Raw genomic sequence first — 55,089 nt, forward strand, 5'->3', positions numbered from 1 at the left:
GCGCCGCCCGGCGGGCCTGGTCCGGCCCGGCCGGGCGGCGCGATCCGACCGGCCCCGGTCAGCCCTGGTGGTGGGCGATGTCGACGTTCTCCAGAACGCCGACGGCGTCCGGCACCAGAACGGCGGCCGAGTAGTAGGCGCTCACCAGATAGGAAATGACGGCCTGCTCGTTGATCCCCATGAATCGGACCGAGAGGCTCGGCTCGATTTCATCGGGAATTCCGGTCTGGTGCAGACCGATGACACCCTGGTTGTCCTCGCCGGTGCGCATCGCGATGATCGAGCTGGTGTGGCCGCCGACGATCGGGATCTTGTTGCACGGGAAGACCGGCACCCCGCGCCAGCCGAACACCTGGCGGCCGTGGACCTCGACCGTGTCCGGGTAGAGGCCGCGCCGGTTGCACTCGCGGCCGATCGCGGAGATGGTCCGCGGGTGGGCCAGGAAGAGCTTGGTGCCGCGCCGGCGGCTCAGCAGCTCGTCCATGTCGTCCGGGGTGGGCGGGCCGGAGTGGGTCTGGATCCGCTGGTCGTACTCGGCGTTCCGGAGCAGGCCGAACTCCGGGTTGTTGATCAGCTCGTGCTCCTGGCGCTCGCGCAGCGCCTCGACGGTCAGCCGGAGCTGGTGCTCGGTCTGGTTCATCGGCTGGTTGTAGAGGTCCGCGACCCGGGAGTGCACCTTGAGCACGGTCTGCGCGACGCTGAGCTCGTACTCGCGCGGCTTGAGCTCGTAGTCCACGAAGGCGGTGGGGAGCTCGTACTCGCCGTGGTGGCCGGCCGAGAGGTCGATCGCCGCCTCGCCGTGCTTGTTCTGCGGCTGCTGGAAGCCGGCCAGGTACTCCATGATCTGCAGCTGGAGCGCCTCGGAACGGTCGGCGAGCTCCTGGAAGGCGGGCCAGGAGAGCACCAGCACGGTACCGGCGGTGGCCGCCCGGACGGTGTACGGCCAGCTGCCGTTCTCCTGCTGGAGCGCCTCGTCGCCGAGGTGGTCGCCGTCGGCCAGGGTGCCGACCACCGTCTCCTCGCCGTACTTGCCGGTTCCGAACCGGTTGAGCTTGCCGTACGCGATGATGAAGACCTCGTCGATCGGCGCTCCGGCGGCGACCAGGACCTCACCCGCGGAGAACTCGCGTTGGACGAAGCGCCCGGCCAGCTCCTCCAGCACGGCGTCGTCCGGGAAGCCGCGCAGCACCGGCACCTCGCGCAGGGTGGGCGGGATGATCCGCACCTCGGCGCCGGTCCGGTCGAAGCTCACCCGGCCGCGGCCGACGGCGTGCCGCAGCCGCCGGTTGACCCGGTAGGTGCCGCCCGAGACCTGGACCCACGGCAGCATCCGGAGCAGCCAGCGGGGGCTGATCTCCTGCATCTGCGGTGCGGACTTGGTGGTCGTCGCGAGGTTCCGCGCGGCCGCGGTGGCGAGACTCTGCTGGTCGCGGGTCTGCGGTTCACCGCCCGCCGCGGGAATACCGACGTTGGTTTCGGTCGACATAGGAAGCCCTTCGCGTACCCGTACCCGATGAAGTGTCGCCTGGCAACTTGCAACAATCCATGGTGGGCCCATTCGGATGGCGACCGCAATCACTCTTTCGAGTGGTCGGAATAACCGCAAAAATAGTACGAATAGAATGTCTGATCGATATTTATTCGAGCATATGATCGAGAATATGATCCAGCCGCCCGCGCCCGGCCCCCGCGCGACAGGTCGACCCCGCGTTCGAAGCCGCGCGGCGGGCCGCTAAGGTGCCACCTCAAAGGGCCACGGGGCCAGTTGACGAGCGCGGCCACACCAGCAGCCCTTCCCCTCGTTCACCCCTGCCCTGGGAGGCCTGATGAGCGCCCCCGTCAACGTCTGGCTCAACCGCACGTACGCCGAGAACGTGTTCTTCATCGAACAGCTGCGCGCCGCACCGCGCCCGCTGCGGATCCACGCGACCCACGTCGACCCCGACTCCCCCGTCCTCGCCGTCGCCGACCACGCCGGCCTGGAACCCGCCGACCTCACCCCCGACGCCTACGTCGCCTTCGCCCTCGACTACTGCGCCCGCCACCGCGTCGACGTCTTCCTGCCCCGGCTGCACCAGCTCGCGATATCCCTGCACCGGCCCGAGTTCGAGGCCGTCGGCACCGCGCTGGCCTGCCCGCCGGCCGCCGCGATCGCCGCCTTCGAGAGCAAGGCCGACGGCTACGCGGCGATCGCCGACGCCGGACTGCCCACCCCGCCGTGGTGGCTGGTCCGCACCGCCGAGGAGCTGGTCGACGCCGTCGACCGGATCGAGGCGGCCGGCCTCGCCGCCTGCCTCAAGCCCGCCGCCGGGGCCGGCGGCGAGGGGTTCCGGGTGCTCACCCGCGAACCGTTCGGCCTGCACCGGCTGGCCGGCTGGGACAGCCGGGTCCAGGTCGACCAGGTGGCCGCCGCGCTCGCCGAGGCGGCCCGCACCGCCCCCGGCGAGGCGGCCGACCTGCTGGTCATGCCCTACCTCGACGGCCCCGAGATCTCGGTGGACTGCCTCGCCGACCGGGACGGCACCCTGCTCGCCGCCGTCGGGCGCAGCAAGGCCCGGCGCCGGCGCAGCTTCACCACCGCGCCGCAGTACCTCGAACCCGCCCGCCGGCTGGTCGAGGCCACCGGCATGGCCTACCTCTCCAATGTGCAGTTCCGGCACCTGCGCGGCGAGCCGGTGGTGATCGACGTCAACACCCGGCCCTCCGGCGGACTGCACCAGCTGCGCCTGTGCGGGCTCAACCTGCCGTGGGCGGCCGTGCAGTTGGCGCTCGGCGAACGCCCGGACACCGAGTGGACCGGGGACCCGGCGGGCATCGAGTACACCCTGGTCTCCGGCATCCACCCGGTGCTGCCGCGCCAGGCGGCACCGGTCCGGACCGGCCTGCCGGAGGCCCAGCTGGTGCACTGACTTGCCATCAGCCGGGCGGTCAGAGCGGCCCGTTCCAGTCCAGCGTCGGCTCCAGCACGCCCTCCAGGGTGAGCAGCCAGCGCTTCACGTCGATCCCGACCCGGCCGCCGCCGAAGCCGCCGATCCCGTCCGCCGCCACCACCCGGTGGCAGGGCACCAGCAGCGCGACGGGGTTGGCGGCCATCATCTGCCCGACCGTCCGGGCCGCCAGCCCGGGCTCGTCGACGTCGCCGAAAACCCCGCTGCGGACGGCCAGTTCGCCGTAGGTGATGGTCCGCCCGTACGGCACCTCGCGGAGCAGCGCCTGCAGCACGGTGCGGTGCGGGCCGCCGCTCAGGCTCCAGTCGATCGGCAGGTCCAGCTCCCGCCGCCGGCCCGCCAGGTACTCGCCGACCCGGCCGGTGACCGCGGCGATCTTCGACTCGTCGGTGCAGCGCGGCAGTTCGGCGGCGAGCCCGAGGTAGCCGACCGCCGCCACGCCCCGCGGCGTCACCGCGACGTGCAGCGGGCCGCTCGGCAGCGGCGTCTCCACCGCCAGCCAGGACATCGGCACCGCCCCGGACCGCCCCCGCTGCACCACGTCCGAACCCCCGCCCCGCTCCGCCGGACCGGCCGCCGGCCACCCCGGCGCCCGGAGGGCACGCGCGGACCACCCGCCCCGCGCGCCATCGTACGGCGGGTCCGGCGGGTGCTCCGGCGCGTTCATCCCACCCGGTGCTACCGCCGGCCCTTGAGCTCCGCGGCGAGCGCCCGCGACCAGTGCGCCAGCTCGGCCCGGTCGGGGGCGCGGCCCTCGCACAGGGCGGCGAGCTGGGCGTCGTTGATCCGGTTCGGCCCCGGGATCTCCAGCAGGTACGCGAGCTCGTCGAGCACCGTGGCGAGCCGCCGGGCGTCCGTATGGTCGACGGCGGCGGCCGCCTCGTGGTGGCTGATGGTGAGAGAACCGGGCATGGCCTACCTCCTCCGTTCGCCCCCGCACTTGTCCACCGTACGGCCGCCCGGGGCGCCGTGCCCCTCGGGCGCCGGCGGCCCAAGCACCGCACGGTTCAGCGGGCGGCCGCTTCCGCCGCCTCCGCGGGGAGCGCCGGCCCGGACCGCCGCTCCGCGCCGTCCTCCCAGCCCCGGCAGCGCACCGCGCGCACCCCCAGCACCGCCACCCCGGCCAGCAGCTGCCACCCCGCGCCGAACGCCAGCACGGCCGGCACCCCGACCCGGTCGGCCACCGGACCGGCCGCCGCCAGGCCGAGCGGCCCGAGCACGAACGCGCCCAGCCCGCCGAACGCGGTGACCCGCGCCAGCACCTCGGTCGGCACCCAGCTCTGCAGCGTCGAGTCGTACAGCGAGCCGCAGACCGTCGACCCCACCCCGGCCAGCAGCGCCGCGCCGACCGTCCAGCCCAGCGGCAGCCCCGCCGCGAGCGCCGCCGAGGGCAGCGCCCAGCCGAGCGTCGCCACCGTCGCCACCGCGAGCGGCCGCCCCGGCCGGCGGCCGAGCATCAGCAGGCCGCCCAGCACCGCGCCGGCCCCGTAGACGCCCATCACCAGGCCCCAGGCCCGCGCCCCGCCCAGCTCGCGCTGCGCGGTCAGCGGGCCCAGCACCAGGAACGGCGCCCAGACCAGCAGGTTGAACAGCGCCATCTGCACGGTGGTCACCCAGAGCCACCGGCGCGAGCGGAACTCGTCCCAGCCGTCCCGGAGGTCGGCCAGCATCGAGCCCCCGTCGGCGGCATCCGCCGCGGCCGGCCCGGCGACCGACAGCCGGGCCAGTGCGAGCGCGCCGATCCCGTACGTCACCGCGTCGATCAGCAGCACCGCCCCCGGGCCGTACCCCGCCGTGATCACCCCGGCGAGCGCCGGACCGGCCACCGTCGACACCGAACGCGCCAGCCCCAGCAGGGTGTTGGCGTCCGGCAGGTGCTCCTTGCGGCGCACCAACGCGGGCACCAGCGCGCCCAGCGCCGGCAGGAACACCCCCTCGCCCAGCCCCCAGACGGCGACCAGCGCGACCATCACCCAGACCGGCGCGTGCCCGGTCACCAGCGCCGCCGCGAACGCGGCCTGGACGGCGGAGCGCAGCACGTCGGCCGCCAGCATCACCCGGCGGCTGCCCAGTCGGTCCGCGATCACCCCGCCGAGCAGCAGCACCAGCACGATCGGCAGGATCCGGGCGGCCATCACGCCGCCCAGCGCCGTCCCGCCGCCCCCGCCGTCGAGGACCGCGAAGGCCACCGCGACCGGCGCCATCGTGGAGCCGATCAGCGAGGTCGCGTAGCCGATGAAGAACCACCTGAAATCGCGTTCGCCCAGCACCGCCAGACGGCTGGTCAGCCGTCGGCGGCCGGCCGGGTCCCGCTCCGTCCGCTCCGTCACGGTCACCCAGTCTGCCCACACCCGGAAAGCCCCGACAAGGCTTTCCGGAGAAAAACCTGAGCCGATGGGCATCAATGTTCGAAAACCACCCCACTACCGCAGTAAAAGGCCCCCAACTCCCGCTCCCACCTGCGTTTACTGCACATCCGCTAGGATGCCGGGGAGCCCGGCCAACCATCGTTTACTGCGGAAAGCAGGACGCCCATGGCACCCCTCCCCCCGGTCGAGTACGCGGTCGCCGTCGAGCGCTACCTGGCCGCCTCCGGACTCGCCGACGGCTCCCGCCGGATCTACCGGATCGCCCTGCACACCTGGGCCTGGGCGCTCGCCGACCGCCCCGCCCCCACCGGCCCCGAACGGCGCCGCGCCCGGCCGCCCGTGCTGCCGCTCGCCCGGCTCGACCACCCCGAGGCCGCCGCCCGGCTGCGCGCCGCCGCCGACCGCCGCGCCGCGGACACCGACCCGCGCACCCTCAACCGCGAACTCTCCACCCTGCGCGCCGCCCTGACCTGGTGGCGCGCCCAGGGCTGGATCGACACCGACCCGGGCCGCGGCCTGCGCCCCCGCCCGCTGCCGGCCCCCGCCGGCGACCGGCTCAGCCCCGACCGGCCGCCCACCGCCCCCGCCCGCCGCGCCCCGCTGCGCGAGCAGACCCTCTGGCACCTCCTGCACGAGAGCGGCGCCCCGGTCGAGGCCGTCCTCGCCCTGGACGTCGACGACCTCGACCTCCCGCACCGCCGCACCCGGCCCCCGGCCCGGCCCCTGCACTGGCAGTCCGGCACCGCCCGCCTGCTCCCCCTGCTGCTCGCCGGCCGCACCACCGGCCCGCTCTTCCTCACCGACCGCCGCGCCCCCGCCGGCACCCCCGCCGCCGACCGCTGCCCGCACACCCACCGGGCCCGCCTCTCCTACCGCCGCGCCGCCGAGCTCTTCACCGCCCACCACCCCGGCCACACCCTCCGCCACCTCCGCCCGCCCAAGCCCTGAGCGAACGACGAAGGCCCCCCGGCTGCGCGCCGGAGGGCCTTCACGGAGGACCTGTCGAGCCCCCTGTCGGATTCGAACCGACGACCTACGCTTTACAAGAGCGGTGCTCTGGCCAGCTGAGCTAAGGAGGCATGGTGACCGTCCGCGACGTGGTCACGGCGGCACCGGGGGCAGTCTACCGGGCGGGGGCGGAGCGGTGGTGGGATATCCGGGGGTTGGGCCGGGGGCCCGGCGCGGGGCGGGCGTGATGGAACCGTGGCCGAATTCGGGTCGGCCGGGGGCTGACAAGCGGCGGAAGCGCAGGTAGCGTCGCCGGGAGTCGGTTCGTGCTGTGGTTCAGACCACTGCGGACGGATCGGCCCGAGCAGTCCCACCCCCCTTTACTCGGATCGTCCGGCACGTTCCTGCCGGTGAAGGAGAGCACAGCCATGGCTTCTGTGACGTACGACAAGGCGACCCGCGTCTACCCCGGGGCGACCAAGCCCTCGGTGGACGGGCTGGACCTGGAGATCGCGGACGGCGAGTTCCTCGTCCTGGTCGGTCCCTCCGGCTGCGGCAAGTCGACCAGCCTCCGCATGCTGGCCGGCCTGGAGGACGTCAACGGCGGCGCCATCCGGATCGGCGACCGCGACGTGACCCACCTGCCCCCGAAGGACCGGGACATCGCGATGGTGTTCCAGAACTACGCGCTGTACCCGCACATGACGGTCGCCGAGAACATGGGCTTCGCGCTCAAGATCGCCGGCGTCAACAAGAGCGAGATCCGCACCAAGGTCGAAGAGGCCGCCAAGATCCTCGACCTCACCGAGTACCTGGACCGCAAGCCGAAGGCGCTCTCCGGCGGTCAGCGCCAGCGCGTCGCGATGGGCCGCGCGATCGTCCGCGAGCCGCAGGTCTTCCTGATGGACGAGCCGCTGTCCAACCTGGACGCCAAGCTCCGCGTCTCGACCCGCACCCAGATCGCCGGCCTGCAGCGCCGCCTGGGCATCACCACCGTCTACGTCACCCACGACCAGACCGAGGCGCTCACCATGGGCGACCGGGTCGCGGTGCTCAAGGGCGGCGTGCTCCAGCAGGTCGACACCCCGCGCAACATGTACGACAAGCCCGCCAACCTGTTCGTGGCCGGCTTCATCGGCTCGCCCGCGATGAACCTGGTCGAGGTGCCGCTGGTCGACGGCGGCGTGAAGTTCGGCGGCTCGGTCGTCAACATCTCCCGCGAGGACCTGGCCGGCGCCGGCACCGACAAGAACGTGACCGTCGGCATCCGCCCGGAGCACTTCCAGATCGTCCCCGGCGGCGGCATCGAGGGCGTCGCGGTCACCGTCAACGTGGTCGAGGAGCTCGGCTCGGACGGCTTCGTCTACGGCACCACCAAGATCGGCGGCGAGGACAAGGACCTGGTCGTCCGCGTGCACGGCCGCCAGATCCCGGCCCGCGGCGAGACCATCCACGTCGTGCCGGTCGCGGACGAGACCCACGTCTTCAACACCACCACCGGCGCCCGCCTCTCCAGCTGAGGCCCCGGCCCGCGCGTCACGGAGCCCCGTCGGACCCCACCGGTCCGGCGGGGCTCCGTCGTCCCGGCGCCCGGAGCCCCGAGCGGCGACCCCCGAACGGCGAACAGCCACCCCAACGGGTGGTGACGTCAACACGGCGCAGGGACGAACCCGGACACCGTGTCACCCGATGGTGTAACGGAGGGCGATCCGGCCCGTACCCACCGCTACTCTCCTGAGCGTGAAACAGCTAGTTCGCCGCATCGGCCAGACCGTCGCCCTCACCCTGCCCGTCGTCCTGGTGACCACCGGCACCCTCGCCGTGACCAGGGTGCCGTGGGCCCCGCCCACCGCGCTGGACCAGCAGGTCGTCGCGGCGGCCAGCGAGGACGGCGCCGGGATCGGCCGGGCGGCGACCACCGGCAAGGCCCCCGACGGCCTCGCCCCGCAGGACGCGCTGCGCGTCGTGCTGCTGGACGAGCTGCGGGCCCACAACCCGGGCAGCGCGCTCGACCTGCTGGAGCGTTCGATGCGCGAGCAGCCCGCGCTCACGCCGTACTGCAGCTCGCTCGCCACCGAGCTGGGCAAGGCCGCGGTGCGCAAGTACCAGGGCGACGTGCAGCGCGCCCGGTCCTTCGCCCGCCCGGTCTGCGACGGGTCGTTCGCGGCGGGCGCGGCGAGCTGACCCCGGCGGGCGCCGCCAACCGTCCCCGACGGACCAGGCGGACCAGGCGGACGGGGCTGCTGGGGCACACGAGGCGGGCGGGAGCTCCGCGGGGCACGGGCTCGCCGAGCCACCCACGCGGCCGCCCGGGCCCGCCTATTGTTCAGCCATGACCGCTGACTCCGGCCCCACGGCCGTCCCCCCGCACACCCCCGCCCAAGGCCCGGTCGCCCACGGCCCGGTGCCGGTGACCCAGGCCGTCATCCTGGCCGGCGGCCAGGGCTCCCGGCTGCGCCCCTACACGGACGACCGCCCCAAGCCGCTGGTGGAGATCCCCGGCACGGGCATCCCGATCCTCGGCCACCAGCTGGCCTGGCTCGCCGCCGAGGGCGTCACCGACGCGGTCGTCTCCTGCGGGCACCTGGCCGACGTGCTGGAGGAGTGGCTCGACCGGACCGACCTGCCGCTGCGGGTCCGCACCGTGGTCGAGGCCGAACCGCTCGGCCGCGGCGGCGGGCTCAAGTACGCCGCCAAGGCGCTGCCCCGCCCCGACGAGCCCTGGTACGCCACCAACGGCGACATCTGGACCAGGTTCAGCCTGCGCGACATGGCCGCCTTCCACCACGAGCGGGACGCCGTCGCGACCCTCGCGCTGGCCCGGCCGCGGATCCCGTGGGGCGCGGTGGAGACCGACCAGTTCGGCAACGTGCTGGACTTCATCGAGGCCCCGCCGTCGCCGTTCCTCATCAACGCCGGGCTCTACGTGTTCAGCCCGGAGTTCGCCGAGCTGCTGCCGGACGTCGGCGACCACGAGCGGACCACCTTCCCGCAGCTGGCCCGCGGCAAGCGGCTGGCCGGCTACCAGCTGCCGCAGGGCGTCTACTGGCGCGCCATCGACACCGCGAAGGACCTCACCGAGGCCGCCAAGGAGCTCGCCTCGGGCGCCGGCCGCACCCCGAGCTAGCCGGGGCCCCGCACACGACGATCGGCCGGGTGCTCCCCCACGGAGCACCCGGCCGATCGTCGTACCCAGCCGCCCAGGACCCGTCAGGTGGCCGTCGGCGTCCCCGGGCGGGAGTTCCGGGCGCCGGCGCCGGACAGCTCGGCCAGCGGCGCGCTGCCCAGCACCCCGCCCAGCAGCCCCGAGCCCGAACCGGAGCCCGTCCCGGAGCCGGACGGCGCACCGCCCGTGCCGCTGCCCGTCCCGCTGCTCGGGCTCGGCTTCGAGGCCGTCCCGGCGCCGGCCCCCGGCGCCGGGGTGCCGCGCGGCGCGGGCGTCGACCCGGCCGGGGCCGGGGCGGCCGGCGGCGCGGAGGCCGCCGGGGCGGCGGGGCTGGCCGCCCCGGTCTCCGGCTTGGCGCTCTTCGCCTTGCCGCTCGGCGTGGCCGTCGCCGGCTTGCCGCTCGCCGAGGCCGGGGCGCCGGACGGCGCCGCCGTGGAGGCGGTGGTGGGCGCGGCGGGCCGGGAGGCGGCGGGCGAGGGCGAGGTGGACGGGCCCTTCCCGGCGGGGGTGACGGACGGCCCGCCGCTGGGCCAGACCGGCGTCCCGTAGTCGGTGGCCGGCCGGGCCGGGGCCGGGTGCGGCCGGCCCCCGGTGCGGACCGCCGCGCCCAGCATCGAGCCGAGCAGCAGGGTCAGGCCGACCACGACCGCGGTGACCACCGCGCCGCGCCGCAGCACCCGGCGGCGCAGCGCGGTCGGCGCGCCCGCGCCGTACCGCCGCCAGGCCTCCAGGTTGAGCCGCCCGTCCAGCGAGGCGAACGGCGCCCCGGCGATCAGCAGCGGGCTCCACGCCGCCAGGAAGATCAGGTCGGGCGTGTCGTAGACCGGGACGGCCTTCCAGCTGACCGTGAACAGCAGCGCGGCGGAGAGCAGCATCGCCGCGCCGGCCGCGAGCCGCTGCCAGAGGCCGAGCAGGGTGAGCACGCCGACCACGATCTCGGTGAACGACACCACCAGGCCGGAGCCGACCGGGTGCGCCATGGCGAAGGCCAGCAGCGGCTCGGCGACCTTCCACGGGTGCAGCGAGGAGAGCCAGCGCATCATCGAGCCGCGCTCGCCGCCGTCGAAGTACACCGGGTCGCAGAGCTTGCTGAACCCGGCGTAGACCGAGAGCGAGCCGAGCACCGCGCGCAGCGGCAGCAGCACCAGGCCGAGGTCGACCCGGCGGCCGGGGTACCAGGGCGGCCTGCCCTCGGCGCCGGCGGCCGAGACCTCGGGCAGCTCGCCGCTGGGCGTCCAGCCCTGCGGCGCGCCGACCGGGCCGACGCCGGCCTCGGTGGCGGTGCCGTCGCCCTCGCGCGGCTGGCGCGGCACGGTCCGGGCGCCGCCGTACGGCGGGATCACCTGGGTGTCCTCGTCCGCGAGGGAGCCGTCCGACCGTCCGCCGCCGCGGCCGCCGACCCCGGCCGGGACGCCGCCGAGCCGGACCGCCTCCAGCAGCCGGGTGGCCGCGACGTCGCCCGGCCGGGCCTCGCCGGTCCAGGTGACCGGGGTGACCCGGCCCTTGCGGCGCGGCCCGCCGGCGCCGCCCCCGGCGAGCGCCGACACGCTGCCGGCCGGGACGACCACCTGCGGGGTGACCAGCGGGCGGCGGATCAGGCCCTGGGCGCCGTACGGGTCGCCGAACGCGGCACCGGTGGAGAGCAGTCCGGCCGGGGCGTCGATCAGCGGCGCCACCGGGGTGCCGAGCTTGAGCCGGAAGCTCGCCTGGGTGCTGCTGAGGCGCGCCGGGTCGGACGGCACCTTGACGGTGTTGAGGCCGGGGTCCGCGTCTATCCCGGTGCTGCCACCGCCCAGGAGCGGGCGCCGAGGTGTTCTGGTGTCCACGCCCGTCTAACCGGGTGACACCCGGTTAGGACACTCTCCCGAGTGGATATCGGGAGGCCCCTTGAAGTGATCATGAGAAAAGCGATCGGGCCCGGTCGGACCCGATCGCTTTCACCCGTCTTGCGGACGAACGGCGGGCGGTTCCGGAGAACGCCTGCGCCGGACACCCGTCCTGTGCAGTGGCAGGTCAGCCGACCTTGGCCCGCAGCCGCGCCGCCTCGTACAGCACGACACCGGCGGCGACACCGGCGTTCAGCGACTCGGTGAGCCCGGACATCGGGATCCGCACCCGCAGGTCGCAGGTCTCCGAGACCAGCCGGGACAGGCCCTTGCCCTCGCTGCCCGCGACGATCACCACCGGCCCGGTCAGCGCCTCCAGGTCGCCGATCTCGGCCTCGCCGTCGGCGGCCAGGCCGACCACCAGCAGACCGGCCTTCTGGTACGCCTCCAGCGCCCGGGTCAGGTTGGTGGCCCGGGCGACGGGCAGCCGGGCCGCGGCACCCGAGGAGGTCTTCCAGGCACCGGCGGTCATCCCGGCCGCGCGGCGCTCGGGGATGACCACGCCGTGCGCGCCGAAGGCGGCGGCGGAGCGGACCACGGCGCCCAGGTTGCGCGAGTCGGTGACGCCGTCCAGCGCCACGATCAGCGCGTCCCGGCCGGACTCCGCGGCCTCTTCCAGCAGGTCCTCGGGGTGCGCGTACTCGTACGGCGGGACCTGCAGCACCAGGCCCTGGTGGTTCATCCCGCCGGTCATCTGGTCCAGCTGCGGCCGCGGGGCCTCCATCAGCGGGATGCCCCGGTCGTTGGCGGCCTGGAAGGCGTCCCGGACCCGGTCGTCGGTGTCGATGAACTGCTGGACGTACAGCGCGTTGGCCGGCACGTCGCCCTGCAGCGCCTCGACCACCGAGTTGCGGCCGAAGACCAGCTCCGCGGAGCCCGCCCCGCCGCGACCGCCGCGACCGCCGGCACCGGCCCGGCGCATGCCGGCCCGGGCCTTGGCGTCCCGCTCGCGCTTGAGCGCGGCGTTGGCGGCCCGCTGCTTCGGGTGACCCTTGCGCTCCTCACCGCGCGGGGTCGGGCCCTTGCCCTGGAGTGCCTTCCGGCTGTGGCCGCCGGTACCGACACTCGCGCCCTTCTTCGACCCGGGGTTGCGGCGGTTCCTGCGCTGGCTGTTGCCGGCCATGGCTGTACTTCCTGTCTGTCTGTCCGGCATGGCCGGCCGTCCCGGTGCGAACCGGTACGGCCGACGGCATGCGCTCCGTCATGCGGGAGGGCCGCACCGGTCCGGTACGGCCCCACCTCACCCCTCGGTCGCCCGGGGGTTACTGGCTGTTGATCGTCCAGCGCGGGCCGGACGGGGTGTCCTCGATCGACAGCCCGGCCAGGCCGAGCTGGTCGCGGATGGCGTCCGCGGTGGCGAAGTCCTTGCGGGCCCGCGCCGCCTGCCGCTGCTCCAGGACCAGGTGGACCAGCGAGTCGACCACGCCGTGCAGGTCCTCGCCGCGCTCCGCGCCGGCCCACTGCGGGTCGAGCGGGTCGAGTCCCAGTACTCCGAGCATCGCACGGACCTCGGCCAACCGCGCCACCGCGCTCTCCTTGTCGTCCGCCGTGAGGGCGCTGTTGCCCTGGCGGACGGCGGTGTGCACGATCGCGAGCGCCTGCGGCACGCCCAGGTCGTCGTCCATCGCCTCGGCGAAGGCCGGCGGCACCTCGGGCGCGGCGTCGACCGCGCCGCAGCGCTCCACGGTGCGCTGGATGAAGCCCTCGATCCGGCCGAAGCCGGCCTCGGCCTCGCGCAGCGACTCCTCGCTGTACTCGATCATCGAGCGGTAGTGCGGGGCGGCCAGGTAGTAGCGGAGCACGATCGGCCGCCAGCGCTGGACCATCTCGGAGACCAGCACCGAGTTGCCGAGCGACTTGCTCATCTTCTCGCCGGCCATGGTGACCCACGCGTTGTGCACCCAGAAGTTGGCGAAGTCGTCGCCGAACGCCTTGGACTGGGCGATCTCGTTCTCGTGGTGCGGGAAGATCAGGTCCAGGCCGCCGCCGTGGATGTCGAAGGCGGCGCCCAGGTACTTGTGGGCCATCGCCGAGCACTCCAGGTGCCAGCCGGGACGGCCGCGGCCCCACGGGGTCTCCCAGCTGGGCTCGCCGGGCTTGGCGGTCTTCCACATCGCGAAGTCGCGCGGGTCCCGCTTGCCGGTCTCGCCCTCGCCGCTGGGCTGCTGGAGGTTCTCCAGCTTCTGGTTGGAGAGCGCGAGGTACCCCGGGAAGGACTTCACGTCGAAGTAGACGTTGCCCTCGGCCGCGTAGGCGTGCCCGCGCTCGATCAGCCCGCGCATCATCTCGATCATCTCGGGGATGTGCCCGGTGGCCCGCGGTTCGACGGTCGGCGGCAGGCAGCCCAGCGCCGTGTAGCCGTCGTTGAAGGCCCGCTCGTTGGCGTAGGCGATCTGCCACCACGGCGTGCCGAGCTCGCGCTCCTTGGCGATCACCTTGTCGTCGATGTCGGTGACGTTGCGGGTGAAGGTCACCTGGTAGCCGCGGTAGGCGAACCACCGCTGCATGACGTCGAAGTTGAGGCCGGACCGGATGTGCCCGATGTGTGGCGCCGACTGGACGGTAGCGCCGCACAGGTAGATCGAGACACAACCCGGTACAAGCGGGACGAAGTCGCGTACCTGGCGGGTGCTGGTGTCGTACAGGCGAATGCTCACAGCGTCAAGCGTAGTGGGCAGGAGGGGGTGCCCCGCGACATTCCGAAATGTCAATACCGCGGCAGGGCCTTTTCCGTCCCGGGTTCCGCCCCGGGTTCCGTCCCGGGACGTGTCGGCGGCGCCCCCTCCACCGGGGGCGGCTCAGATCGAGCCGACCACCTTCCGCGGGCGCAGCCGGACGACCACCCGCACGTCGTCCGGGCCGTCGTAGGTGTACAGGGGCTCGCCCCGGTACTTGAGGTTCAGCTCGTCGATCAGCTCCTTGCCGCCCTCGCGGGTGAGCGTGACCTCGCCGCGCACCTCCAGGTAGGTGTACGGGCTCTCCGGCGGGTTGATCACCAGCGAGACCCGCTGGTCCTTCACCAGGTTGAGGTGCTTGCGGCGCCCCTCCACGGTGGAGAACAGGATGTCGTCGCCGTCCCGCTTGACCCAGACGACCGAGGACTGCGGGCTGCCGTCGGGCTGGATCGTGGACACCACGGCGAAGGACTTGTCGTCGAACAGGTCCTTGGCACGCTCGGAGAGTTCTGCGCTCATCGGACACCTCAATCTCGTCGGCAGCGGCACGGCCCGAGGGGAAGCCCCGCGCGGGCCCGGAGCCGCACACTACCGACTCGGGCCCCCGCGACACCCGGTGAACACCCGTCAGACCGGGATTGTTCCCGCCCGCTCACCGCACCGCCTCAACGGCGCTCGTACACCAGGGCGGTGGCGATCGCCGCCAGGCCCTCGGCCCGGCCGGTGAGGCCGAGGCCGTCGGTGGTGGTGCCGGAGACCGACACCGGCGCGCCGACCGCCGCGCCGAGCGCGGCCTGCGCCTCGTCCCGGCGCTTGCCGATCTTCGGCCGAATCCCGATCACCTGGATCGCGACGTTGCCGATCTCGAAGCCGGCCGCGCGGACCAGCCGGGCCGCCTCGGCGAGCAGCGTCACCCCGGACGCGCCGGCCCACTCGGGCCGGTCGGTGCCGAAGTGCGCGCCCAGGTCGCCGATCCCGGCGGCCGAGAACAGCGCGTCACAGGCGGCGTGCGCGGCCACGTCGGCGTCCGAGTGCCCGGACAGGCCGTCCCCGGCGTCCGGCCACTCCAGGCCGGCCACCCAGAGCGGGCGCCCGGCCTCGAAGGCGTGCACGTCGGTGCCGACCCCGACCCGGGGCAGCAGCGGGGGCTGGGTCTCAGTAGGCATCGGCGGCCCTCCGGCGGGCGAGTACGGCCTCGGCGAGCACGAGGTCCAGCGGACGGGTCACCTTGAACGCCTCCTCGTGGCCGGGCACCACGACCACCCGGCCGCCGAAGCGCTCCACCAGGCCGGCGTCGTCGGTGACCGGCGGCAGGGCGTCCGCGCCGCCCGCGGTCTCCTCGGCCAGCGCCTTGGCGTGCACCTCGGCCAGCGTCTCCCGGCGGAAGCCCTGCGGGGTCTGCACCGCGCGCAGGGTGGCCCGGTCGGGGGTGTCGAGCACCGGCTCGGGCCCGCCCGGGACGGGCTCGACCCGCTTGACGGTGTCGGCCAGCGGCACCGCCGGCACCACCGCCTCGGCTCCGGCCCGGACGGCCGACGCGACCGCGTCCACCACCTCGACCGGGACCAGCGGCCGGGCCGCGTCGTGCACCAGCACGATCCCGACCTCGGCGGGGATGGCGGCCAGGCCCAGCCGGACCGACTCCTGGCGGGTGGCCCCGCCGGCCACCACCCGGATGTCCTTGTCCTCCAGTCCGTGGCCGTCGAGCAGGGCGACCACCTCGGCCACGCCGTCGGCCGGGGCCGCGACGACGACCAGGCCGACCGCCCGGCTGCGGATCAGCGCCCGGACGGCGTGCACCAGGAGCGGCACGCCGCCCAGTTCACGCAGGGCCTTGGGGGCGCCCGGTCCCAGCCGCTCACCGCGTCCGGCGGCCGGCACCACTGCTGCTGCGACTGCTGCTGTGGCGTTCAGGTTTCACTCCTTCGGAGAAGTGGGTATGGCCATGGCGTGCACGACGGGCGCGGACCCCTTCCGAAGCACCACCGGTCTTCCGCCCGCAGGCTCAGCAGAAACGGTCATGCAGACCCGAGGCCGACCAGGCCGCCCGGGTGCGGGGGCGTCGTCCGGACACGCCTCAGCGCCCGAAGTGCCACTGCACCACCCACGGACCATCGGTCCGGTGAGCGGCGCGCCGGCATCGGGCGCTGTGAGCGTTGTGGAGCGGACGGCCGCTACGAGGCGAGCACCTCGTCGAGCAGCGTCTCCGCCTTGTCCTCGTTGGTGTTCTCCGCCAGCGCGAGCTCGCTGACGAGGATCTGGCGCGCCTTGGCGAGCATGCGCTTCTCGCCGGCCGAGAGGCCGCGCTCGCGCTCGCGACGCCACAGGTCGCGGACGACCTCGGCGACCTTGATGACGTCGCCCGAGGCGAGCTTCTCCAGGTTCGCCTTGTAGCGACGGGACCAGTTGGTCGGCTCTTCGGTGTACGGTGCGCGCAGCACCTCGAAGACCCGGTCCAGACCTTCCTGGCCGACCACATCGCGCACGCCGACGAACTCCGCGTTCTCGGCGGGCACGCGGAGCGTCAGGTCTCCCTGCTGCACCTTGAGCACCAGGTAGGTCTTGTCCACACCTTTGATCTGGCGAATTTCGATGGCCTCGATCAGCGCAGCCCCGTGATGGGGGTAGACCACCGTGTCGCCAACCTTGAACGTCATGTGACAGGACCCCTTCCGTGGCTTTCCAGAATAACACGCTTTTCGGCGCACCCGAAGGGCGTTTTCGCAGGTCAGGGCCGGTCTCGGGGCTTGACAAGGACCCCTATGACGTGCTGCGACCGGTGTTCGACGAGGGCTTCCCGCAGGTCGGAGGCGGTTCCGCCATCCATCGAAACGTGCCGCAACACTCCCGAAACCGTGATTGGATCTTGAGTTTTCACCGTTTATCGGGCCGTATCCCGATCGTGATCCGATCTTGGTCGACTCTTGACCTGAACACGCGGAAGTGCCGCCGTCCGGGCGCCCCGGCACCCCCTGACGTGCGACACGGGGACCACCCCGTGAGGAGCGCATAAGCGAGGTCGATAATCTGAGACCTGACCTACCGACACGTGACCTAGGAGAAGCCGCCGCCGTGAGCCGCAGCCTTCGACGCGGCGGCATCGCCGCCCTCGCCGCCCTCGCCATCGCCTCGCTGTCCTCCTGCTCCGCCGGCAACACGCCGGCCACCCTGGAGATCAAGCCCGACAACGCGTCGGCGACCCTCGGGACCGACGTCCGCCTGAACAACATCGTCGTGGTCACCGGGGACGAGTCCGCCGGCGAGCACACCGGCCCCGCCACCGTGACGGTGAACATCAGCAACAGCGGGACCGAGCTGCTCGAACTGCAGTCCATCACCGTCGGCAACGGCGCCACCGCCACCTTCGCGGACGACAAGGGCGCCCCGCTGACCGGCATCACCGTCCCGGCCGGCGGCGCGGTGCTGCTCGGCGGCCCCGGCAACCCGATCGCGAAGATCGCCTCCGCCAGCGTGAACGTCGGCGGCTACGTGGCGACCTCCTTCTCGTTCAAGAACCACGAGAAGCTGGACACCGAGGCCGCGGTCAGCCCGAACAAGGGCCTGTACAAGGGCTTCGGCCCGGCCGCCCCGGCCGCCGCGCCGAGCAAGGCCGCCACCGGTGCCGCCACCACCCCCGCGGCCCCGGCCACCGGGACCGCCACCGCTCCGGCCGCCACCGGTACCGCGACCGCGCCGGCCACCCCGGCCGCCGGTGGCACCACCGCGCCGGCCACCCCGGCGGCAGGTGCCTCGGCCACGCCGTCCGCCGCCGCCCACTGAGGCGCGGCACCCACGACGAACGGAACGCCCCTCCGGCCGGTGCCGGAGGGGCGTTCCGTCGTGTCCGCCCGGACGGGGCGGTTTACGGCTCGAACTTGTAGCCGAGGCCGCGGACCGTGACCAGGTAGCGCGGCGCGCCCGGGTCCGGCTCGATCTTCGCCCGCAGCCGCTTGACGTGCACGTCCAGCGTCTTGGTGTCGCCGACGTAGTCCGCGCCCCAGACCCGGTCGATCAGCTGCATCCGGGTGAGCACCCGGCCCGCGTTGCGGAGCAGCATCTCCAGCAGGTCGAACTCCTTCAGCGGCAGGTCGACCTTGGCGCCGTCCACGGTCACCACGTGCCGGTCGACGTCCATCCGGACCGGGCCGGCCTCCAGCGCGCCGGGGCCGCCGCCGTCGCCGGGGCCCTCGCTCTCGCCGCGGCGGCGCAGCACCGCGCGGATCCGGGCGACCAGCTCGCGGGTGGAGTAGGGCTTGGTGACGTAGTCGTCAGCGCCTATCTCCAGACCGACCACCTTGTCGATCTCGCTGTCCTTGGCGGTGACCATGATCACCGGCACGTTGGAGCGGACCCGCAGCTGGCGGCAGACCTCGGTGCCGGGCAGCCCCGGCAGCATCAGGTCGAGCAGGACGAGGTCGGCACCGTTGCGTTCGAACTGCTCCAGCGCGTCGGGGCCGGTGGCGGCGATGGCCACCTCGAAGCCCTCCTTGCGGAGCATGTACGACAGGGCGTCGCTGAACGACTCCTCGTCCTCGACCACCAGTACTCGGGTCACGATCAGGCCTCCGGGGCAAGCTGGGGGGTTGTTTCTGACAGGGGTTCCGCGGCGTCCCCCGCACGGGGCAGGTCCACGGGAGCCTGCCCGGCGGGCAGGCGGAGGGTGAAGGTGGAGCCCTGGCCCTCGACGCTCCACACCGAGACGGTGCCGCCGTGCGAGGCGGCCACGTGCTTGACGATGGAGAGGCCGAGGCCGGTCCCGCCGGTCTGCCGGGAGCGCGCCGGGTCGACCCGGTAGAACCGTTCGAAGACCCGCTCGCGGTCCTTCTCCGAGATGCCGATGCCCTGGTCGGTCACCGAGATCTCGATCAGCTCGCCGTCGGCCTCGCCCAGCGCGGCGGCGCTGGAGATCCGCCGGGTGGCGATCGCGACCCTGGTCCGCGGCGGGCTGTAGTTGACGGCGTTCTCGACCAGGTTGCCGAGCGCGGCGGCCAGCTGGCCGCGGTTGCCGTGCAGGTAGAGGCCGGCGATGCCGCCGGCCGCGATGAGGATCTGCTTGGCGGCGGCCTGCTGGCGGCAGCGGTCGATCGCCTCGGCGATCAGCTCGTCCACCGCGACCGGCTCCGGGTCGACCATCAGCCGGTCGTCCTGGACCCGGGAGAGGTCGATGATCTCCTGGACCAGGCTGGCCAGCCGGGTCGCCTCGATCTGCATCCGGCCGGCGAAGCGCTGCACCGCCTCCGGGTCGTCGGACGCGTCCGCGACCGCCTCGGAGAGCAGCGAGAGCGCGCCGACCGGGGTCTTGAGCTCGTGGCTGACGTTGGCGACGAAGTCGCGGCGGACGGCCTCCACCCGGCGGCGGTCGGTCTGGTCCTCGACCAGCACCAGGACCAGCCGGGAGCCCAGCGGGGCGACCCGGACCGAGACCGCGAGCGGTTCGGCGGCGCGGGCCGCGCCGGGGCGGGGCAGCTCCAGCTCGACCTGGCGGATCTCGCCGTCCCGGCGGGTGGCGCGGGCCAGCGCGAGCAGCTGGTCGACGGCGACCGCGCCGCCGCGCACCAGGCCCATCGCGTACGCCGCCGAGCTGGCCTTGACGACCTCGTCGCCCTCGCCGAGCACGATCGCGCAGGAGCGCAGCACGGAGAGCACGGTGTCGACCCCCGGCGGCAGCGGGGGTTCCTGCGCGGGGCTCGGCCCCTGATTCCGGTTGGTCCCGCCGTACCTGCCCCTGGCCTGCTCGCGCTCGCTCCAACGGAAAGCGATCGAGGCCGTGAGGCCGACGCCGAGCCCGGCTATGGCGCAGGCAGCGGCGGCGGCCACGTTCACGTCCATAGCGCCAGCCTAAGCGCACGGTGCGGGCGCTCCCCAAGGGTCGGATCAAGGGATCGGCCACGCGTTGCCGAGAATTCACCTTCAGGTAGCTGCCGGTTCACCGTCCGGGTCGTGCGTGGTCGCCCGGACGGCCCAGAGTTGGCCGGGCAGCCCGTGTGGGGAGGGTGACGGAGCCGAACGCCCGTCCGTCACCCGAGGTGCGCGCGTACCATTCGCGCCACCAGCAGCGGTCACCCGTGCGCCGTACCGACGGCCGTACCGGACGGCCGGTCGGCACCGCCACCGACACAGCTACTGAGGAGAGAACATGCGCGACGCGTACCACGAGGAACTCGACTCGATCGGCGACAGCCTGGTCGAGATGGCCCGGCTGGTCGGTTCGGCCCTCGGTCGGGCCACCACGGCCCTCCTCGACGCGGACCTGGCGCTGGCGGAGAGCGTGATCGCCGCCGACGAGAAGGTCAACGACCTGCACCACGACCTGGAGAACCGGGCGATCGACCTGCTCGCCCGCCAGCAGCCGGTCGCCACCGACCTGCGCATCGTCGTCACCTCGCTGCGGATGAGCGCCGACCTGGAGCGCTGCGGCGACCTCGCCCGGCACGTCGCCAAGGTCGCGCGGCTGCGCTACCCGGAGTCGGCCGTCCCGCGCGACCTGCACTCGACCGTCCTGGAGCTCGGCCAGCTCGCCCAGCGGCTGGTGGCCAAGGCCGGCCTGGTGATCGCCACCAAGGACGTCGAGAAGGCGCTGGAGCTGGAGCAGGACGACGACGCGATCGACGCGCTGCACCGCGAGCTGTTCGCGCACCTCATCGACGAGCGCTGGCACCACGGGATCGAGACCGCGGTCGACGTCACCCTGGTCGGCCGGTACTACGAGCGGTTCGCCGACCACGCGGTCTCGGTGGCCAAGCGCGTGGTGTACCTGGTGACCGGTGAGCACGTGGAGGAGTTCGTCGCCGCCTCGGAGGCCGCCGCCGAGGCGGAGTGAGCGGGTAAACCCCGGGCGGGGGTGGTGGAGGAGCACGGACACCCGGACTCCCCACCACCGCGCGCCCGTTGACGCTCCCACGGGTCGGCGGTTTCACTCGATTCCGTGGGCACCGAGGTGTGCCCGCGGAAGGAGGGGTCAGCGCGATGAAGGCAAACCCGACCGGACCGGCATCGGCACCCGACACCGTCGAACCAACCGCCCCGAAGCTCCTGCCCGTCCTCGCGGCCGGCTGCGGCTGCGGTCCGGGCTGCGGCTGCGGCTGCCAGTCCGGCGCGCCCTGCCAGTGCGGCGGCGTCGACGGCGGCTGCTGCGGCCACTAGGACGCGTCCGTCCGCACCACCGCCGGACTCCGAGGTGCACGGCCGCCGTGGGAGACGGTCGTGCACCCCGGTCCGCACCGGACCGCCGCTCCCCACGCGGGAGCCGCACGCGAGAGGGCCCCGCCCCCCGATTCGGGGAGCGGGGCCCTTCGACGTGCGATCGACCGCCCGGGCCTACTTCTTGCCCTGGGTTTGGCCTGTCGATTTTGCAGGCCTGATCAAGCACCTCTGACCAGGGGCTGAGCCGTCGGCAGCTGTCATCGTTGATCGCTCTCGACCACCACCGGACGGCCCACAGGCGGCCCAGGACTGATCATCCCTCCCCCGACTAGCACCGTGCGTGAAACGATGAACGCATGGATGCAGGTGTAGCGGCCGTACTGGGAACCGCAGTTGGGGCAGCCGGAACGAGCCTGGCGGCCATCCTGACTGGATGGTTCTCCAAATCTCAAACAAGTCGCCAACTCAGGGCAGATCTAGAAAAATCCGAGATGCTAATACGAGCCGAGCGGGAAAAGACCGAGGCGGCAATTCGGGCCGAGCAGGTCAAGTCCGAGATGGTGATCCGGGCAGAGCACCTTCGGTCACGCCGAGAGCCTCGAAGTTTGGCCTACTCCGAATTTATCGGATGCACCAAGAACACCCAAACGATGCTGCGGGATCTCTGGCATCAGCAACTCGCCGACTCCGATCAAGGAGAAGCGGCCTATGAGAGTCAACGCTCCGAACTTCAGCTGCTGGACCTGCGTGCAGCGCGCGTAGCAGTTGAGGGCCCGGCTATCGTCGGGAGCGTCGCCCTCAGCTTGGCCAGTCAAGCATGGACTTGCTACTACGCGGTCCTCCACATCGGCCCTGGCGAACAGTCCATGGAGCATGTACACGCCGGCGACAATGCCATCGACGAACTGACAGAAGTCCTAGATGTATTCATCACAGAAGCTAGCGGAGCCCTAGACGAGGACGGGGCATCGCGCGGCCACTAGTTAGTCCTTCTCCCTACATACTGCGGGGCCGCACGCCACTGGCGCTCGGCCCCGTAGCCGCGTCCCAAGCGCATCTGCCTATGGCAGATAGAAGACCACAGCCGCATCGTCACTTGCCTTATATCGGGGCCAGCGCCGCCCGTCAGGGTCCGTCGCCTCGACCTTTCGCACTGCAGAGATTAGCCCGTCTGCGCCAGCTTCTCGGAGCGTCACAAAGACGTCCGCCCACGATGCGGCACGGTACTCAGTGACAAGTCGTGAGGCTCCATCAGAGAGGACAACCGCCGCCCGGACGTCGGCTGGCGGCACAGTGCCGGTCAGCGAATGGCGTGCCGCTTCGCCGCTGGAAGCCGCCACCCAGTAGCCGTCCGTCGTGTTCCGAGTGAGCCGCTGGGCCTCGACCATGCGGCGGACCGCCTCCGCGTGCTCTGGCGTGCCCGTGGAGAACCGTTCCGTCTCGGCTCTGAGTTCCGGCACCACCGTGTCCACGCGCAGGTCAGTGACCACCTGGTAGCCGTCGGCCCGCTCGAAGACGATCGGTGAGTCGGCGAGGACCAGGTAGTCGAAGCGATCGGCCCCGGCCCGCAGGATCGAGACCGTTGCCGATGGTGTACCGGGGTTGCCGAGGTCGCACCCGGGGTGGAGTGCGGCGACCTGGTCGAGGGCCTGCTCCAGCCCGTCAGCCAGCGGCCAGCCGGGCTCTGCCAGCGCGGCCACCAGGTGCCCGCCCAACTGGGCGACGTACCACGGAACGCCGTGCTGGCAGCCGGTGTCCAGCCCGGCCGTACTCAGGCCGTCCAAGACGACGGCGAGAGTGGGCGTGGCCGCCACCCAGTCTTCGTTCGGGTTCGCGCCGCCCGGAGCGGTGGCGATGGAGACGCGCATCTGTCAGCCCTCGTGTCGGTAGATCGGGGTAACCCTGCTGCTCTCCAGAACTTCCAGGGTCTGCGGGTCGTAACGGCAGGAGATGAGCGTGGAGAAACGCTTCGCCCGAACCTCGCGGTAGAGCTCGCCGAGGTGGTTCTCCAGATAGTGCACGACACCGTTCGCGCCGATCGCGTGGATGCCCGCGATGTACAGGAAGGTCCCTTTGCCATCGAGGCGGGGAAGCCGAGCAAGATAGCCGACGTCCCCGGCTGTGCCGTCCACGTCGAGCGGGGAGCGGTACTCGGTCTCGGTGCGCAGGTCCGCCAAGTGCCAGGCCGAGTCCTTGCGGAACCGCAGGTTGTCGTCACCTTCGAGCACCTGAGCAACGATCGGGGACAGCCGCGGCCCGCAGATGACCACCAGGTGGTCGCGGTTCAGGTTCACGATGCCGGACGGCGGGATCACCTCGGATTCGGAGTCGAGCTTCAGGCCCGCGAACAGCTTGCGCAGGTGCTCGTAGTTGCTGAGGTCTTCCCTGGTCACGACCTCGCTTGGGTTCTCCTCCTGCGACTTCCCGGCCTCGTACTTGCCGCCGAGCGCCACCGCCATGGGCCCCAGGCCGAAGAACGCGCGCTCCGGCGCGGGGCCGGCCGACGCGAGCTGGCCGACACGCCCGCGGCTTACGCCGAGCAGAGCAGCGATCTCGGTCTGCGACATGCCCGACGCCGACGCCTCTTCGATGGCCTCCCGGCGGACGCGGGACAGCTCGACCACCCGGCTCTGGTAGTCCGCCATCAGGGCAATCGCCGCCTTGGCCCGTTCGATCGGGACGGCCACGTTGGCCACCCGCTCAAGCTCCTCGTGCATCGTGATCCCTTCGCTGCCTAGGGGGGCGAGGCAAGAGTACCGCGAGGGGGGCTTGACGCACAGATGACGCCTGCCTACCTTGGGTATCACGAGAGGGCGAAAGTCCCCCTAAGCAGCAGTGGGGGTGGGCCTAGCACTTCTCTGACCTGCCCAAACGCAGTGGAGCGGCGCCCCAACCGCCAAGTCAGTACGCCGCTCCATGCCCCATGAAGGGAGTTCCATCATGCACGCTTCGCTCACCACTCAGCCGGTCCTGACCGTAGACACGGTGCAGGAGAACGTCTCGCTGTTCGGCGAGGCCGACCCGGGCGAGCCGGAGCCGCGCCTGTCGGTGCGGGTGTCGATGTCGCTGCGGTTCTACGACATGGTGGGCCTGCTGGCCTTCCACCCGGCGATGATGCTCACCGCCTCGGAGCTCCAGTGCTCCGACGAGCTGGCCGAGGCCCTGCGGTTCGCGATCGTGGACTCCGGCATGTCCCAGATCGAGGAGTACGCGGAGCTGGCCCGGAGTGCGCTGTCCGGGCCGCGCCGGCCGTTCCACGCCTACACCAAGCTCGTCGCCGAAGCCGTCACCCGCACGTTCGGCATGACCGCCCCGCAGCCGCCCGCCGCCCCGGCGGTGAACACCCTTCGGCTCGTAGCCGCCTGACGCCTTCCCGGGTGAGCGCTCACCGACGCTCACGGGCGCTCACCACCCGCTCACCCGACCAGTCGGCCGCCCCCGCTTCAGGCGCAATCGGCCGACTTTCAGGCCCGCCCGGCAGGCGGTGAACACCCGACTGTTCACCGCCGCTCACGGAACCCGTTCCCGGCGTTCCCGCCGACCGTTCCCGATTCCCGGGAAGCGCTTCCCGCCCTTTACCCCCAAGCATCGGTCGCCCCCTGACCAGCGGTCACGGCCCGACCGACAGCCGACCGCGCTCACCGGTGAACACCCGACCGTTCCCGGTGAACACCCCCGACTTCCAGCCCGACTCCCAACCCATGAGGAGTAGCTGTGACCAGCCAGAACGGGGCCGACTCCCGCGCCCCCGAAGCTCCACCACCCGGCCCTGAAACGCCGACCGCCGCCGCTGAAACGGGCGCCCGTGGACCCGAAACCGGCGCCGCCGTGAGCGGTGAACGCCCCGCCGTGAGCGCCGTCCGGTCGGGTGTTCACCGCCCCGTTCACCCCGCGCCCGAAGCGGCCGACCGTGTGGTCGAAACGGCGCCCGGCGGACCTGAAGCGGACCCGTCCGTGAGCGGTGGACACGGTGTCGTGAGCGCCGGTGAGCGCCCGGTGAACACCCCCGCCGCCCGTACCGCCGAAACGCTCGCCGGTGCCGCCGAAGCGGACCCGGACGCGGTTGAAACGGTCCTGCCCGACCCGATCACGCTCCCGGCGCCGGTGCGGGACGCGCACCGCTCGACCGCCCGGTGGGCCGCCGACCGCTTCGTGAGCGTGCTCCGCAGGATCAGCCCGGCGGTGGTGTTCGACCGGTGGGGACAGCCCGTCGGCATCCCCGCCTACGGCTCCCCTGCGTTCGCCGCCCTGCCCGCCGGCGACCCACGCCGGGAGGCCGCTCTCGTCACCGCCGCCGAAGCCTGGCGCCAGCAGGCCGAGCAGGCGCCCGAGGCGATCCACGCCGGCCTCCGCACGGACCTGGTGCTCGGCGAGCGGGCCCGCGCCGCGTGGGTGGCCGAGGACGAAGCCGCCTGGAAGGAGCTGGTGCGCACGGTGCGGGCCTGGTCCAACCACCCCACCGCGCTGGAGCTGGCCGAGCAGCGGGCCCGCGCAGCCGAGGCCGCCCACCGGCCGGTGAGCGCTTCTCCGGCCTGGCCGCCGGTGGCGATCCCCGGACGGCCCGGCTGGCACCGCCACCACCGCCCCGACGGCCGTCAGGCCGACCTCCCCGACACCACCACCGCCCCCGATCTTGCGGAGAGCGCCTGATGCCCGTCGAACTCCACCTCGCCACCCCCGCCGACGGCCGACCACAGGCCGCCAACCCGATGTACGACCCGGCCGGCGGGATCGACCGGCCGACGCGGCCGGGCCCGGTGCCGGACCCGGAGGTGTTCTGCGGCTGGGTCGGCTCCACCGTCCGCGACCTCGACCCGACCACCGAGGCCGACCCCGTCGGCGTCCTGGTCAACCTGCTGTCCGCCGGCGGCGCCGCGATCGGCCCGGGCCCGTTCATGTGGATCGGCAACGACCGCCACCCCGCCCTCATCTGGGCCCTCACCGTCGGCGCCACCGCCGCCGGCCGCAAGGGCGCCGGGACGAACACCGCGAAGCGCCTGTTCAAGGCCGCCGTGCCGGACTTCATCGCCTGCAACACCCGCTCCGGCCTCTCCTCCGGCGAGGGCCTGATCGAGATGGTCCGCGACGGCGACGGCGACAAGGACCCCGGCGTCCTCGACAAGCGCCTGTGGGTCGTCGAGTCGGAGTACGGCGTCACGATGGCCCGGGGCCGCCGGGAGGGGTCGTCGCTGAGCGGCATCCTGCGGCAGGCGTGGAACGGCGAGGACCTGGGCGTCATGAACCGGGACGCGCTGCACGCCACCGCCCCGCACATCGCCGTCATCGGCCACATCAGCCCGCGCGAGCTGCGGGCGAAGATGCAGGACGCCGAGATGGCCGGCGGCACCTACAACCGCTTCCTGCCGGTCTTCGTCCACCGCAACCTCCTCGACCCCGACGGCCAGGGCGCCCCCGACCAGCTGATCGACAATCTCGCCACGGCGTGGAAGACCGTGCTCACCGACGCCCGCCGCGTCGGAGAGGTCCAGCTCGACCAGCAGGCCGCGCAGCTGTGGCGGGAGGAGGTGTACCCGGCGCTGTGCGGGGACGAAGGCGACGAGGGCCCGATCGCGGAGTTCACCGCCCGCGCCGCCCCCTACGCCAAGCGCGCCGCCATGGTCTACGCCCTCCTCGACCACACCGACCGCATCGGCGAAGACCACCTGCGCGCCGCCTGGGCCCTGGTCCGGTACGCCCGCGCCAGCGCCGCCCACATCCTCGGCCCCACCGCCGCCGCCAGCACCGGCGACCCGCACCTCGACAAGCTCCTGAACGCGGTGAAGACCGCCGGGCCGTCCGGGATGACGCAGTCGCAGGTGCAGGTGCTGCTGAAGCGGCTGAACGCCACCCAGCGCGCCGACGTCACCGCCCGCCTGGTGCAGCTGCCCGGGTTCGCCGCCGCCCAGCTGTCCACCGGCGGCCGCCACCAGACCGTCTACCTCTACGCCCCGCCCGACTGACAGGCGGTCCGGAAAGGCCGGAAAGCCTGTAAAGGCTTCTGACCTGCGGAAACGGCTGGCGGAAAGTGGTCCGCGATGGTCCGCAAAGGGGTCCGCGAACCCCGGCCGTCACCCATCCCGGACCCTTTCCAGACCATTCCGGACGGCTTTCCGCCACACAAAACCCCAGCTCAGACCCCATTCCGGCCTTTCCGGCCTTTCCGGACCACCCCGGGGGACGGCCACCAACCAGCCCCGGCCCCGCCAGCCGGGCCAACTGTCAGGTGACAGGCGCCAGTCGGCGACTGGCACCCCGGCCCGATTTCCCCAGGTAACGCGCGCGCGAGACCGCCAGTCGGCGCCTGTCACCCCGACTGTCACCCCCGCTGGCACCCGATCTTGAACCCCCTGACACCCACCCAACGGAGACCCACGATGCCCCGCACACCCACCACAGCCCCCGCCCGGCCGACCCGAACCGACGCACCACCGGCCGCCACAACGCCCCGCGCCCGCTCCCCACCAAGCACCGGCCACCCCGCCCCACAGCCCGCCCGGTCTAGCACCACCACCCGCTAGACCTAGCACCCCCGCTAGCGGGCAACCCCGGCCACGACCAGCCACCTAGCACCTAGCACGCCCCGCCGGCCGAACTCCGCAACACACCCACAGCCCGGCCCCACGCCCCTCCCCGGCCGCTAGCCACCAGAGCACAAGCCGCCCGCCCGGTGACCGCTCGCAACCTCCCCCCACCCACCCCCCACCCGGGAAAGCCCTCCCCCACCCGCTCACAGGCCCGGGAGGACGTTCTCCGGCCGGGTGGGGGGTGGGTGGGAGATCACCCTCCGTCACAAGAGAGCCGAAGCCCGGCCATCAGACCCCGGGCGTCAGAAACCGTCTGACGCCGGCGGGCCCCGATTCCCCGGGTAACGCGCACGCGCGCGCGAGCTGACGCGTCTGACACCCCGTCCTGACGGCCCTGACACCCCACCCGACGCCCGCCCTGACGGTCCTGACACCCCGGCCGGGAGCCAGCCTGACGGCCCTGACACCCACCGAACCACCCCCCGCCGAACCGCCCTGACGGCCCTGACGCCCCTGACGGTCGCCCTGACACCCCCGGCACCGTCACCCACCGCAACCGACCGTCCCTGGAGAGCACCTTGGCCGACCGCCGCACCCCGCCCACCGCCGCGCCCCTGCCCACCCGCTTCCTCAGCCCCGAAGACATCGCCTCCCTCTTCGGAGTCCCCCTGGAAACCGTCTACCAGTGGCGCCGCAAGCGCACCGGCCCGCCCGCATTCCGCGCCGGCCGACACCTCCGCTACCACCCCGACGCCGTCGCCCAATGGGTCACCGACCAGACCCAACAGGCCGCCTGACCGATCAGGGACCCGCCAGGGAGGCAGGGAGAACTCCCTCCCCGCCTCCCTGACACCGGCCCCCACCCCCACCAGCACATACCCCGCCACAGGGAGGCAGGGAGGCACCCCACAGCCCCCGCCGAACGCCCCGAGAACGGCCCCTCTCCCGGTACCGGACGCCTCCCTCCCTGCCCCACCACACACCCCCTCCCAGCACCCCCGCCGGGCAGCCACCCGCAGCCCCTCAGCGTGCCAGTGCCGGTAGGCCCGAAGCCCGCCCAGCACCGGCCCAACCACCCGGCGGGGCCGCCCCGGACACCCTCCCCACGACCGCCCCCAGGCATCGCCCCGGCCGTCGTCCGCCGGGCCACCCCGACCCCCTCCCCCGAGGGCCGTCGGCCGCCCGCCTCCTCGACTACACCCGCCGCGCGACCTGCGGAAACGCCTCGACTACAGGCCCGACTACACCCCGACCACACGTCGACTACAGCCCCGACCACAAAGGAGCGGCCCCATGGCCGGCCACATCCAAGACCGCTGGTACAAGACCGAGCCCGGCCCCGACGGCAAGCCGCAGCGCGTCCGCACCGACCGCTACGGCACCGGCAAGCGCTACCGCGCCCGGTACGTCGCGCCGGACGGCACCGAGAAGTCCAAGTCCTTCCCCGACCGCCAGAAGCGGTTGGCGGAGGAGTGGCTGGCCCGGATCGAGGCCGACATGTCGCGCGGGCAGTACCTCGACCCGGCGGCGGCGAAGACCACGTTCCAGGAGTTCGCCGAGCACTGGCTGCGGAGCCAGACCAGCGACCCCAACACGCAGGCGTCGATGCGCTCGCAGCTGCGGAAGCACGCCTTCCCCCGGATCGGGGCCCGGCCGCTCGGGTCGTTCCAGCCGGGGCACATCCGGGAGTTCGTGGCGGAGTTGGAGACGTCGGGCATCTCCGGCTCGTACGCCCGGGTCATCTTCTCCAACGTCCGCGCCGTGCTGAGCGCGGCCGTGGACGACGGTCACCTGCCCCGGAACCCGTGCGCGGCGCAGACGGTCAAGCCGCCGGTCGTCGGGTCGAAGCGGGTCGTCCCGTGGCAGCCGGAGCGGGTGTTCGCCGTCCGGGCCGCGATGACCGAGCGGTACCGGGCGACCGTGGATGTCGGTGCCGGCTGCGGGCTGCGGCAGGGCGAGATCCTCGGCCTGGCCGTGGACGCGCTCGACTTCGAGGCGGGCACGATGCACGTCACCCAGCAGCTCAAGCTCAGCCTCAGCAAGCCAGTGTTCGCCCCGCCGAAGGGCGGGACGCTGCGGAGCGTGCCGCTCCCCGGGCCGGTGGCGGACGTGCTCCGGGCCCACATGAAGAGCTTCCCGCCGGTGGAGGTCACCCTGCCGTGGATGAAGACCGGCGGGCCGCCGGTCACCAAGCAGCTGATCTTCACCAGCGTCTCGGACTCGATCGTCTGGCGCGGCATGCTCAACGAGGACTATTGGAAGCCCGCGCTGGCCGCCGCCGGGGTGATCCCGCCCCGGGCGCGGGGCGAGTCCTACGCCGCCGCCCGCGAGCACGGCATGCACGCACTGCGGCACTTCTACGCCTCGGTGCTGCTGGACGCCGGCGAGAGCATCAAGGTCGTCAGCGAGTACCTGGGCCACGCCGATCCGGGGCTGACGCTGCGGGTATACGCGCACCTGCTGCCGGACGGCCGACACCGGGCCCGGAAGGCGATCGAAGGGGTCTTCGGGGTTCAAGATCACGAAGGCTGACGGCCCACAGGCGGCCCCGGGATGAAGACGGCCCCTCACCAGCGCCATACGCGCAGGTGAGGGGCCGTTTCGGCAAGTGGGTTACTTCTTGCCCTGGTTCTTGACCGCCTCGATGGCGGCGGCGGCGGCCTCCGCGTCGAGGTAGCGGCCGCCCTTGACGAGCGGCTTGAAGTCGGCGTCCAGCTCGTAGACCAGCGGGATGCCGGTCGGGATGTTCAGGCCCGCGATGTCGGCGTCGGAGATGCCGTCGAGGTGCTTGACCAGCGCGCGCAGGCTGTTGCCGTGGGCGGTGACCAGGACGGTCCGGCCGGCGGCGAGGTCCGGGACGATGGCGTCGTACCAGTACGGCAGCATCCGCTCGACGACGTCCTTCAGGCACTCGGTGCGCGGACGCAGCTCGCTCGGGATGTCGGCGTAGCGGGCGTCGCCGGCCTGCGAGTACTCGTTGTCGTCGGCCAGCACCGGCGGCGGGGTGTCGTACGAGCGGCGCCAGAGCTGGAACTGCTCCTCACCGAACTCGGCCAGGGTCTGGGCCTTGTCCTTGCCCTGCAGGGCGCCGTAGTGGCGCTCGTTCAGGCGCCAGCTGCGGCTGACCGGGATCCAGTGGCGGTCGGCCTTGTCCAGGGCGATCTGCGAGGTGCGGATCGCGCGGCGCAGCAGCGAGGTGTGCAGGACGTCCGGCAGGAAGCCCTCGGCGGCGAGCAGCTCGCCACCGCGCGCGGCCTCCTTCTCGCCCTTCTCGTTGAGGTCGACGTCGACCCAACCGGTGAACAGGTTCTTCTGGTTCCACTGGCTCTCGCCGTGACGGAGCAGGATGAGTCGGTACGTCGTGTCAGCCATGGCGCCCAGCTTAGTGGAGCCCGGAAAAACCCCTGGTGGGCGCCCTCTCTGATCGGTAAGGTGTGCACTGCGCCAGTGCCACTTACCCTCTCGCTGGGCGGTCCTGCCCTTCCGTCTCAGCGGACGTCCGCCTGCCCGGGAGCCCCCACATGCCCGATTCACCCCTGCTCGTCCGCGTCCGCAGATCCGCCGCCGAGACGATGGGCGGCCTGCCGCGCCAGTTCTGGTGGCTCTGGACGAGCACGCTGATCAACAAGCTCGGCGCGTTCGTGGTCACCTTTCTGGCACTGTACCTGACAACCGATCGGGGCTACTCCGCCTCGTACGCCGGTCTGGTCGCCTCGCTCTTCGGCCTCGGCTCGGCGATCGCGTCGGTCGTCGCCGGGGTGCTGAGCGACCGGATCGGGCGGCGGCCGACGCTGGTCGCCGCGCAGCTCGGCACCGCGCTGTTCACCGCGGTGCTCGGCTTCACCGACGGGCAGGTGGCCATCGCGGTGGTCGCCTTCCTGGTCGGCTTCTGCAACAACGCGACCCGGCCGGCCACCTCGGCGATCATCGCGGACATCGTGCCCGCCGCGGACCGGGTCCGCGCCTACGCGCTGAACTACTGGGCGATCAACATCGGCTTCGGCCTCTCGGCGGCCGCGGCCGGCCTGATCGCCACCCACGGCTACCTCACGCTGTTCCTGCTGGACGCGCTCTCCACGCTGATCTGCGCGCTGGTCATCTTCGTCCGCATCCCGGAGACCAAGCCGGACGCCCCCCTCGCCAAGTCCGGCGAGCCGCGGGTCAGCCTCCTCACGGTGTTCCGGGACGGCCGGTTCATGGCCGTGGTCGGGCTCAACCTGCTGCTCGCCCTGGTCGCCCAGCAGGGCTCCACCATCCTCGCCGTGGACATGGGCCGGGCCGGCATCACCGCCCACGAGTACGGGCTGGTCATCGGCCTCAACGGGCTGCTCATCGTGGTGCTGCAGATCCCGGTCACCAAGTGGATGGAGGGCCGGAGCCGGACCGCGCTGCTGGTCGCCAGCGCGCTGCTCATCGGCTGGGGCTTCGGACTGACCGCGCTGGCCGGCTCCTCGGCGTGGTTCTACGCCTTCACCGTGGCGGTCTGGACGCTCGGCGAGATCCTGAACGCGCCCACCATGATGGGGCTGGTCACCGAGCTGTCGCCGACCCGGGCGCGCGGCCGCTACCAGGGTGTCTACTCGCTGTCCTGGTCGCTCGCCTCGTTCCTCGGGCCGGCGGCGGGCGGGGTGCTGCTGGAGCGGGCCGGCAGCGCGGTGACCTGGGGGGCGTGCGGGGTGCTCGGCACGGTCGCGGCGGGCGGCTACGTGCTGCTCGGCCGGCGGCCGGGGGCGGCGCTCGCCGCGGTCGCGGAGCCCGCGCCAGTGGCGCTCCGGAAGGCGGACGCCGAGCCGGAGCGGGCCGCGGCCGGCGGCTGAGCCGCTACTCGGCGGCCGTGTCCGGCGTGGCGGCGGCCGCCGAGACCGGGCCGGCCAGGTGGGCGAAGGCGGCCAGGTTGCGGGTGGACTCCCCGCGCTTGGTCCGCCACTCCCACTCCCGCCGGATCGCGGTGGCGAAGCCCAGCTCCAGCAGCGTGTTGAACGGCTCGTCGGCGTTCTCCAGCACCGTGCCCAGCAGCCGGTCCACCGTGTCCGGGGTCAGCGCCTCCAGCGGCAGCCGGCCCGCCAGGTAGACGTCCCCGAGCTGGTCGACCGCGTAGGCGACGCCGTACAGCCGGGTGTTGCGCTCCAGCAGCCAGCGGTAGACGGCCTCGTGGTTCTCGTCCGGACGCCGGACCACGAAGGCGTTCACCGACAGGGTGTGGTCGCCGACCCGCAGCGCGCACGTGGTGCTCAGCTTGCGGGTGCCCGGGAGCGTCGCGACCAGCGTGAACGGGTCGGTGGGGGCCGGCTCCCAGGCCACCCCGGCCTCGTCCAGGGCGGCGCGCAGCAGGGTCAGGGCCTCGTCCTTGGTGCGGATTGCCATGGGGGTGACGTTACTCGGGGGTACGGCCGCGCGCAGCAGCGCACCGGCCGCCCCCGGGACACGGCCTAGGCGAGCAGCCGGCGGGCGCCGCCGAGCAGGCCGGCCGGGCGGGCCAGACTGCCGGCGTACACCTCCGCGGTGGTCGCCGCCGCGGTGTCCCAGCCGAACCCGGCCGCGTGCCGGGCCGCGGCCGCGCCCCGGCGGGCCACCAGCTCCGGGTCGGTGACGTACGGCTCCAGCGCGTGCGACCAGGCCACCGGGTCGTGGCCGCGCACCAGGGTGCCCGTCAGACCGTCCCGGACGGCGACCGGCAGACCGCCCACCGCGGCCGCCACCACCGGCGTGCCACAGGCCTGCGCCTCCAGCGCGACCAGCCCGAACGACTCGCTGTACGAGGGCATCACCAGCGCCGTCGCCGCCCGGTACCACTCGGCGAGCGTCGCCTGGCCCACCGGCGGGTGGAACCGCACCACGTCGCCGATGCCCAGCTGGGCGGCCAGCTTGTGCAGGCTCTCCGGTCTGGCCAGACCGGTGCCGGACGGGCCGCCGACCACCGGCACCACCAGCCGCTCGCGCAGCTCCGGGCGCCGCTCCAGCAACTCGGCGACCGCGCGCAGCAGCACGTCCGGGGCCTTCAGCGGCTGGATCCGGCCGGCGAACAGCAGCACCGCGGCGTCCGCGGGCAGCCCGAGCCGGGCCCGGGCGGCCCGGCGGGCCGCAGCGGAGTCCGGCGTGCCGGGGCGGAACACGTCCAGGTTGACGCCCGGGTGGACGACGGCCAGCTGGTCCGGGCGGGCCGCGTAGAACCTGGCCAGCTCGGCGGCCTCCTCGGTGGTGTTCGCGATCAGCCGGTCGGCCGCCTCCACCACCTGGCTCTCGCCGATCACCCGGGCCGCCGGCTCGGGGGTGTCGCCCTCGGCCAGCGCCGCGTTCTTCACCTTCGCCATGGTGTGCATGGTGTGCACCAGCGGCACGCCCCAGCGCTGCGCGGCCAGCCAGCCGACGTGGCCGGAGAGCCAGTAGTGCGAGTGCACCAGGTCGTAGTGACCGGGGCGGTGGCCCGCCTCGGTGCGGAGCACGCCGTGCGTGAAGGCGCAGAGCTGGGCCGGCAGGTCCTCCTTCAGCAGGCCCTCGTACGGGCCCGCCGTCACGTGCCGGACCAGCACGCCCGGGGCCAGCTCGACGGTGGGGGCGTCGTCCGAGCAGATCGACCGGGTGAAGACCTCGACCTCGATGTCGAGCTCGGCCAGCCGCTTGGCCAGCTCGACGATGTAGACGTTCATGCCGCCCGCGTCGCCCGTCCCCGGCTGGTGCAGCGGGGAGGTGTGGACGCTGAGCATGGCTATCCGGCGCGGGCGACGGCGGCCGCCCTGGACGAGCGACTGGAGCCGGCCGCGCGCGGGCGTGGCCGGCTGGGCACGGCGAACCGAACGGACGGGGTGCTGGATCACCTGGCTGAAGCCTCCTCGTGTGCTGCCCGTCTCTGCAGCCTGCTTGCGTGCTGCCTGCTGTCCGGTGTGCGCGCCGCCGCCCGCGCCGCAGGGCCGCGGCGCGTGCTGCGACGCGACGGCCTGCCGCCCCGTCCGGGCACACATCACCACCAGTGTGCCAACCACGTCGTCACCGACCGGCATTCCCGTCCCGCGGGGTGAGATGGCCGATGGGACGACGGGGGTGGTGCACAAGGTGGCGCACCGGGGGACGGCGGGGGTCGGCGCGCGCGGCGCCGGGCCGGGAACCGGCGCACCGGGGGGCGCGGGAGCGCGGGGCGAGGGGGCGGGGGACGACATGGGGCCGTGCACGAGATGGCGCACCCGGGCAGCGGGGGTCGGCGGGCGGGGCGGCGGGCCGGGAAGCGGCGCACCGGGGGACGCGGGAGCGCGGGGCGACGGGGCGGGGGCCTGTGGGCGGGGCGAGTGGGAGCGGTGCGCCGGCGGGAGCGCGAGGGCCCGTTGGCGGCGGCGGCCGGGGGCGGCGTGGGGATCGGGGTGCCCCGTACCCTGTGGGGCATGGCCGCCTCCTCCTTCGACTCCGTGACCGCGCCTGCCCGCGGGCAGGCGGGGCGGCCAGTGGGCACCGTCACCCGCGGCACCACCAACACCAACCGGCTGCGCCGGATGGACCGCTGGATCGCCCACACGCTCGGCCCCGCGCTGCGCTCCGCCGACCGGCCGCCGGTCGCCGTCGACCTCGGGTACGGCGCCGCGCCGTGGACGGCGGTCGAGCTGTCCGGGCGGCTGCGCGCCGTCCGGCCGGACGTCCGGGTGGTCGGGATCGAGATCGAGCCGGCCCGGGTGACCGCCGCCCTGCCGTACGCGGTGCCGCCGCTGCTGACCTTCCGGCGCGGCGGCTTCGAGGTCCCGCTGGACGGCGGCGGCCCGGCCCAGCTGATCCGGGCCGCCAACGTGCTGCGGCAGTACGACGAGTCCGCGGTGGCCGGCGTGTGGGAGCGGCTGTGCGCCCGGCTGGCCCCGGACGGGCTGCTGGTCGAGGGGACCTGCGACGAGATCGGCCGCCGGCACGTCTGGGTGGCGCTCGGCCCGGAGGGGCCCCGCACGGTGACCTTCGCCGCCCGGCTGGGCGGCCTCGGCCAGCCGTCCGACCTGGCCGAGCGGCTGCCGAAGGCGCTGATCCACCACAACGTGCCGGGCCGACCGGTGCACGCCTTCCTGCGCGACTTCGACCGCGCCTGGGCGGCGGCGGCGCCGTACGGGGCGTTCGGCGCCCGGCAGCGCTGGGTGGCCGCCTGCACCGCGCTGACCGGCGCCTGGCCGCTGGTGGACGCGCGCGGGCGGTGGCGGCAGGGCGAGGTCACCCTGCCCTGGACGGCGCTGGCCCCGTAGTCCGGCCGACGGACCCGACCGACCGCCCCGGCCGACCGAACCCGACCGACCGCCCCGGCCGCCCGGTCCGCGACTTCACTCGAACGAGTTATCGAATATCCCTGGCGTGTTGACGCCTCGTCACGCCACCATGGGGACAGCCGATCGGCGCCTCACTCCCGCCCCGGCAGCCCCAGCCCCAGCTCCCGCCCGACACCCGCGAAGACCTCGTACATCTCCCGCCCGAACAGCACGAACCGCACCTCCTCCAGTCCGTCCAGGCCGGTCCCGGGCTCGGGCTCCGCCGTCACCGCCGCGGCGGTGCCGAGCGCGATCCTGGCCGCGTCCTCGGGCGGCCACCCGAAGATCCCGGCCGACACCGCCGGGAAGGCCACCGTGCCCGCGCCCAGCTCCGCCGCCACCCGGAGCGACTCGCGGTAGCAGGAGGCCAGCAGCCCGGCCCGCTCGTCGTACTCGTCCGCCAGGTAGACCGGCCCCACGGTGTGCACCACCCAGCGGGCCGGCAGGTCGCCGGCCGTGGTCGCCACCGCCTGCCCGGTGGGCAGTCCCCGGCCGTAGTGCGAGGCCCGCAGCTCGCGGCAGGCCTCCAGGATCCGCGGTCCGCCCTTGCGGTGGATCGCGCCGTCCACGCCTCCGCCGCCCAGCAGAGAGGAATTGGCGGCGTTCACCACCACGTCCACCTGCTGTGCCGTGATGTCACCCTCGACCAGGGTGATCCGCGTCACCATGTCGTACCCCCTTCTCCGGCCCGTCGCAGCCCCCGGCAGTACGGGCCCCGGCTCGTGTTCACTGCCTTCATCCAACACACCGCCACCGGCGTGGCGACAGCCGTCACGGCGCCGGTCGGTCAGAGAAATCCCCGGAGATCACGTTATGGTCGCGAGAAGTTCCCCGACGCAGGGTGCCAAGCGGGCACTGCGGACGGACGCCGGCCGTTACGCACTCGGGGAAAGGGAGGATCAGCCGATGCCCGCAACGGGAGACGGGCGGGCACCTGGTGACGCCCTGGACGGCGGCCCGGACGACGCCCGTTCCGAGCCTGCCGCCGAGCCGTCGACCCCCGCCGAGCAGCCGGCCGGACCGACCATGGCGGCCGCGCCGATACCTCACCCCCGGTCGGACCCCCGCCCCGGCGGCCGGACCACCCCGCTCGCCGCCGCCCCGCTCAAACTGCTGGTCATCGAGGACGACGCCACCGACGCCCAGCTGCTCAAGGCCGCGGTCGCCGACAGCGGCGCCCCGATCGAGATCCACTGGACCCGCGGCCTCGACCAGGCCTTCGACCTGCTCGCCCCCGCCCCGGCCGGCCCCCGGCGCGGGCGGCCGCGCGGCAACGACTTCAGCTGCGTCCTGCTCGACCTCGCCGCCCCCGCCGACCTGGCGCACCCCTCGGACGCCTCCGACGGCCTGGAGGGCCTGCACGAACTGCTCCGGCGCGCCCCGCACACCGCCGTCGTGGTGCTCACCGACGCCGCCGGCGTCCAGCTCGGCGCCGCCGCGGTGGCCGCCGGCGCCCAGGACTTCCTGATCAAGAACGAGACGGACGGCCCGCTGCTGGCCCGCGCCCTGCGCTACGCGGTCGAACGCAAGCGCGCCGACGAGTCGCAGCGTCGGCTCGTCGAGGCCGAACTGCGCGGCCAGGAGAACGCCCGCCTCCAGCGCCACCTGCTGCCCACCCCGCTGCTCGACGGCGCCGGCCTCTCCTTCACCCGCCGCTACCGCCCCGGCCGCCGCCGCGCCCTGCTCGGCGGCGACTTCTACGACGCGGTCCGCAAGGACGACGGCACCGTCCACGTGGTGATCGGCGACGTCTGCGGGCACGGCCCGGACGAGGCCGCGCTCGGCGTGGCGCTCCGGATAGCGTGGCGCACCCTGGTCTTCGCCGGCCTCACCGGCGAGCGCCTGCTCACCACCCTCCAGCACGTGCTGGAGCACGAACGCCGCAGCGACGAGATCTTCGCGACGCTCTGCATGCTGGTCATCGAACCCGCCGACGCCACCGCCCCGGGCCACGCCGAACAGGCCCGGCTCTACCTCGCCGGCCACCCGCCGCCACTGCTGCTCGGCGCGGACCACACGCCGCTGAGCCTGCCGGCCGACCACGCCGGACCCGCCCTGGGCCTGCTCCCCTGCGACGACGGCCAGGCCGTCTGGCCCGCGCACCGCTTCGACCTGCCGCCCGGCTGGCGGCTGCTGCTCTACACCGACGGGCTGATCGAGGGCCGGATCGGCGCCGGCTCGCGCCGCCTCGGGCAGGACGGGCTGGCCGACCTCATCGGCGACCACCAGTCGGCCGGGCTGACCCGGGGCCGGCTGGTGGACAGCGCGATCGCCGAGGTCGAGGAGCTCAACGGCGGCGCCCTGACGGACGACGTCGCGGTGCTGCTGCTGGAGCGCAACCCGGCGCACCTGATCCTGGGCTGATCCCCCGGCCGAGTGGCCGGAGGGCGACCAGCCCCGGTGGTGCCCGGAAGGCGACGAGCCCCGGCGTCCGCGCGGTCGAGCCGCCGGACGCCGGGGCTCGGCTCATGCCCTGGACGTCACCGATCCGGACGGGCGCCCGTCACCAGGGCCCGTACGGCCCCATGTTGCGCTGGTCGCCCCGGCCGCCGCCCCGGTTGGTCAGCGCCCGGATCGCCGGGCGGACGTCCACCACGTAGACGATCGCCGCGACCAGGCCCCCGAGGGTGAGGAAGCTGGTCATGAAGTTCGCGCCGAACAGCAGGTCCAGCCCGAACGCGACGCCGAGGATCGCCAACCAGAAGCCCTTGGTCTTCTTGTCCGCCGCCCGGTAGCCGTCCTCCGGGCGGATGGCCGCGTCGATCAGCGCGAACAGCTTGTAGCCGAGGATGGCGACCGCCATCCACCAGAACGGGTTCAGGAAGTCCAGGAACAGGATCTGGCCCACACCGGCCATGACGGCCTCCTCTGCGTCTCGCTGCGGAACCCCGGCCCGCCCATCCTGGCACGGCGGGCCGCCCGCCACGGGGTCAACGTCCCGGCGGCACCCGGGGTGCCCGGGGAGTTCGGGGCGCTACTCGGCGGTCTACTCGGCGGTCTACTCGGCGGTCTTGCGGGAGCGGCCCCGCTTCGGGGCGGCCGGCGCCTCGTCCTCGACCAGCTCGCCCTCGACCGGCTCGGCGTCCGCCAGCTCGGCCCCGGCCGACTCGGCGTCGATCCGCTCCGCCACCGTCTCGTCCGGGCCCGCCGCACCGGCGCCGCGGCCCCGGTCCACCGCGACCTTGCCGCGCTCGGCCAGCTCGTCGTAGGTCTCCTTGGCCTTCACCGCCAGCTCGACCGCGCGGCCGACCTGCTGGAGGGCGAAGCCCTGCGCCTTCTCCTGCAGCGCCTTCAGGTCGGTCGGCAGGGCGGCGACCGTGTCGGTCACCTTCGCCTGCGCCTCGGCCAGCCGGGCGGTGGCCTTCTCCTGGGTGCCCTTGCGGTCCGCCGCGAGCGCCTCGACCTTGCCCGGCACCTCGCGCAGCTTCTCGTAGGCGAGCTCCCCGGCGCCGGCGAGCGCGTAGAGCGGGGTCGGGTCGGTCAGGGTCTTCTTGATCTCGTCCGTGATCGGCATGGCCGGTCCTCCCGTGCTGGTGACTAGGGTGCCTCGTCCGCGTCCTCGTCGTCGGGCTGCTTCCCGGCGGCGTTCTCCTTGAGGAAGGCGTCGTAGACCGCGAGCAGCGCCTGCTTCTGCTGCTCGTTGATCAGCGGATCGGCCAGGATCGAGGCCCGCAGCTCCAGGCCCTCCCCGCGCCGCTCCTCCAGGATCCCGGCCTGGACGTAGAGCGTCTCCGCCGAGATCCGCAGCGCCTTGGCGATCTGCTGGAGGATCTCCGCGCTCGGCTTGCGCAACCCTCGCTCGATCTGGCTGAGGTACGGGTTGGACACGCCGGCGGCCTCCGCCAACTGCCGCAGCGAGTACTGCGCGTTGCGCCGCTGCTCGCGGATGTACTCGCCCAGCGAGCCGACGTTCAGTGAGGCCATGCCACCACCCTGCCCCAGGGTGCTTGCAAATGCAAGCAGAGTGCTAGCAGCAGCAAACGGGGGGCAGGGGGTGGGGGCGGCCGGACGGCGGGGGCGGCTCGTCCGGCGGGCGAGCCGGCTGGCGAGGGCGGCCGGTCCGGCAGCGGGCCGGCCGGCGACGGGGCCGGTCAGGACGGGAGGCGGACCGGCATGAGGATGGAGAAGGTGCCCGGGTGGGCGGGGGTGCGGATGGCGAGGGGGGCGATGGGGCCGCCGAGCTCCAGGACGAGCTGCTCGGGCCCGGCGGCCGGGAGCGCCTCCAGGAGGAAGTCCCGGTTGACCGCCACCCGGAGGGCGTCCGGGCCGCCGTCGGCGTCCGGGGCGGCGAGGGCGAGCCGGCCGTCCTCGTCGAAGGTCAGGACGGCGACCTCGCAGGCCGCGCCGTGCGGGCCGGACGGGAGGCTGCGGGTGGCGGCGGCCTCGACGGCCGCGCGCAGCTCGGCGGCGGGCAGGCCGACCCGGCGGACGGGGTCGAGCCGGACCAGCGCGCGGTAGTCGGGGTAGTCGTGCTCCAGGGCGGCGCCCTCGATCCGGTGGCCGCCGGCCTCGAACCGGACCGGTCCGGCCCCGAGGGTGAGGTCGACCGTCCCCGCACCGGAGCCGAGCAGGGCGCGGACGGCGTCGGCCAGCACGGTCGGCACGATCGCGGCCGCCGATGCGGTCGGGCCAGCAGGGGCGTCGGCCACCGGCACCTCGGCGAGCGCCATCCGGTAGCGGTCGGTGGCGACCAGCCGCAGCAGACCGCCGTCCAGGTCGAACAGCACACCGGACAGCACCGGCAGCTCCGGGTCGCCGCCGACCGCGAAGCGGACCGCGTCCAGGGCTTCGGCCAGCTCGCGGGCGGGGACGGTGCAGCGGTACTCGGCGGGGGCGGCGGTCATCGGACTCTCCCTCTGGTCGATCAGTCGACGGATCAGGGAGAGCTCCCGGCGCGCGTCGGCGAGGCCGTCCTCCAGCCGGCGCAGGTGCGCGTCGACCACCCGGTGGGCCGTGCCGGTGCCGGGGGCCGCGCCGAGCACGGCCCGGATGTCGGCCAGCGGCAGGCCGACCCGGCGGAGCCGGGCGAGCAGCCGGGCGTCGGCGAGCTGGTCGGGCGCGTACCAGCGGTAGCCGGTGTGCGGGTCGACCCGGGCGGGGGCGAGTACGGCGGCGCCGTCGTAGAAGCGCAGCGCGCTCACGCTCAGGCCGCTGTCGCGGGCCAGTTCGCCGATGCTGCGCAGGTCGCTCTCCATGCCGGGGACTCTGGGGGCTCGACCAGGTCGAGGGTCAAGCCGCGTGCCGGACCGGATTCGACGATACCGGCGACGCGTCCGGTAGTGGCGGACAGGATCTGTCCTACTCGGCCGATACCTTCGGTCTACCGGAGCGGGGAGGTCCCGCCCGGAGGACCCCATCGACGAGAGGCGGACGGATCCATGCCCACCCTGGTGAACGCCGAGACCGACGAGCGCGACGCCCTGCTCTCCTTCCTCGACGCCCAGCGCGGCGGCCTGCGGCGGGCCGTGCTCGGCCTGACCGAGGAGCAGGCCGCGGAGCGGCCGAGCGCCAGCGCCCTCTCGCTCGCCGAACTGATCAAGCACGCGGCGATCTGCGAGCACGGCTGGGTCGTCGGCACCCTGCTGGGCCGGCCGGAGGGCCAGTACGACTACCAGAAGGTGAGCACCTTCACCCTGGTCGAGGGCGAGTCGCTGGCGCACTGGCTGACCCGGTACGAGGAGGTCGCGACGGAGACCGAGGAGATCATCAAGAGCCTGCCGAACCTGGAGGTGGACGCGCCGCTGCCGGAGGCGCCGTGGTTCCCGGCCGGCTCGCGGCGGACCGCGCGCTGGGTGCTGCTGCACCTGATCGAGGAGGCGGCCCGGCACGCGGGCCACGCCGACATCATCCGCGAGTCGCTGGACGGCCGGACCGCGTTCGACCTGGTCCGCGAGGAGCTGACGCAGGCCGGCTGACGCAGGCCGACTGACGCCCCGCCCTCCTCCGCACCCCTCGCTGATCGCCCCGTCCGGACGCCCCGGGCGGGGCGAGCCGCATTCCCTCGCGATCATTGGTTGAACTTTGAACGAAACGGGTCTACAGTGGAGCCATCAAGTTGAAGCCTAAACAAATGGCTTCGAACCCGAGGAGGAGCCATGGGCCTGTTCAACCGCAACAAGAGCGCCGCCGCCACGACCACCGCGACCGCCGTCGCCGAGACCCCGGCCGGCCCGGACCTCGGTCACCTCACCGGCGACTGGGCGATCGACACCACCCACAGCGAGATCGGCTTCGCGGTCCGCCACGCGATGGTCACCAACGTCAAGGGCCGCTTCACCGAGTACGACGGCAAGCTCCACCTGGACGGCACCACCCCGGCCAACTCCAGCGCCGAACTGGTGATCAAGGTCGCGAGCATCGACACCAACCAGGCCCAGCGCGACGAGCACCTGCGCACCGGCGACTTCTTCGCCGCCGAGACCTACCCCGAGATGCGCTTCCGCAGCACCTCCGCCGAGCGCCTGCGCGAGGACAGCTACCGGCTGACCGGCGAGCTGACCATCAAGGACACCACCCGCCCGATCGTCCTGGACCTCGACTACACCGGCAGCGCCACCGACGCCTACGGCGCCGAGCGGGTCGGCTTCGAGGGCAAGGCCGTCCTGGACCGCACCGACTGGGGCCTGACCTACAACGCCGCCCTGGAGACCGGCGGCGTGCTGATCGGCGAGAAGGTCAAGCTCAGCTTCGACATCTCCGCCGTGAAGGCGGCCTGACCCGGCCGCCCGTCCCCCCGCACCGATACCGGTGCCCGCACGCGCCTCGCCCCTGTCGACCCCCGAGCGGCAGGGGCGAGGTCGCATCCGGTCACAACGACCGGTGCCAGTGGAGTGATTCCTTCCACGCGGCTGCTTCGCACACGGATTCAGCTCCCACGTACCGGTCGCTCAGGACGCCAGCAGCGCGGCGTCCGGCGCCGGCAGCCAGCTGCCCGCAGGCCGCCGCAACCAGGCCTCCCGCGCACCGAGTTCGGCCGCCGCCGCGCGCAGCGCGGTCAGCCCGGGATGGCGCAGGTCAGGGCGGTGCACCAGGCTCACCAGGCTGAGCGGCACCGGCTCGACCAGCGGCACGTTCACCGCGCCCGGCAGGACCGGGCCGCCGACGGTGGTCAGCATCGGGTCGCCGTGCCGGGCCAGGTAGCGGGCGGTCTCGTCCACCCCCACCGGCGGGGTGTACGGCGGCGCCGGGCTCAGGCCGTGCTCGCGCAGCAGCCGCAGGCCGAGATCGGCCCACTCGGTGGTGGCCGGGTTGCCCGCGCACACGTCCACCGGGTGGCCGGCCAGCTCGGCGAGGCGCAGCGCCGACCGTCCGGCGAGCGGATGACCGGCCGTCATCATCACCGACACCCGCTCCAACCGGAGCGGCGTCTGGGCGAGTTGGGCGCGCACCCCGGCGGGCAGACCGGCGAAGCGGCCGAACGAGACGTCCAGCCGGTGGGCGAGCAGTTCGGCGGCGGCCGCCGCCAGACCGCCGTGGAAGCGGGCCAGCAACTCCCCCTCCGGCCAGGCGGCGCGGGCCCGTTCGAGCAGTCGGTTGCCGGTGAGGTCCGGCCCGGTGACGTCGCTGTTGAGGTCCAGCAGCAGCGGCCGGTGCGCGGCGCCGGCCAGGATCTCGTCGTGCAGGGCCAGCAGGCGGCGGGCCTTGGGCAGCAGGCCGAGCCCGGCGGCGGTGAGTTCGACGCTGCGGGTGGTCCGGGTGAACAGCGCGTCGCCGAGCAGCCGTTCCAGCGTGCGGACGTCCCGGCTGAGCGCCTGCTGGGCCACGTGCAGGCGCTCGGCGGCCCGGCCGAAGTGCAGCGTCTCGGCGGTCATGACGAAGCCGCGGAGCAGACGGGGGTGCAGGTCACGGGACATGGCGGCAGGCTAGCGATCATGCCGTGCGCCGTCCATTGACACCAATCCGTTGTCAATGCGGCAGAACAGGTGTTGGACCGCGAACGGTCCGCGGACCGAGGCTGAGGGCCTTCCCCCTCGTCCTCCCTCTCCCCGCGGAGTCCCATGCTCGCCCCGTACCGCCGCCTGTTCGCCCGGCCCGGCACCCTCGCCTTCACCCTGAGCGGGCTGATCGGCCGGCTCACGATGTCGATGACCGGCGTCTCGCTGGTGGTGCTGCTCGCCGAACGGCGCGGCTCGTACGCGCTGGCGGGCGCCGTCGCGGCGGCCGGACTGGTCACCGGGGCGATCGGCATGCCGGTGCTCGGCCGGCTGGTCGACCGGTACGGGCAGGCACGGGTCACCGTCCCGGCGGTGCTGTACAACGCGGTGCCACTGGCCGGGCTGCTGCTCTGCGTCCGCGCCGGCGCCCCCGACTGGACGCTCTTCCTCTGCTGGGCGGCCGGTGCGGCGATACCGAACCTCGGCGGCATGGCCCGGGCCCGCTGGGCGCACCTGTACCGCGACGACCCGGCGGCCCGGCACCTCGCCAACTCCCTCGAACAGGCGCTGGACGAGCTCTGCTTCATGACCGGGCCGGTGCTCGGGATGGTGCTCTGCACCGCGATCGCGCCGGAGGCCGGTCTGCTCACCGCCGGGGCGCTCGGCGCCGTCGGCGCGCTGCTCTTCGCGGCCCAGCGTCGGACCGAGCCGCCGCTCGCCGAGCCGCTCGCTGGTGGGCGGGCCGCCCGGGCGCGGCACGGCTCGCCGCTGCGGGTGCCCGGGCTGCGGGTGCTGACGCTGACCTTCCTCAGCACCGGGATGATCTTCGGCTCGCTCGACCTGACCACCGTGGCGTACGCCGACGCGCTGGGCCACCGGCCGGTGGCGGGCGGGCTGTTGGGGCTGGTCGCGGCGGGGTCCTGCGTGGCCGGGCTGGTGTTCGGCACGCTCCGGCCGAACGGGCCGACGGGCGTCCGCTTCCTGCGCGGCGTCGCGGCGATGGCGGGGCTGCTGCTCCTGCCGCTGCTCGCGGGGCTGGGCGCAGCCGGACTGGGCGGCGCGGGGCTGGCCCTGGTCGGGATCGCGCTGTTCGCGGCCGGGACGGGGACCGCGCCGACCATGGTGACCGGTATGACGCTGATCCAGGAGCTGCTGCCGCAGCGGCAGTTGAACGAAGGGATGGCGATCGCGGTGTCCGGGATCCTGGTCGGCATCTCGGCCGGCTCGGCCCTGGCGGGCGCGGTCGCGGAGCGCGCGGGGCCCGGGGCGGGCTACTGGATCCCGGCCGGGGCCGCCGCGCTCGCCCTGCTGATCGCCCTGGCGGGCCGCCGCCACCTGGGGGCGTCGGCGCCGGAAAATGCCGAACGCGTTGTCAGTGGGGCGCGCTAGCGTTCGGGACATGGTCGAGGCGAGCACCATCACGTACGTCCGTGGCGACGCCACGGCGCCCCAGGGGCGGGGCGTGAAGGTGATCGCGCACGTCTGCAATGACCCGCCCCGAGCCGAAGGGCGCGCCGGTGCCGAAAGGGAGAAGTGACAAGCGACGAAGGAGCGCCGGAGCGCCGACCGTCGGCACCGGGTCGGAGCGCCCGGAGGCGAGCGGGCGATTAGCAGCGGGCTGGGGGAAGGGGTTCGTCCTGGCCCTGTCGAAGCGGTGGGCCGAGCCGGAGGCGGCCTACCGGCGGTGGCACCGGGAGCGCGCGGGGAACGACTTCGGGCTGGGCGCGGTGCAGTTGGTGCGGGTCGAGAAGTACCTCTGGGTGGCCAACCTGGTCGGGCAGCGCGGCATCCGGACCGGCCGCTCGTCCGGCCCGCCGGTGCGGTACCCCGCGATCGACACCGCGCTGGCCACCCTGGGCGGCCACGCGCTCGACCTGGGCGCGTCCGTGCACATGCCGAGGATCGGCTGCGGCCTGGCGGGCGGGCGCTGGTCCTCGGTGGAGCCGCTGGTGACGGCCCGGTTGGCGGAACGGGGGGTGCCGGTGACGGTCTACGACCACGACTGAGGCGCTACAGGGCCGCGAGTTCCGCCGCGGTCCAGGTGTACTCGTACTCGGGCAGTGTGTAGCCGCCGGGGAAGACGCCGTCCCGGGCGGCGGTGCGACGGCCGCCCGCGCGTTCGTAGAAGGCGATCGCCCGGGTGTTGGCCCGCAGGACCTCCAGGTAGAGGTCGGCTCCGGGGTGCCGACGGGCGACATGGGCGCAGGCCGCGTCCAGCAGCCCACGGCCGATCCCGGCGCCGGTCAGACCGGGGCGGACGTGCAGGTTGTCGAGCAGCACCCGGCCGTCCGGCTGCGGGACCAGGTAGGCGAACCCGACGGTCTCGCCCGCCCGTTCGGCGATCAGCAGCTCGGGGGTGTGCTCCGGCCCGCCGTAGTCGACGGCCAGCCGCAGCTCCCAGATCTCGCGCCGTTCGGCGGCCAGCCCGTCGCCGAGCGCGTCCTCGGGGACGATGCCGGTGTAGGCGGTGCGCCAGCTGGCGGCGTGCAGCTCCGCGACGGCGGCGGCGTCCCGTACGGTGCCCGGCCGGATGGTGGTGATCATGGGACGACCCTCTCATCCGGCTTGAACATGTTCAACCCTTCCCTCTACAGTCACTCCCATGCTTTTGAACACGTTCGAAATGCACGAGGGCGGAGCGTCGGCACCGGATGCGGAGGGGGCATCCGGTGCCGTACGCGCCGACACCGCCTGGGACTGAGCCGATCGGGCCAGGCTCGGGGCCCTGCCGATCCGGCTAGGCTCGGGGCCGTGGACGACCTGGCAGCGACGAACGGCACGAGCACGACGAGCGGCACGAGTGGCACGCCCGGCACGGGCGGCGGCGCCGCCGAGCCGCGTGGCAGCCGCGCGCAGCCGAAGACGGACAAGAGCGAGCAGACCCGGGCCCTGATCCTGGAGACCGCGATGCGGCTCTTCCAGGAGCGCGGCTACGAGAAGACCACCATGCGCGCCATCGCCGCCGAGGCGGGCGTCTCGGTCGGCAACGCCTACTACTACTTCTCCTCGAAGGAATTCCTCATCCAGGGGTTCTACGACGGGATGACGTACGAGCACGCCGCCGAGGCCCGCCGCCGGATGGCCGGCACCAAGGACTTCGCCGAGCGCCTGGAGATCGCCGTCACCGCCTGGATCGACTGCGCGGCCCCGTACCACGAGTTCGCCGCCCAGTTCTTCCGCACCGCCGCCGACCCGAACAGCTCGCTGAGCCCGTTCTCCAACGAGTCCCACCCGGCCCGGGCCACCGCCGTCGAACTCTTCCGCGAGGTGCTGACCGGCTCCGAGCTCGCCCCGAAGCTGGACGCCGAACTCGCCGAACTGCTCCCCGACCTGCTCTGGCTCAACCTGATGATCGTGGTGCTCTACTGGGTCTTCGACCACACCCCGGACACCGAGCGCACCCGCGAGTACGTCCGCCGCTCCACCCCGATGGTCGCCCGGATCATCAACCTCTCGCGCTACCGGGTGTTCCGCCCGATCGTCCGCGACGCCAAGGGCCTGATCCAGGACTTCATCCTGCCCACCATCGGCAAGAGCGCGGCCAAGTAGCAGCCGAGCAGCGGCCCAGTAGCGGCCGGGCAGGCGCCGGGCACGCCGAAGGCCGGCCCGCACGATGCGGACCGGCCTTCGGGACCGGGCCGGCTCAGAAGCCGTCGATGCTCCAGGAGAGCAGCGGGGTGCGCAGCCGCAGGTCCGCGGCGGCCACCGCGCCGGGGCGCAGTTCGGTGACCAGGCCGGCCGCCGCCAGGCGGGGCAGCGTCTCGCCGGCCAGGTAGAGCGAGCCCAGCACCGAGGCGTCCAGGGCCAGGTCGGCCTCGTCGGTGGTCCGGGTGCAGCGGCCGGTGCCGTCCTCGGCGACCTCGATCGCCCAGCGGCCGGCGGCGAAGCCCCCGGCGTCCTCGACCTCCAGCACCACCCGGCCGGGCGCGCCGTAGGTGCGGGCGTTGAAGGCGGCCTCGACGTCCAGCACGCGCAGCCAGATGAAGTCGGCGTTGTCGACGTACGGGGTGGCGGCGCGCGGGTCGTTCAGTAGCAGCGGCAGCGGGTCGTCCGGGCCGACGTTCTCCGCCACGACCTTGCGCACCCAGTCGATCGAGAGGACGAGCCGCCACAGCTCGGCGGCGGTCGCCCGGTCCAGGGCGAGGAAGTCGAGGACGGTGAGCGTGCAGTTCGGGTAGGAGCCGTCCCAGGCGTCGTCGACCTTGTAGACGACCAGGCCGGTGGGCGTGCCCTCGGCGTCCCGGTGGACGGCCGCGAAGGGCTCCTTCCACTCGAAGCCCGGGACCTCGATCTCGCCGGTGAGGCGCTGCCACAGCACCTCGTCGCGGCCGATCGAGCCCGGCTGGGTGAGCCGCCAGCGGTCGTGCAGCTCGGGGCCGACCTTGCGCAGTTCGTCCATTCCGACGAAGTCGATCCGCCCGCCGGGCACGGTGGGCAGGTCGGCGCGCAGGCCGCCGGCCCGGAGCAGGTCGATGTTCCAGCCGTGGCCGCGGGTGGCCGGGCCGAAGCCGAACCGGCCGTAGATGTTGTACTCGGCGGCGATCAGGATGGCGACCGCGGCGCCGCGCTCCCGGGCGGCCGTGAGGTCCCCGGTCATCATCCGGCGGAGCAGTCCGCGCCGCCGGTGGGTGGAGGTGACGGTGACGGCGGTGATCGCGTCGGCCGTGACCACGGCGCCGCCGGGCACCGTCAGCTCGGTGTCGAAGCTGCGGTAGGTGGCGACGAACCGGCCGTCGTCCACCGCCGCGAGCATCCGGCCGGGCTCCCACTGCCGGCGGCGGTAGTCCGTCGCCCGGCCCACGTGCGGGCGCAGGAAGCCGACGGCGAGCGCCCGGTCCCAGGCCTCGACCTCGTCCTCGCCGACCGCGCGGATCTCGATCCCACCGGCCTGCTCCGTCGACCGGCCACGGCCCGGCTCACCGGCCTGGCCGTACGTTTCGTTGCCCATTCGCTCACCGTACGACGGCATTTCGACGGGGTCATCCGAATTATTCCGGCCGCGCCCGGTGGCATCGTGGGGGCCATGGGAGTGACAGGAGAACAGGGCGAGCGGGTCGAGCGGGTCGAGCGGGTCGACGAACGGGACCGCGTGGTGGCGGTCGTGGACCGCGGCGAGGCCATCCGCAACGGGTGGCCGCACCGGATCGCGACGGTGGTCTGCCGCGATCCCGCCGGACGGTTCCTGGTGCACCGGCGCCCCGACGGCGTCTCCCGCTTCCCCGGGCAGTACAACTGGCTGGTCGGCGGCGCCGTGGACGTCGGCGAGTCCTACGAGGCGGCGGCCGCCCGGGAGCTCGCCGAGGAGCTCGGGGTCCGCGCGCGGGCCCGGTTCGTGTTCAAGTTCCTCTGCCGGGGCGCGATCAGCCCCTACTGGCTCGGCCTCCACGAGGCCACGGTGGACGGGGCCGTCACCCCGGACCCGGCGGAGATCGCCTGGCACGCCTGGCTCACCGGGGCGGAGCTGCGCGAGGCCGTCCGCGCGGAGTCCTTCGTGCCGGACGCCCGCGAGGCCTTCCACCGCTACCAGGCCCTGACCGGCGGCCGCTGACCCGACCCCGCCCCCGGCGGCGGCCGGCGGCCGGCAGACGGCGGCCCGGCGGCCCGGCGCTCACGGGCGGGCGTAGAAGTCGGGGGTGCCCATGATCCAGAGACTGGCCTGCTTGATCGGCATGCCCGCCCGGGGCGCCTCGATCATCTGGTCGTCGCCGATGTAGAGGCCGACGTGGTGGATGTCGGCGGCGCGGCCGGTGGAGCTCCAGAAGACCAGGTCGCCGGGGCGGAGCTGGCGGTAGCCGATCGGGGTGGACTGCGCGTACTGGTCGGCGGCGAAGTGGTTGAGCCGTCTGCCGCCCTGACGCCACGCCATCATGGTCAGCCCGGAGCAGTCGTAGCCGCCCGGGCCCTCGCCGCCCCAGACGTAGGGCAGGCCGATCTTGGAGCGGGCGAAGGCCACGGCGGTGGCCGCGTCCTCGGCCGACCAGGGCCGGACGGCCGGAGCCGCCGGGGCGCTCTGGCCGGGCGGGGGCGGGGCGGCCTTCGCGGCCGCGGCGGCTTCCGCGGCGGCCCGTTCGGCGGCCGCCTTCTCCGCCGCCGCCCTCTCCGCGGCGGCCTTCTCCGCCGCCGCCTTCTCCGCCGCCTCGCGTTCGGCCGCGGCCTTCTCCGCGGCCGCGCGGGCGGCCGCCTCGGCCTCCCGGGCGGCGATCGCCTCCAGCGCCTCGCGCCGCTGCCGCTCCAGTTCGACGGTGGTGTGCCGGGCGGCGGCCAGTTCGGCGAGCAGCCGCTCGCGCCGCAGGCCGACCGCGACGACCTGGTCCTGCTGGGCCGTCAGCCGGGCCTCGGCCCGCTCCCGGGCCGCGCCGACCGCGGTGGCGGCCCGTTCGGCGGTCTCGGCGGCGGCCCGCGCGGCGGCGGAGGCCCGGCTCGCGGCGGCGGCCGTGGAGACCGCCGCGTCGAGGATCTGCCGGGTGCGGTCGCTGGCGACGCCGACCACCGCGGCCTGGTCCCCGGCCTCGCGGGGGCCGCGGGCGCCGAGCAGGGCGTTGATCGCGGAGAGTTCGGCGGTGGTGCCCTGCCGGTACGTTTCGGCGGCCAGCCGGGCGGCGTCCTCGGCGGCCTCGGCCCGCTCGGCCTCAGCGGCGGCGGCCCGGTCGGCGGCGGCAGACTCCTCGGCGCGCGCCCGGGTGAGGGCCAGCTGGGCACCGTTGTAGGCCTCGACGGCCTGTTCGGCGGTCCGGGCGGCCTGGTCGAGCTCGGCCTTGGCGGCGGTCAGCCCGGCCTCGATGGCGGCGACCGAGCCGGCCCGGCGTTCGGCCTCGGCCCGGGCCCGGTCGATCTCCTCGGCGGACGGGTACGCCTCCTCCCCCGGCCCGGACCCGCCGGCGGGGGACGGAGCGGCGGCCGGGCCCGGCACCGGGGCGGCCGTGGCGGCGGGGAGCAGCCCGAGCAGGGCGGTGAGGGACAACAGGAGGGTCGGCAGGAGCCTGCGCGCCACGATTCATCCCTTCGGACGGTCACGAGGGATCGGCCGCGCGGGCCGCACGGGTCGCGCGGGCAGCGCGGGTCGTACGGGTCGTGCGGGTCGCACCGGCGACGGCGGTGGTGGCGGGGGCGGAACGATCCGGCACCCGCCGCCACCGGAACCGGATTCCGGCAGAACATCCCATTCCGTGACAAGACGGTCACTGCCCGCCATGTTCTCAAGCCGGAGGGCTTTCACACCTCAAGCCCGCACCGCCGGCCGGGTGACCATCGGATGATCTGACCAGGCCTCAACTCCAGTCGGGCTGCCAGGGTATACGAACCAGTTCGGCAGGAGAGCGCCTAGCGCCGGATCCGGCGCGTGTGGGTCCGCAGCCAGCGGTGGCGGTCCGGTCGGGGCGCCACCCCCGTCGGCCGGACCGCGTAGGTCCGGCTGCGCCCGGCCCGGACGGTGCGCCGCCGCTGCCGGGCCGCCCGGACCTGCCGCCCCGGCGGGTCCGCCGGGCTGCCGTACCCGCCCGGACCGCCGTACCCGGCGACCGCCCGGCTCCCCGACGGGTGCTCCCCCGCGCCCGCCGCCGACCGCCGGTCGGCCAGCCGCGCCGAGCGGCGGGCCAGCGCCCGGGCGGCGTGCGCGTCCAGGTGGGAGGTGGCCCGGGCGGCCATCCGCTCGGCCACCCGGTGCGCGGCCGGATGGTTGGCCGGGACCTTGTCGGGAGCCCCGGCGATCAGGTCGAAAAGCCAGGTACGGGCCTTGTCCGCCCGCCGGTGCAGACGGCGCTCGCGCCGGAGCGCGCGGGCCCGGCGGCGCGGGCGCGTGGCGTACCGCCAGCGCGCCCAGGGGCTGCTCGGGCGCCCCAGCCGGATCGCGCCGATCCAGGAGATGCCGGGCACCATGATGCCGAGCAGACCGGTCCACACCTTGCCCTTGAGCAGGGTGACGATCGAGGCCAGCGCGTTCACCGAGATCACCGTGACCAGCCCCCACCTGGTCTCCTCGCCGGGCACCACGCCGAGCGGCACGTACCCGACCAGCAGCAGGCCGGTGAACAGGATGCCGAAGATCACCGCGTCCACCGACTTGCGGCCCTGCTCGCTCCAGTAGACGTCGTCCAGGTGCAGGATCAGCGCGAACTCGTCCAGCACCAGGCCGCAGCCGATGCCGAAGAGCAGCCCGAAGACGTCGATCCACGGGTGCCCGCCGTAGGTGGCGAACACCCCGATGCCGCCGACCAGCAGGAAGCCCAGGCCGAAGACCATGTGGTGGATGTGCAGCCCGCCGGGGGTCACGTTGCCGGGCCACCAGCGCACCTGGGCCCTGATCATCCGCACGCTGAACCGGATGAAGACGAAGGAGGTGATGAACCCGACCAGCAGCAGGAACAGCGGTTGCTTGTGCGCGGCGACGATGTGCTCGCGGTAGCCGTCCAGCAGTGTGGTCATGCGTCTTACCTTCGTTCCTGGTGCTGCGTGCGGTCTGCCGCGACATGGCCCGGAGGCCAACGGTCGGCGTCAGAAACCGCGGGTGCGCTTGGCCGCCCGACGGGGGATCACCGGGGCGAGCGACGGACGCTCGACCCCGACCGGGAGCCGCATGAAGAGCCGGGCGATCTCACCCCCCAGGTTCACCCCGATCGCCAGGGCCAGGGCGATCGCGGCGGCCCGGGTGATCTGGACCAGGCCCCCGTTGGAGTGTCCCTGGGCGAACGACAGCATGCCGAGGTAGAGCGCCGAACCGGGCATCAGCGGCCCGATCGCGGCGGTCACGTACGGCAGCGCGGAGCCGTTGCGGTAGCGCGCCATCAGCTGGCCGAAGAGGCCGACCAGGCCGGCCGCCACCCCGGTCGCGACGATCGGCGAGACGTCGGCGTTGTAGACCAGCACGCCGTAGCTGGCCCAGCCGATGCCGCTGTTCAGGGTGACCAGGGCGAGCGAGCGCCGGTCGGTCTGCAGCAGCATCGCGAAGGCGAGGGTCAGCACCAGCGCGGCGACCATCTGGACCGGCGGGTAGTTGACGCCGACCAGCGACTCGTCCGGACGGAGCTTCGCCTGGAAGCCGACCCCCAGGTAGAGGATCAGCATCACGCCGATGACGATGCCCGCCACCAGGTAGATCACCTCCAGCAGCCGGGCCGCGGCGGTGATGTAGAAGCCGGTCAGACCGTCCTGGACGGCGGCCACCAGGGCGCGTCCCGGCAGCAGGGCGAACAGCCCACCGGTGATCACCACGGAGCCGCGCAGGCCCAGGTCGTTGAAGGAGAGCACGATGCCCGAGGCGGCGGCCGGCATCGCGGCCAGCACGAACTGGTAGAACTCCGGCAGCCCGCGCCGGGCGATCAGCGAGGCCAGCCGGTCGCCGAGCACGGCCGCGACGAAGGCGCTGAGGAAGACCAGCCAGGCCTTGTCGTCGATCCGGCCGCCGACCAGGAAGGTGGCCGCGCCGGCCAGCAGACCGGTGTTCAGGGCGAGCATCCAGGCCGGGTACGGGTGCCGGTTGCGGCGGATCAGCGCGAGCCGGCGGTAGGCGTCGTTGACGCTCACCTGCTCGGCGGTGATGTCCGCGACCAGCTCGTACACCGCGTTCAGCCGGGTGTAGTCGGAGGTGCGGCGGCGGACCACGCGGTCGGCGGTGATCGGCGGCTCGACCAGCGAGGGCTGGTGCGAGATGCCGATCAGGGTGAAGGTGACCTGCGGCTCGCAGCGGTCCAGCCGGTAGGCGTGCGCGATGCCGAGCATGGCCGCCTCGACGTCCTCGGCGGCCTCGCCGCTGGCGAGCAGCAGCTCGCCGATCCGGAGCGTCAGGTCGAGGATGCGCGGGACGTTGCGGCCGGCGGAGGGGTGCAGCTCGCGGGCGGTCCGCTCGAAGGACGGGCGCTCGGACATCGGGGTGCGCAGCAGGGTGCGCATCCGGTCCGGCCAGGGCGCCTCGCCGGGGGCGCCGGGCATCAGGGCGGGGATGGGGGTGCCCATCGGCGGGGTGTAGCCGGCGGCCTTCCACTCCTCGGGGGTGAGGGTGTCCTCGGCGACCGAGCGGCGGCGGTGCGCCGGGGCGGGCGGCTCGTCGGCGGGCCGTTCGTCGGCGGGCTCGGGCTCGGGGTTCAGCAGGCCCTTGGTCTCGGGGACGGGCGGGGCGAGCGGGACCACCACGGTCGGCTCGACGACCGGGGCGGGGTGGCCGAGCAGTCCCTCGGTGGGCGGCGCGTCGGACGGGTGGACCGGCCGGCCGCCGGGCGCCGGACGGTGCTGGCGCTGCGCCCGTCCGCCCCGGCCGCCCCTGGCCTTCTTTCCGCTGCCCGGCCGGCCCCGCTTAGGCACTTCCGCTCCTTGCCACCCCTGACGGCGCCGGGTCCCCGGGCCGCCGTTCGATCTCCGGATACACCTTGCCTGATCGAACTGCCGGACGCACATGTACGTGACGGCGGGCGCGGCCCCGCGCGGACGCCGGCCCGGCGCGGTGGCGGGCTCGGCGGGCGCGGTGGCGGGCTCAGCGGACGCGGTGGCGGGCTCAGCGGACGCGGTGGCGGCCGCCGGCCGGGACCGGCGGGGTGTCCTCGCGGTGGTCGCTGACGGCGGCGGTGGCGGTGCCGGCGGCGGCGGTGCCGGCGCTGGCCGCAGCCCGGCCGGAGCGGCGGGCGCGGAGCAGTTCGACGGCCACCGGGACCACCGAGAGCAGCACGATGCCGACCAGGATCGCCTCGATGTGCTCCCGGACGAACGGGATCTGCCCGAGGAAGTAGCCGAGCACGGTGACGCCGCCGCCCCAGAGCACCCCGCCGACCACGTTGTAGAGGACGAAGGTGCGGTAGTTCATCCGGCTCACCCCGGCGACGATCGGGGTGAAGGTGCGGACGATCGGCACGAAGCGGGCCAGCACGATCGCCTTCGGCCCGTGCCGGTCGAAGAAGGCGGCCGCCTTCTCCACGTTCTCCTGCTTGAACAGCCGGGAGTCGGGGCGCCGGAACAGGCTCGGCCCGACCTTGCGCCCGAAGAGGTAGCCGACCTGGTCCCCGGCCACCGCCGCGACCACGATCAGCGTGCAGACCAGCCAGAGCGGCTGGTGCAGGTAGGTGCCGCCGGCCACCAGCAGGCCGGTGGTGAAGAGCAGCGAGTCCCCGGGGAGGAAGAAGCCGATCAGCAGACCGGACTCGGCGAAGACGATGGCCAGGATGCCGATCAGCCCGAAGGTGGAGATCAGGTAGGTCGGATCGAGCCAGGACGGGCCGAGGGCGAGGCTGGTCACGGGTGCGGACTCCTGAGGGCCGGAAGGGTCGACTCTTGGCAATGAAACAGTAAAGCATTCACCAAGAGGAC

53 protein-coding genes, 1 tRNA gene and 1 pseudogene are annotated in these 55,089 nt (G+C 73.7%); 24 read left to right on the forward strand and 31 right to left on the reverse strand.

Annotated elements, in window-relative coordinates:
* Positions 1-58 precede the first annotated feature (58 nt).
* The gene (locus AB0N76_RS21925; RefSeq protein ID WP_363559316.1) at positions 59-1,486 is read right to left on the reverse strand and encodes a family 2B encapsulin nanocompartment shell protein; all 1,428 of its coding nucleotides are present in this window, start codon (positions 1,484-1,486) and stop codon (positions 59-61) included.
* 340 nt (positions 1,487-1,826) lie between these two features.
* Between AB0N76_RS21925 and AB0N76_RS21930 the strand changes: the two genes are divergently transcribed.
* Positions 1,827-2,909 (forward strand): ATP-grasp domain-containing protein, encoded by a 1,083-nt coding sequence (locus AB0N76_RS21930; protein WP_363559318.1) that lies wholly within the window; start codon positions 1,827-1,829, stop codon positions 2,907-2,909.
* Between the two features lie 19 nt (positions 2,910-2,928).
* Here AB0N76_RS21930 and AB0N76_RS21935 read toward each other — a convergent pair whose 3' ends face one another.
* The 3 genes from AB0N76_RS21935 to AB0N76_RS21945 all read right to left on the reverse strand — a co-directional run bounded on the left by AB0N76_RS21935 (position 2,929) and on the right by AB0N76_RS21945 (position 5,278).
* Entirely contained in the window at positions 2,929-3,489 is a 561-nt protein-coding gene (locus tag AB0N76_RS21935; RefSeq protein WP_363559320.1) for a methylated-DNA--[protein]-cysteine S-methyltransferase, read from the reverse strand.
* A 137-nt stretch (positions 3,490-3,626) separates the two neighbouring features.
* Positions 3,627-3,860, reverse strand: coding sequence for a hypothetical protein (locus AB0N76_RS21940; RefSeq protein ID WP_363559322.1), 234 nt, complete (start codon positions 3,858-3,860; stop codon positions 3,627-3,629).
* A gap of 95 nt (positions 3,861-3,955) precedes the next feature.
* The gene (locus AB0N76_RS21945) at positions 3,956-5,278 is read right to left on the reverse strand and encodes an MFS transporter (protein ID WP_363559324.1); all 1,323 of its coding nucleotides are present in this window, start codon (positions 5,276-5,278) and stop codon (positions 3,956-3,958) included.
* A 204-nt stretch (positions 5,279-5,482) separates the two neighbouring features.
* Here AB0N76_RS21945 and AB0N76_RS21950 point away from each other — a divergent pair, with 204 nt between their 5' ends.
* Complete coding sequence (locus AB0N76_RS21950; protein WP_363559326.1) at positions 5,483-6,265, forward strand: hypothetical protein; 783 nt, start codon at positions 5,483-5,485, stop codon at positions 6,263-6,265.
* A 57-nt stretch (positions 6,266-6,322) separates the two neighbouring features.
* On the opposite strand, the gene AB0N76_RS21955 is transcribed toward AB0N76_RS21950, so the two are convergent.
* Positions 6,323-6,396, reverse strand: a tRNA-Thr gene (locus tag AB0N76_RS21955).
* Between the two features lie 297 nt (positions 6,397-6,693).
* Here AB0N76_RS21955 and ugpC point away from each other — a divergent pair.
* The 3 genes from ugpC to AB0N76_RS21970 all read left to right on the forward strand — a co-directional run bounded on the left by ugpC (position 6,694) and on the right by AB0N76_RS21970 (position 9,392).
* Positions 6,694-7,785 carry a sn-glycerol-3-phosphate ABC transporter ATP-binding protein UgpC gene (gene ugpC, locus AB0N76_RS21960; protein WP_363559328.1) on the forward strand — a complete coding sequence of 364 codons (1,092 nt, stop codon included), beginning with the start codon at positions 6,694-6,696 and terminating at the stop codon, positions 7,783-7,785.
* A 220-nt stretch (positions 7,786-8,005) separates the two neighbouring features.
* Positions 8,006-8,449 (forward strand): hypothetical protein, encoded by a 444-nt coding sequence (locus AB0N76_RS21965; protein ID WP_363559330.1) that lies wholly within the window; start codon positions 8,006-8,008, stop codon positions 8,447-8,449.
* Between the two features lie 148 nt (positions 8,450-8,597).
* Positions 8,598-9,392, forward strand: coding sequence for a nucleotidyltransferase family protein (locus tag AB0N76_RS21970; protein ID WP_363559332.1), 795 nt, complete (start codon positions 8,598-8,600; stop codon positions 9,390-9,392).
* A gap of 83 nt (positions 9,393-9,475) precedes the next feature.
* Here AB0N76_RS21970 and AB0N76_RS21975 read toward each other — a convergent pair whose 3' ends face one another.
* The 7 genes from AB0N76_RS21975 to AB0N76_RS22005 all read right to left on the reverse strand — a co-directional run bounded on the left by AB0N76_RS21975 (position 9,476) and on the right by AB0N76_RS22005 (position 16,649).
* Positions 9,476-11,257, reverse strand: a complete 1,782-nt coding sequence (locus tag AB0N76_RS21975; protein ID WP_363559334.1) for a DoxX family membrane protein — start codon at positions 11,255-11,257, stop codon at positions 9,476-9,478.
* A gap of 187 nt (positions 11,258-11,444) precedes the next feature.
* Positions 11,445-12,440, reverse strand: coding sequence for a 23S rRNA (guanosine(2251)-2'-O)-methyltransferase RlmB (gene rlmB / locus AB0N76_RS21980; RefSeq protein WP_363559336.1), 996 nt, complete (start codon positions 12,438-12,440; stop codon positions 11,445-11,447).
* A 139-nt stretch (positions 12,441-12,579) separates the two neighbouring features.
* A complete protein-coding gene (gene cysS, locus AB0N76_RS21985; RefSeq protein ID WP_363559338.1) occupies positions 12,580-13,974 on the reverse strand; it encodes a cysteine--tRNA ligase in 1,395 nt (464 codons plus the stop codon).
* Positions 13,975-14,115: 141 nt separating this feature from the next.
* Positions 14,116-14,511, reverse strand: coding sequence for a PPOX class F420-dependent oxidoreductase (locus tag AB0N76_RS21990; protein ID WP_363559340.1), 396 nt, complete (start codon positions 14,509-14,511; stop codon positions 14,116-14,118).
* Between the two features lie 146 nt (positions 14,512-14,657).
* Positions 14,658-15,158: a 2-C-methyl-D-erythritol 2,4-cyclodiphosphate synthase gene (ispF, locus tag AB0N76_RS21995; protein ID WP_363559342.1), complete on the reverse strand. Its 501-nt coding sequence runs from the start codon at positions 15,156-15,158 to the stop codon at positions 14,658-14,660.
* Positions 15,148-15,906, reverse strand: coding sequence for a 2-C-methyl-D-erythritol 4-phosphate cytidylyltransferase (gene ispD, locus AB0N76_RS22000; RefSeq protein ID WP_363559422.1), 759 nt, complete (start codon positions 15,904-15,906; stop codon positions 15,148-15,150). Before ispD ends, ispF begins: the two co-directional genes overlap by 11 nt.
* Before the next feature lie 260 nt (positions 15,907-16,166).
* A complete protein-coding gene (locus AB0N76_RS22005) occupies positions 16,167-16,649 on the reverse strand; it encodes a CarD family transcriptional regulator (RefSeq protein WP_030244332.1) in 483 nt (160 codons plus the stop codon).
* 415 nt (positions 16,650-17,064) lie between these two features.
* Here AB0N76_RS22005 and AB0N76_RS22010 point away from each other — a divergent pair, with 415 nt between their 5' ends.
* On the forward strand, positions 17,065-17,772 hold the full coding sequence (locus tag AB0N76_RS22010) for a DUF461 domain-containing protein (protein ID WP_363559344.1): 708 nt from the start codon (positions 17,065-17,067) through the stop codon (positions 17,770-17,772).
* A gap of 82 nt (positions 17,773-17,854) precedes the next feature.
* On the opposite strand, the gene AB0N76_RS22015 is transcribed toward AB0N76_RS22010, so the two are convergent.
* Together AB0N76_RS22015 and AB0N76_RS22020 are read right to left on the reverse strand one after the other, a co-directional pair.
* Positions 17,855-18,547 carry a response regulator transcription factor gene (locus AB0N76_RS22015; RefSeq protein WP_327678296.1) on the reverse strand — a complete coding sequence of 231 codons (693 nt, stop codon included), beginning with the start codon at positions 18,545-18,547 and terminating at the stop codon, positions 17,855-17,857.
* Positions 18,548-18,549: 2 nt separating this feature from the next.
* Entirely contained in the window at positions 18,550-19,821 is a 1,272-nt protein-coding gene (locus AB0N76_RS22020; RefSeq protein WP_363559346.1) for an ATP-binding protein, read from the reverse strand.
* Between the two features lie 307 nt (positions 19,822-20,128).
* Here AB0N76_RS22020 and phoU point away from each other — a divergent pair, with 307 nt between their 5' ends.
* From phoU to AB0N76_RS22035, 3 genes are all read left to right on the forward strand, one after another.
* A complete protein-coding gene (gene phoU, locus AB0N76_RS22025; RefSeq protein ID WP_363559348.1) occupies positions 20,129-20,812 on the forward strand; it encodes a phosphate signaling complex protein PhoU in 684 nt (227 codons plus the stop codon).
* 146 nt (positions 20,813-20,958) lie between these two features.
* Positions 20,959-21,135, forward strand: coding sequence for a hypothetical protein (locus tag AB0N76_RS22030; protein ID WP_363559350.1), 177 nt, complete (start codon positions 20,959-20,961; stop codon positions 21,133-21,135).
* A 356-nt stretch (positions 21,136-21,491) separates the two neighbouring features.
* Positions 21,492-22,118, forward strand: a complete 627-nt coding sequence (locus AB0N76_RS22035) for a hypothetical protein (protein WP_363559352.1) — start codon at positions 21,492-21,494, stop codon at positions 22,116-22,118.
* A gap of 78 nt (positions 22,119-22,196) precedes the next feature.
* Here the strand turns inward: AB0N76_RS22035 and AB0N76_RS22040 are convergent, their stop codons facing one another.
* The gene (locus tag AB0N76_RS22040; protein ID WP_363559354.1) at positions 22,197-23,003 is read right to left on the reverse strand and encodes a hypothetical protein; all 807 of its coding nucleotides are present in this window, start codon (positions 23,001-23,003) and stop codon (positions 22,197-22,199) included.
* Positions 23,004-23,006: 3 nt separating this feature from the next.
* Complete coding sequence (locus AB0N76_RS22045; protein ID WP_363559356.1) at positions 23,007-23,852, reverse strand: sigma-70 family RNA polymerase sigma factor; 846 nt, start codon at positions 23,850-23,852, stop codon at positions 23,007-23,009.
* A 223-nt stretch (positions 23,853-24,075) separates the two neighbouring features.
* Here AB0N76_RS22045 and AB0N76_RS22050 point away from each other — a divergent pair, with 223 nt between their 5' ends.
* From AB0N76_RS22050 to AB0N76_RS22070, 5 genes are all read left to right on the forward strand, one after another.
* Positions 24,076-24,501 carry a hypothetical protein gene (locus tag AB0N76_RS22050; RefSeq protein WP_363559358.1) on the forward strand — a complete coding sequence of 142 codons (426 nt, stop codon included), beginning with the start codon at positions 24,076-24,078 and terminating at the stop codon, positions 24,499-24,501.
* Between the two features lie 609 nt (positions 24,502-25,110).
* Positions 25,111-25,785 carry a hypothetical protein gene (locus AB0N76_RS22055; protein ID WP_363559360.1) on the forward strand — a complete coding sequence of 225 codons (675 nt, stop codon included), beginning with the start codon at positions 25,111-25,113 and terminating at the stop codon, positions 25,783-25,785.
* A complete protein-coding gene (locus tag AB0N76_RS22060; RefSeq protein ID WP_363559362.1) occupies positions 25,785-27,095 on the forward strand; it encodes a DUF3987 domain-containing protein in 1,311 nt (436 codons plus the stop codon). Before AB0N76_RS22055 ends, AB0N76_RS22060 begins: the two co-directional genes overlap by 1 nt.
* 1,142 nt (positions 27,096-28,237) lie before the next feature.
* Positions 28,238-28,456 (forward strand): helix-turn-helix domain-containing protein, encoded by a 219-nt coding sequence (locus tag AB0N76_RS22065; RefSeq protein WP_363559364.1) that lies wholly within the window; start codon positions 28,238-28,240, stop codon positions 28,454-28,456.
* 496 nt (positions 28,457-28,952) lie between these two features.
* Positions 28,953-30,191, forward strand: a complete 1,239-nt coding sequence (locus AB0N76_RS22070) for a tyrosine-type recombinase/integrase (RefSeq protein ID WP_363559366.1) — start codon at positions 28,953-28,955, stop codon at positions 30,189-30,191.
* An 81-nt stretch (positions 30,192-30,272) separates the two neighbouring features.
* Here the strand turns inward: AB0N76_RS22070 and AB0N76_RS22075 are convergent, their stop codons facing one another.
* A complete protein-coding gene (locus tag AB0N76_RS22075) occupies positions 30,273-31,031 on the reverse strand; it encodes a phosphoglyceromutase (RefSeq protein ID WP_363559368.1) in 759 nt (252 codons plus the stop codon).
* Positions 31,032-31,180: 149 nt separating this feature from the next.
* Between AB0N76_RS22075 and AB0N76_RS22080 the strand changes: the two genes are divergently transcribed.
* The gene (locus AB0N76_RS22080) at positions 31,181-32,476 is read left to right on the forward strand and encodes an MFS transporter (RefSeq protein ID WP_363559370.1); all 1,296 of its coding nucleotides are present in this window, start codon (positions 31,181-31,183) and stop codon (positions 32,474-32,476) included.
* A 4-nt stretch (positions 32,477-32,480) separates the two neighbouring features.
* Here the strand turns inward: AB0N76_RS22080 and AB0N76_RS22085 are convergent, their stop codons facing one another.
* Both AB0N76_RS22085 and mshA read right to left on the reverse strand, forming a co-directional pair.
* Positions 32,481-33,023: a YbjN domain-containing protein gene (locus AB0N76_RS22085; RefSeq protein WP_363559372.1), complete on the reverse strand. Its 543-nt coding sequence runs from the start codon at positions 33,021-33,023 to the stop codon at positions 32,481-32,483.
* Between the two features lie 65 nt (positions 33,024-33,088).
* A complete protein-coding gene (mshA, locus tag AB0N76_RS22090) occupies positions 33,089-34,474 on the reverse strand; it encodes a D-inositol-3-phosphate glycosyltransferase (protein ID WP_363559374.1) in 1,386 nt (461 codons plus the stop codon).
* Positions 34,475-35,032: 558 nt separating this feature from the next.
* On the opposite strand from mshA, the gene AB0N76_RS22095 reads away from it, so the two are divergent.
* Entirely contained in the window at positions 35,033-35,866 is an 834-nt protein-coding gene (locus AB0N76_RS22095) for a class I SAM-dependent methyltransferase (RefSeq protein ID WP_363559376.1), read from the forward strand.
* Between the two features lie 152 nt (positions 35,867-36,018).
* Here the strand turns inward: AB0N76_RS22095 and AB0N76_RS22100 are convergent, their stop codons facing one another.
* Entirely contained in the window at positions 36,019-36,594 is a 576-nt protein-coding gene (locus tag AB0N76_RS22100; RefSeq protein ID WP_363559378.1) for an O-acetyl-ADP-ribose deacetylase, read from the reverse strand.
* A gap of 238 nt (positions 36,595-36,832) precedes the next feature.
* Between AB0N76_RS22100 and AB0N76_RS22105 the strand changes: the two genes are divergently transcribed.
* Positions 36,833-38,290, forward strand: a complete 1,458-nt coding sequence (locus AB0N76_RS22105) for a SpoIIE family protein phosphatase (protein WP_363559380.1) — start codon at positions 36,833-36,835, stop codon at positions 38,288-38,290.
* 139 nt (positions 38,291-38,429) lie between these two features.
* Here the strand turns inward: AB0N76_RS22105 and AB0N76_RS22110 are convergent, their stop codons facing one another.
* From AB0N76_RS22110 to AB0N76_RS22125, 4 genes are all read right to left on the reverse strand, one after another.
* Positions 38,430-38,783 (reverse strand): DUF2516 family protein, encoded by a 354-nt coding sequence (locus AB0N76_RS22110; RefSeq protein ID WP_363559382.1) that lies wholly within the window; start codon positions 38,781-38,783, stop codon positions 38,430-38,432.
* Positions 38,784-38,924: 141 nt separating this feature from the next.
* Entirely contained in the window at positions 38,925-39,440 is a 516-nt protein-coding gene (locus AB0N76_RS22115; protein WP_363559384.1) for a hypothetical protein, read from the reverse strand.
* 23 nt (positions 39,441-39,463) lie between these two features.
* Positions 39,464-39,850: a helix-turn-helix transcriptional regulator gene (locus tag AB0N76_RS22120; RefSeq protein ID WP_363559386.1), complete on the reverse strand. Its 387-nt coding sequence runs from the start codon at positions 39,848-39,850 to the stop codon at positions 39,464-39,466.
* Positions 39,851-40,017: 167 nt separating this feature from the next.
* A complete protein-coding gene (locus AB0N76_RS22125; protein WP_363559388.1) occupies positions 40,018-41,121 on the reverse strand; it encodes a MerR family transcriptional regulator in 1,104 nt (367 codons plus the stop codon).
* Positions 41,122-41,304: 183 nt separating this feature from the next.
* Between AB0N76_RS22125 and AB0N76_RS22130 the strand changes: the two genes are divergently transcribed.
* Positions 41,305-41,841 carry a DinB family protein gene (locus AB0N76_RS22130; RefSeq protein WP_363559390.1) on the forward strand — a complete coding sequence of 179 codons (537 nt, stop codon included), beginning with the start codon at positions 41,305-41,307 and terminating at the stop codon, positions 41,839-41,841.
* Between the two features lie 180 nt (positions 41,842-42,021).
* Entirely contained in the window at positions 42,022-42,642 is a 621-nt protein-coding gene (locus tag AB0N76_RS22135) for a YceI family protein (protein WP_363559392.1), read from the forward strand.
* A 171-nt stretch (positions 42,643-42,813) separates the two neighbouring features.
* Here the strand turns inward: AB0N76_RS22135 and AB0N76_RS22140 are convergent, their stop codons facing one another.
* On the reverse strand, positions 42,814-43,779 hold the full coding sequence (locus AB0N76_RS22140) for a LysR family transcriptional regulator (RefSeq protein ID WP_363559394.1): 966 nt from the start codon (positions 43,777-43,779) through the stop codon (positions 42,814-42,816).
* Between the two features lie 144 nt (positions 43,780-43,923).
* Here AB0N76_RS22140 and AB0N76_RS22145 point away from each other — a divergent pair, with 144 nt between their 5' ends.
* The 3 genes and pseudogenes from AB0N76_RS22145 (at position 43,924) to AB0N76_RS22155 (ending at position 45,806) form a co-directional block, all read left to right on the forward strand.
* The gene (locus AB0N76_RS22145) at positions 43,924-45,189 is read left to right on the forward strand and encodes an MFS transporter (RefSeq protein WP_363559396.1); all 1,266 of its coding nucleotides are present in this window, start codon (positions 43,924-43,926) and stop codon (positions 45,187-45,189) included.
* A 10-nt stretch (positions 45,190-45,199) separates the two neighbouring features.
* Positions 45,200-45,292: pseudogene (locus tag AB0N76_RS22150) on the forward strand (Appr-1-p processing protein); the annotation flags it as partial.
* On the forward strand, positions 45,288-45,806 hold the full coding sequence (locus AB0N76_RS22155) for an Appr-1-p processing protein (protein WP_363559398.1): 519 nt from the start codon (positions 45,288-45,290) through the stop codon (positions 45,804-45,806). The pseudogene AB0N76_RS22150 and the gene AB0N76_RS22155, both read left to right, overlap by 5 nt.
* Positions 45,807-45,810: 4 nt before the next feature.
* Here the strand turns inward: AB0N76_RS22155 and AB0N76_RS22160 are convergent, their stop codons facing one another.
* Entirely contained in the window at positions 45,811-46,344 is a 534-nt protein-coding gene (locus AB0N76_RS22160; RefSeq protein ID WP_363559400.1) for a GNAT family N-acetyltransferase, read from the reverse strand.
* Between the two features lie 207 nt (positions 46,345-46,551).
* Here AB0N76_RS22160 and AB0N76_RS22165 point away from each other — a divergent pair, with 207 nt between their 5' ends.
* Entirely contained in the window at positions 46,552-47,349 is a 798-nt protein-coding gene (locus AB0N76_RS22165) for a TetR family transcriptional regulator (protein ID WP_363559402.1), read from the forward strand.
* A gap of 94 nt (positions 47,350-47,443) precedes the next feature.
* On the opposite strand, the gene AB0N76_RS22170 is transcribed toward AB0N76_RS22165, so the two are convergent.
* Positions 47,444-48,748: a GNAT family N-acetyltransferase gene (locus AB0N76_RS22170; protein ID WP_363559404.1), complete on the reverse strand. Its 1,305-nt coding sequence runs from the start codon at positions 48,746-48,748 to the stop codon at positions 47,444-47,446.
* A gap of 75 nt (positions 48,749-48,823) precedes the next feature.
* Here AB0N76_RS22170 and AB0N76_RS22175 point away from each other — a divergent pair, with 75 nt between their 5' ends.
* Positions 48,824-49,348 (forward strand): NUDIX domain-containing protein, encoded by a 525-nt coding sequence (locus tag AB0N76_RS22175; protein WP_363559406.1) that lies wholly within the window; start codon positions 48,824-48,826, stop codon positions 49,346-49,348.
* A gap of 60 nt (positions 49,349-49,408) precedes the next feature.
* Here AB0N76_RS22175 and AB0N76_RS22180 read toward each other — a convergent pair whose 3' ends face one another.
* From AB0N76_RS22180 to AB0N76_RS22195, 4 genes are all read right to left on the reverse strand, one after another.
* A complete protein-coding gene (locus AB0N76_RS22180; protein ID WP_363559408.1) occupies positions 49,409-50,791 on the reverse strand; it encodes a C40 family peptidase in 1,383 nt (460 codons plus the stop codon).
* Between the two features lie 329 nt (positions 50,792-51,120).
* Complete coding sequence (locus tag AB0N76_RS22185) at positions 51,121-52,221, reverse strand: hypothetical protein (protein ID WP_363559410.1); 1,101 nt, start codon at positions 52,219-52,221, stop codon at positions 51,121-51,123.
* 69 nt (positions 52,222-52,290) lie between these two features.
* Positions 52,291-54,093 (reverse strand): threonine/serine exporter family protein, encoded by a 1,803-nt coding sequence (locus tag AB0N76_RS22190; RefSeq protein WP_363559412.1) that lies wholly within the window; start codon positions 54,091-54,093, stop codon positions 52,291-52,293.
* Between the two features lie 190 nt (positions 54,094-54,283).
* Entirely contained in the window at positions 54,284-55,018 is a 735-nt protein-coding gene (locus tag AB0N76_RS22195; protein WP_363559414.1) for a VTT domain-containing protein, read from the reverse strand.
* Positions 55,019-55,089 lie beyond the last annotated feature (71 nt).

This window comes from Kitasatospora sp. NPDC093806 (assembly GCF_040683335.1).
Taxonomy (GTDB): domain Bacteria; phylum Actinomycetota; class Actinomycetes; order Streptomycetales; family Streptomycetaceae; genus Kitasatospora.

Excerpts from the sequence above, each read along its gene's own strand:
- AB0N76_RS21925 (WP_363559316.1), bottom strand. The coding sequence starts at position 1,486 with ATGTCGACCGAAACCAACGTCGGTATTCCCGCGGCGGGCGGTGAACCG.
- AB0N76_RS21930 (WP_363559318.1), top strand. The coding sequence starts at position 1,827 with ATGAGCGCCCCCGTCAACGTCTGGCTCAACCGCACGTACGCCGAGAAC.
- AB0N76_RS21940 (WP_363559322.1), bottom strand. The coding sequence starts at position 3,860 with ATGCCCGGTTCTCTCACCATCAGCCACCACGAGGCGGCCGCCGCCGTC.
- AB0N76_RS21950 (WP_363559326.1), top strand. The coding sequence starts at position 5,483 with ATGGCACCCCTCCCCCCGGTCGAGTACGCGGTCGCCGTCGAGCGCTAC.
- ugpC (WP_363559328.1), top strand. The coding sequence starts at position 6,694 with ATGGCTTCTGTGACGTACGACAAGGCGACCCGCGTCTACCCCGGGGCG.
- AB0N76_RS21970 (WP_363559332.1), top strand. The coding sequence starts at position 8,598 with ATGACCGCTGACTCCGGCCCCACGGCCGTCCCCCCGCACACCCCCGCC.
- rlmB (WP_363559336.1), bottom strand. The coding sequence starts at position 12,440 with ATGGCCGGCAACAGCCAGCGCAGGAACCGCCGCAACCCCGGGTCGAAG.
- AB0N76_RS21990 (WP_363559340.1), bottom strand. The coding sequence starts at position 14,511 with ATGAGCGCAGAACTCTCCGAGCGTGCCAAGGACCTGTTCGACGACAAG.
- ispF (WP_363559342.1), bottom strand. The coding sequence starts at position 15,158 with ATGCCTACTGAGACCCAGCCCCCGCTGCTGCCCCGGGTCGGGGTCGGC.
- AB0N76_RS22005 (WP_030244332.1), bottom strand. The coding sequence starts at position 16,649 with ATGACGTTCAAGGTTGGCGACACGGTGGTCTACCCCCATCACGGGGCT.
- AB0N76_RS22020 (WP_363559346.1), bottom strand. The coding sequence starts at position 19,821 with ATGGACGTGAACGTGGCCGCCGCCGCTGCCTGCGCCATAGCCGGGCTC.
- phoU (WP_363559348.1), top strand. The coding sequence starts at position 20,129 with ATGCGCGACGCGTACCACGAGGAACTCGACTCGATCGGCGACAGCCTG.
- AB0N76_RS22030 (WP_363559350.1), top strand. The coding sequence starts at position 20,959 with ATGAAGGCAAACCCGACCGGACCGGCATCGGCACCCGACACCGTCGAA.
- AB0N76_RS22035 (WP_363559352.1), top strand. The coding sequence starts at position 21,492 with ATGGATGCAGGTGTAGCGGCCGTACTGGGAACCGCAGTTGGGGCAGCC.
- AB0N76_RS22040 (WP_363559354.1), bottom strand. The coding sequence starts at position 23,003 with ATGCGCGTCTCCATCGCCACCGCTCCGGGCGGCGCGAACCCGAACGAA.
- AB0N76_RS22045 (WP_363559356.1), bottom strand. The coding sequence starts at position 23,852 with ATGCACGAGGAGCTTGAGCGGGTGGCCAACGTGGCCGTCCCGATCGAA.
- AB0N76_RS22050 (WP_363559358.1), top strand. The coding sequence starts at position 24,076 with ATGCACGCTTCGCTCACCACTCAGCCGGTCCTGACCGTAGACACGGTG.
- AB0N76_RS22060 (WP_363559362.1), top strand. The coding sequence starts at position 25,785 with ATGCCCGTCGAACTCCACCTCGCCACCCCCGCCGACGGCCGACCACAG.
- AB0N76_RS22070 (WP_363559366.1), top strand. The coding sequence starts at position 28,953 with ATGGCCGGCCACATCCAAGACCGCTGGTACAAGACCGAGCCCGGCCCC.
- AB0N76_RS22075 (WP_363559368.1), bottom strand. The coding sequence starts at position 31,031 with ATGGCTGACACGACGTACCGACTCATCCTGCTCCGTCACGGCGAGAGC.
- AB0N76_RS22080 (WP_363559370.1), top strand. The coding sequence starts at position 31,181 with ATGCCCGATTCACCCCTGCTCGTCCGCGTCCGCAGATCCGCCGCCGAG.
- AB0N76_RS22085 (WP_363559372.1), bottom strand. The coding sequence starts at position 33,023 with ATGGCAATCCGCACCAAGGACGAGGCCCTGACCCTGCTGCGCGCCGCC.
- AB0N76_RS22095 (WP_363559376.1), top strand. The coding sequence starts at position 35,033 with ATGGCCGCCTCCTCCTTCGACTCCGTGACCGCGCCTGCCCGCGGGCAG.
- AB0N76_RS22100 (WP_363559378.1), bottom strand. The coding sequence starts at position 36,594 with ATGGTGACGCGGATCACCCTGGTCGAGGGTGACATCACGGCACAGCAG.
- AB0N76_RS22105 (WP_363559380.1), top strand. The coding sequence starts at position 36,833 with ATGCCCGCAACGGGAGACGGGCGGGCACCTGGTGACGCCCTGGACGGC.
- AB0N76_RS22110 (WP_363559382.1), bottom strand. The coding sequence starts at position 38,783 with ATGGCCGGTGTGGGCCAGATCCTGTTCCTGGACTTCCTGAACCCGTTC.
- AB0N76_RS22115 (WP_363559384.1), bottom strand. The coding sequence starts at position 39,440 with ATGCCGATCACGGACGAGATCAAGAAGACCCTGACCGACCCGACCCCG.
- AB0N76_RS22120 (WP_363559386.1), bottom strand. The coding sequence starts at position 39,850 with ATGGCCTCACTGAACGTCGGCTCGCTGGGCGAGTACATCCGCGAGCAG.
- AB0N76_RS22125 (WP_363559388.1), bottom strand. The coding sequence starts at position 41,121 with ATGGAGAGCGACCTGCGCAGCATCGGCGAACTGGCCCGCGACAGCGGC.
- AB0N76_RS22130 (WP_363559390.1), top strand. The coding sequence starts at position 41,305 with ATGCCCACCCTGGTGAACGCCGAGACCGACGAGCGCGACGCCCTGCTC.
- AB0N76_RS22135 (WP_363559392.1), top strand. The coding sequence starts at position 42,022 with ATGGGCCTGTTCAACCGCAACAAGAGCGCCGCCGCCACGACCACCGCG.
- AB0N76_RS22140 (WP_363559394.1), bottom strand. The coding sequence starts at position 43,779 with ATGTCCCGTGACCTGCACCCCCGTCTGCTCCGCGGCTTCGTCATGACC.
- AB0N76_RS22145 (WP_363559396.1), top strand. The coding sequence starts at position 43,924 with ATGCTCGCCCCGTACCGCCGCCTGTTCGCCCGGCCCGGCACCCTCGCC.
- AB0N76_RS22155 (WP_363559398.1), top strand. The coding sequence starts at position 45,288 with ATGACCCGCCCCGAGCCGAAGGGCGCGCCGGTGCCGAAAGGGAGAAGT.
- AB0N76_RS22160 (WP_363559400.1), bottom strand. The coding sequence starts at position 46,344 with ATGATCACCACCATCCGGCCGGGCACCGTACGGGACGCCGCCGCCGTC.
- AB0N76_RS22170 (WP_363559404.1), bottom strand. The coding sequence starts at position 48,748 with ATGGGCAACGAAACGTACGGCCAGGCCGGTGAGCCGGGCCGTGGCCGG.
- AB0N76_RS22175 (WP_363559406.1), top strand. The coding sequence starts at position 48,824 with ATGGGAGTGACAGGAGAACAGGGCGAGCGGGTCGAGCGGGTCGAGCGG.
- AB0N76_RS22185 (WP_363559410.1), bottom strand. The coding sequence starts at position 52,221 with ATGACCACACTGCTGGACGGCTACCGCGAGCACATCGTCGCCGCGCAC.